Annotated in this window: 56 protein-coding genes, 1 tRNA gene and 1 pseudogene (2 of these 58 running past the window's edge); 22 read left to right on the top strand and 36 right to left on the bottom strand. The window is 59.2% G+C overall.

Translation table 11 applies throughout. The features are described 5' to 3' along the window. The 6 genes from K5E80_RS12775 to K5E80_RS12750 all read right to left on the bottom strand — a co-directional run. Positions 1 to 907 carry the 5' portion of a 50S ribosomal protein L11 methyltransferase gene (locus K5E80_RS12775; RefSeq protein ID WP_246590981.1) on the bottom strand. 56 nt of this gene lie to the left of the window's left edge, so 907 of the gene's 963 nt are visible here — the first part of the coding sequence; it begins with the start codon at positions 905 to 907; its stop codon lies beyond the left edge, outside the window. 24 nt (positions 908 to 931) lie between these two features. Then, positions 932 to 2293 carry an acetyl-CoA carboxylase biotin carboxylase subunit gene (accC, locus tag K5E80_RS12770; protein ID WP_220636514.1) on the bottom strand — a complete coding sequence of 454 codons (1362 nt, stop codon included), beginning with the start codon at positions 2291 to 2293 and terminating at the stop codon, positions 932 to 934. Positions 2294 to 2540: 247 nt separating this feature from the next. Then, complete coding sequence (gene accB / locus K5E80_RS12765; protein WP_220636513.1) at positions 2541 to 2987, bottom strand: acetyl-CoA carboxylase biotin carboxyl carrier protein; 447 nt, start codon at positions 2985 to 2987, stop codon at positions 2541 to 2543. Between the two features lie 51 nt (positions 2988 to 3038). Further along, positions 3039 to 3539: a type II 3-dehydroquinate dehydratase gene (gene aroQ / locus K5E80_RS12760; protein ID WP_220636512.1), complete on the bottom strand. Its 501-nt coding sequence runs from the start codon at positions 3537 to 3539 to the stop codon at positions 3039 to 3041. A 46-nt stretch (positions 3540 to 3585) separates the two neighbouring features. Continuing rightward, positions 3586 to 4029: a TlpA family protein disulfide reductase gene (locus tag K5E80_RS12755; protein WP_220636511.1), complete on the bottom strand. Its 444-nt coding sequence runs from the start codon at positions 4027 to 4029 to the stop codon at positions 3586 to 3588. Between the two features lie 83 nt (positions 4030 to 4112). Beyond that, positions 4113 to 4727 carry a nucleotidyltransferase gene (locus tag K5E80_RS12750; protein ID WP_220636510.1) on the bottom strand — a complete coding sequence of 205 codons (615 nt, stop codon included), beginning with the start codon at positions 4725 to 4727 and terminating at the stop codon, positions 4113 to 4115. 88 nt (positions 4728 to 4815) lie between these two features. Between K5E80_RS12750 and mpl the strand changes: the two genes are divergently transcribed. Further along, positions 4816 to 6159, top strand: coding sequence for a UDP-N-acetylmuramate:L-alanyl-gamma-D-glutamyl-meso-diaminopimelate ligase (mpl, locus tag K5E80_RS12745; protein WP_220636509.1), 1344 nt, complete (start codon positions 4816 to 4818; stop codon positions 6157 to 6159). Between the two features lie 2 nt (positions 6160 to 6161). Here mpl and K5E80_RS12740 read toward each other — a convergent pair whose 3' ends face one another. The 7 genes from K5E80_RS12740 to K5E80_RS12710 all read right to left on the bottom strand — a co-directional run bounded on the left by K5E80_RS12740 (position 6162) and on the right by K5E80_RS12710 (position 13478). Next, entirely contained in the window at positions 6162 to 6860 is a 699-nt protein-coding gene (locus K5E80_RS12740; protein WP_220637330.1) for an ABC transporter ATP-binding protein, read from the bottom strand. Next, positions 6853 to 7614: an ABC transporter ATP-binding protein gene (locus K5E80_RS12735; RefSeq protein WP_220636508.1), complete on the bottom strand. Its 762-nt coding sequence runs from the start codon at positions 7612 to 7614 to the stop codon at positions 6853 to 6855. Before K5E80_RS12735 ends, K5E80_RS12740 begins: the two co-directional genes overlap by 8 nt. Further along, positions 7611 to 8780, bottom strand: coding sequence for an ABC transporter permease subunit (locus K5E80_RS12730; protein ID WP_220636507.1), 1170 nt, complete (start codon positions 8778 to 8780; stop codon positions 7611 to 7613). The genes K5E80_RS12735 and K5E80_RS12730 overlap by 4 nt, the downstream gene beginning before the upstream one ends. Continuing rightward, positions 8777 to 9697, bottom strand: a complete 921-nt coding sequence (locus K5E80_RS12725) for a branched-chain amino acid ABC transporter permease (RefSeq protein ID WP_220636506.1) — start codon at positions 9695 to 9697, stop codon at positions 8777 to 8779. The genes K5E80_RS12730 and K5E80_RS12725 overlap by 4 nt, the downstream gene beginning before the upstream one ends. A 79-nt stretch (positions 9698 to 9776) precedes the next feature. Continuing rightward, positions 9777 to 10958: a branched-chain amino acid ABC transporter substrate-binding protein gene (locus K5E80_RS12720; RefSeq protein WP_220636505.1), complete on the bottom strand. Its 1182-nt coding sequence runs from the start codon at positions 10956 to 10958 to the stop codon at positions 9777 to 9779. A gap of 138 nt (positions 10959 to 11096) precedes the next feature. Further along, a complete protein-coding gene (locus tag K5E80_RS12715; RefSeq protein ID WP_220636504.1) occupies positions 11097 to 11414 on the bottom strand; it encodes a c-type cytochrome in 318 nt (105 codons plus the stop codon). A gap of 45 nt (positions 11415 to 11459) precedes the next feature. After that, the gene (locus tag K5E80_RS12710) at positions 11460 to 13478 is read right to left on the bottom strand and encodes a thioredoxin domain-containing protein (protein ID WP_220636503.1); all 2019 of its coding nucleotides are present in this window, start codon (positions 13476 to 13478) and stop codon (positions 11460 to 11462) included. Between the two features lie 155 nt (positions 13479 to 13633). Here K5E80_RS12710 and K5E80_RS12705 point away from each other — a divergent pair. Continuing rightward, positions 13634 to 13709, top strand: a tRNA-Lys gene (locus tag K5E80_RS12705). 4 nt (positions 13710 to 13713) lie between these two features. Here K5E80_RS12705 and K5E80_RS12700 read toward each other — a convergent pair. The 12 genes from K5E80_RS12700 to K5E80_RS12645 form a co-directional block, all read right to left on the bottom strand. Then, a complete protein-coding gene (locus K5E80_RS12700; protein WP_220636502.1) occupies positions 13714 to 14769 on the bottom strand; it encodes a tyrosine-type recombinase/integrase in 1056 nt (351 codons plus the stop codon). After that, the gene (locus tag K5E80_RS12695) at positions 14667 to 14969 is read right to left on the bottom strand and encodes a helix-turn-helix domain-containing protein (RefSeq protein WP_220636501.1); all 303 of its coding nucleotides are present in this window, start codon (positions 14967 to 14969) and stop codon (positions 14667 to 14669) included. Before K5E80_RS12695 ends, K5E80_RS12700 begins: the two co-directional genes overlap by 103 nt. A 167-nt stretch (positions 14970 to 15136) precedes the next feature. Then, entirely contained in the window at positions 15137 to 16513 is a 1377-nt protein-coding gene (locus K5E80_RS12690; protein ID WP_220636500.1) for a hypothetical protein, read from the bottom strand. 102 nt (positions 16514 to 16615) lie between these two features. Continuing rightward, entirely contained in the window at positions 16616 to 17563 is a 948-nt protein-coding gene (locus K5E80_RS12685) for a hypothetical protein (RefSeq protein ID WP_220636499.1), read from the bottom strand. Positions 17564 to 17722: 159 nt separating this feature from the next. Continuing rightward, positions 17723 to 18130: a very short patch repair endonuclease gene (locus tag K5E80_RS12680; RefSeq protein WP_246590980.1), complete on the bottom strand. Its 408-nt coding sequence runs from the start codon at positions 18128 to 18130 to the stop codon at positions 17723 to 17725. Between the two features lie 19 nt (positions 18131 to 18149). Further along, the gene (locus K5E80_RS12675; RefSeq protein WP_220636498.1) at positions 18150 to 19013 is read right to left on the bottom strand and encodes an NgoMIV family type II restriction endonuclease; all 864 of its coding nucleotides are present in this window, start codon (positions 19011 to 19013) and stop codon (positions 18150 to 18152) included. Further along, positions 19010 to 19972 carry a DNA cytosine methyltransferase gene (locus K5E80_RS12670; RefSeq protein WP_220636497.1) on the bottom strand — a complete coding sequence of 321 codons (963 nt, stop codon included), beginning with the start codon at positions 19970 to 19972 and terminating at the stop codon, positions 19010 to 19012. The genes K5E80_RS12675 and K5E80_RS12670 overlap by 4 nt, the downstream gene beginning before the upstream one ends. An 895-nt stretch (positions 19973 to 20867) precedes the next feature. After that, positions 20868 to 21994 (bottom strand): IS3 family transposase gene (locus tag K5E80_RS12665; protein ID WP_220636496.1). Its coding sequence is split into 2 segments (ribosomal slippage): positions 20868 to 21736 and positions 21736 to 21994, totalling 1128 coding nucleotides; the frame shifts between segments, so codons are not numbered across the junction. A 260-nt stretch (positions 21995 to 22254) separates the two neighbouring features. Beyond that, complete coding sequence (gene sorB / locus K5E80_RS12660; protein ID WP_220636495.1) at positions 22255 to 22581, bottom strand: SorB family sulfite dehydrogenase c-type cytochrome subunit; 327 nt, start codon at positions 22579 to 22581, stop codon at positions 22255 to 22257. A 10-nt stretch (positions 22582 to 22591) separates the two neighbouring features. Further along, a complete protein-coding gene (gene sorA, locus K5E80_RS12655) occupies positions 22592 to 23803 on the bottom strand; it encodes a SorA family sulfite dehydrogenase catalytic subunit (protein WP_220636494.1) in 1212 nt (403 codons plus the stop codon). A gap of 633 nt (positions 23804 to 24436) precedes the next feature. Then, complete coding sequence (locus K5E80_RS12650; RefSeq protein ID WP_220636493.1) at positions 24437 to 24598, bottom strand: hypothetical protein; 162 nt, start codon at positions 24596 to 24598, stop codon at positions 24437 to 24439. Then, positions 24595 to 25757 (bottom strand): IS3 family transposase gene (locus K5E80_RS12645; protein WP_220636492.1). Its coding sequence is split into 2 segments (ribosomal slippage): positions 24595 to 25496 and positions 25496 to 25757, totalling 1164 coding nucleotides; the frame shifts between segments, so codons are not numbered across the junction. Before K5E80_RS12645 ends, K5E80_RS12650 begins: the two co-directional genes overlap by 4 nt. A gap of 855 nt (positions 25758 to 26612) precedes the next feature. Here K5E80_RS12645 and gstA point away from each other — a divergent pair. Further along, a complete protein-coding gene (gene gstA, locus K5E80_RS12640; RefSeq protein ID WP_220636491.1) occupies positions 26613 to 27221 on the top strand; it encodes a glutathione transferase GstA in 609 nt (202 codons plus the stop codon). 5 nt (positions 27222 to 27226) lie between these two features. Here gstA and K5E80_RS12635 read toward each other — a convergent pair whose 3' ends face one another. Then, positions 27227 to 27748 (bottom strand): hemerythrin domain-containing protein, encoded by a 522-nt coding sequence (locus tag K5E80_RS12635; RefSeq protein ID WP_220636490.1) that lies wholly within the window; start codon positions 27746 to 27748, stop codon positions 27227 to 27229. Between the two features lie 117 nt (positions 27749 to 27865). On the opposite strand from K5E80_RS12635, the pseudogene K5E80_RS12630 reads away from it, so the two are divergent. Next, a pseudogene (locus tag K5E80_RS12630) lies at positions 27866 to 28399 on the top strand (ATP-grasp domain-containing protein); the annotation flags it as partial. A 107-nt stretch (positions 28400 to 28506) separates the two neighbouring features. Beyond that, positions 28507 to 29520, top strand: coding sequence for an A/G-specific adenine glycosylase (gene mutY / locus K5E80_RS12625; protein ID WP_246590979.1), 1014 nt, complete (start codon positions 28507 to 28509; stop codon positions 29518 to 29520). On the opposite strand, the gene K5E80_RS12620 is transcribed toward mutY, so the two are convergent. From K5E80_RS12620 to K5E80_RS12605, 4 genes are all read right to left on the bottom strand, one after another. After that, the gene (locus K5E80_RS12620) at positions 29512 to 30114 is read right to left on the bottom strand and encodes an LON peptidase substrate-binding domain-containing protein (RefSeq protein WP_220636488.1); all 603 of its coding nucleotides are present in this window, start codon (positions 30112 to 30114) and stop codon (positions 29512 to 29514) included. The genes mutY and K5E80_RS12620 overlap by 9 nt on opposite strands. Positions 30115 to 30243: 129 nt before the next feature. Further along, a complete protein-coding gene (rapZ, locus tag K5E80_RS12615) occupies positions 30244 to 31101 on the bottom strand; it encodes an RNase adapter RapZ (RefSeq protein ID WP_220636487.1) in 858 nt (285 codons plus the stop codon). A 13-nt stretch (positions 31102 to 31114) separates the two neighbouring features. Then, on the bottom strand, positions 31115 to 31510 hold the full coding sequence (locus tag K5E80_RS12610; protein WP_220636486.1) for a type II toxin-antitoxin system death-on-curing family toxin: 396 nt from the start codon (positions 31508 to 31510) through the stop codon (positions 31115 to 31117). 166 nt (positions 31511 to 31676) lie between these two features. Further along, on the bottom strand, positions 31677 to 32786 hold the full coding sequence (locus K5E80_RS12605) for a radical SAM/SPASM domain-containing protein (protein ID WP_220636485.1): 1110 nt from the start codon (positions 32784 to 32786) through the stop codon (positions 31677 to 31679). Positions 32787 to 33024: 238 nt separating this feature from the next. On the opposite strand from K5E80_RS12605, the gene hfq reads away from it, so the two are divergent. After that, positions 33025 to 33261 carry an RNA chaperone Hfq gene (gene hfq, locus K5E80_RS12600; RefSeq protein ID WP_220636484.1) on the top strand — a complete coding sequence of 79 codons (237 nt, stop codon included), beginning with the start codon at positions 33025 to 33027 and terminating at the stop codon, positions 33259 to 33261. A 33-nt stretch (positions 33262 to 33294) separates the two neighbouring features. Here the strand turns inward: hfq and K5E80_RS12595 are convergent, their stop codons facing one another. Then, the gene (locus tag K5E80_RS12595; protein ID WP_220636483.1) at positions 33295 to 34866 is read right to left on the bottom strand and encodes a SagB/ThcOx family dehydrogenase; all 1572 of its coding nucleotides are present in this window, start codon (positions 34864 to 34866) and stop codon (positions 33295 to 33297) included. Between the two features lie 27 nt (positions 34867 to 34893). After that, positions 34894 to 35673 carry a M90 family metallopeptidase gene (locus tag K5E80_RS12590; protein WP_246590978.1) on the bottom strand — a complete coding sequence of 260 codons (780 nt, stop codon included), beginning with the start codon at positions 35671 to 35673 and terminating at the stop codon, positions 34894 to 34896. 218 nt (positions 35674 to 35891) lie between these two features. On the opposite strand from K5E80_RS12590, the gene K5E80_RS12585 reads away from it, so the two are divergent. From K5E80_RS12585 to ubiT, 13 genes are all read left to right on the top strand, one after another. Then, entirely contained in the window at positions 35892 to 36512 is a 621-nt protein-coding gene (locus K5E80_RS12585; protein WP_220636482.1) for an alpha/beta hydrolase, read from the top strand. Positions 36513 to 36628: 116 nt separating this feature from the next. Beyond that, a complete protein-coding gene (locus K5E80_RS12580; RefSeq protein ID WP_220636481.1) occupies positions 36629 to 37459 on the top strand; it encodes a DUF5718 family protein in 831 nt (276 codons plus the stop codon). A 53-nt stretch (positions 37460 to 37512) separates the two neighbouring features. After that, entirely contained in the window at positions 37513 to 38088 is a 576-nt protein-coding gene (locus tag K5E80_RS12575) for a ferritin-like domain-containing protein (protein WP_220636480.1), read from the top strand. A gap of 40 nt (positions 38089 to 38128) precedes the next feature. Further along, positions 38129 to 38455, top strand: coding sequence for a hypothetical protein (locus tag K5E80_RS12570; protein WP_220636479.1), 327 nt, complete (start codon positions 38129 to 38131; stop codon positions 38453 to 38455). Positions 38456 to 39043: 588 nt separating this feature from the next. Next, the gene (locus K5E80_RS12565; RefSeq protein ID WP_220636478.1) at positions 39044 to 39769 is read left to right on the top strand and encodes a hypothetical protein; all 726 of its coding nucleotides are present in this window, start codon (positions 39044 to 39046) and stop codon (positions 39767 to 39769) included. 254 nt (positions 39770 to 40023) lie between these two features. Beyond that, on the top strand, positions 40024 to 40731 hold the full coding sequence (locus K5E80_RS12560) for an ABC transporter ATP-binding protein (RefSeq protein ID WP_246590977.1): 708 nt from the start codon (positions 40024 to 40026) through the stop codon (positions 40729 to 40731). Next, the gene (locus K5E80_RS12555; protein ID WP_220636476.1) at positions 40728 to 42116 is read left to right on the top strand and encodes an ABC transporter permease; all 1389 of its coding nucleotides are present in this window, start codon (positions 40728 to 40730) and stop codon (positions 42114 to 42116) included. Before K5E80_RS12560 ends, K5E80_RS12555 begins: the two co-directional genes overlap by 4 nt. 9 nt (positions 42117 to 42125) lie before the next feature. Beyond that, a complete protein-coding gene (locus tag K5E80_RS12550) occupies positions 42126 to 42893 on the top strand; it encodes an outer membrane lipoprotein-sorting protein (RefSeq protein WP_220636475.1) in 768 nt (255 codons plus the stop codon). Continuing rightward, positions 42890 to 44170, top strand: coding sequence for a hypothetical protein (locus K5E80_RS12545; RefSeq protein ID WP_220636474.1), 1281 nt, complete (start codon positions 42890 to 42892; stop codon positions 44168 to 44170). The genes K5E80_RS12550 and K5E80_RS12545 overlap by 4 nt, the downstream gene beginning before the upstream one ends. 8 nt (positions 44171 to 44178) lie before the next feature. Beyond that, on the top strand, positions 44179 to 44514 hold the full coding sequence (locus K5E80_RS12540) for a DUF3301 domain-containing protein (RefSeq protein WP_220636473.1): 336 nt from the start codon (positions 44179 to 44181) through the stop codon (positions 44512 to 44514). A 265-nt stretch (positions 44515 to 44779) separates the two neighbouring features. Then, positions 44780 to 45820, top strand: a complete 1041-nt coding sequence (ubiU, locus tag K5E80_RS12535; protein WP_220636472.1) for a ubiquinone anaerobic biosynthesis protein UbiU — start codon at positions 44780 to 44782, stop codon at positions 45818 to 45820. Positions 45821 to 45986: 166 nt separating this feature from the next. Further along, entirely contained in the window at positions 45987 to 46937 is a 951-nt protein-coding gene (locus K5E80_RS12530) for a U32 family peptidase (RefSeq protein WP_220636471.1), read from the top strand. Beyond that, on the top strand, positions 46934 to 47401 hold the full coding sequence (ubiT, locus tag K5E80_RS12525; protein WP_246590976.1) for a ubiquinone anaerobic biosynthesis accessory factor UbiT: 468 nt from the start codon (positions 46934 to 46936) through the stop codon (positions 47399 to 47401). The genes K5E80_RS12530 and ubiT overlap by 4 nt, the downstream gene beginning before the upstream one ends. Positions 47402 to 47630: 229 nt before the next feature. Here the strand turns inward: ubiT and K5E80_RS12520 are convergent, their stop codons facing one another. Both K5E80_RS12520 and dacB read right to left on the bottom strand, forming a co-directional pair. Then, positions 47631 to 48113, bottom strand: a complete 483-nt coding sequence (locus K5E80_RS12520) for a hypothetical protein (protein ID WP_220636470.1) — start codon at positions 48111 to 48113, stop codon at positions 47631 to 47633. 637 nt (positions 48114 to 48750) lie between these two features. Next, entirely contained in the window at positions 48751 to 50166 is a 1416-nt protein-coding gene (gene dacB / locus K5E80_RS12515; RefSeq protein ID WP_246590975.1) for a D-alanyl-D-alanine carboxypeptidase/D-alanyl-D-alanine endopeptidase, read from the bottom strand. Positions 50167 to 50259: 93 nt separating this feature from the next. Here dacB and K5E80_RS12510 point away from each other — a divergent pair, with 93 nt between their 5' ends. Next, positions 50260 to 51729, top strand: coding sequence for an NAD-dependent succinate-semialdehyde dehydrogenase (locus K5E80_RS12510; protein ID WP_220636469.1), 1470 nt, complete (start codon positions 50260 to 50262; stop codon positions 51727 to 51729). A 23-nt stretch (positions 51730 to 51752) separates the two neighbouring features. Here K5E80_RS12510 and K5E80_RS12505 read toward each other — a convergent pair whose 3' ends face one another. Both K5E80_RS12505 and lgt read right to left on the bottom strand, forming a co-directional pair. Beyond that, positions 51753 to 52226: a VOC family protein gene (locus K5E80_RS12505; protein ID WP_220636468.1), complete on the bottom strand. Its 474-nt coding sequence runs from the start codon at positions 52224 to 52226 to the stop codon at positions 51753 to 51755. Further along, on the bottom strand, positions 52223 to 53020 hold the full coding sequence (gene lgt / locus K5E80_RS12500) for a prolipoprotein diacylglyceryl transferase (protein ID WP_220636467.1): 798 nt from the start codon (positions 53018 to 53020) through the stop codon (positions 52223 to 52225). The genes K5E80_RS12505 and lgt overlap by 4 nt, the downstream gene beginning before the upstream one ends. 101 nt (positions 53021 to 53121) lie before the next feature. Here lgt and ilvD point away from each other — a divergent pair, with 101 nt between their 5' ends. After that, positions 53122 to 54972: a dihydroxy-acid dehydratase gene (gene ilvD / locus K5E80_RS12495; protein WP_220636466.1), complete on the top strand. Its 1851-nt coding sequence runs from the start codon at positions 53122 to 53124 to the stop codon at positions 54970 to 54972. 437 nt (positions 54973 to 55409) lie between these two features. After that, positions 55410 to 55925, top strand: the 5' end (the start) of a protein-coding gene (gene metX, locus K5E80_RS12490) for a homoserine O-succinyltransferase MetX (RefSeq protein ID WP_220636465.1). Its footprint extends 618 nt past the window's final position; 516 of the gene's 1134 nt are visible here — the first part of the coding sequence; its start codon is at positions 55410 to 55412; its stop codon lies off the right edge, out of view.

The raw sequence follows: 55925 nt of genomic DNA, 5'->3' as shown, positions 1-55925 counted from the left end.
ACTGAATATAGGGTGCGTAAGCCTCGATCACCTGTTGTGCCTGACTCTCCAGCACACCCGAAAGCGCAAGACGGCCGCCGGGCGCGACACGGCCGGCGAGCAACGGCGCCAGTACGCAGAGCGGATTGGTCAGGATGTTGGCAACGACGAGGCCGAAGGTCTCTGTCAGGGCCTTGCTCGAATGGCGCAGATCGATCATGACCGCATTTTGCACTGCATTGCCTTGTGCCGCGGCGATGGCCTGCTCGTCGATTTCGATGCCGACCACCTGGCTCGCGCCGAGCTTCGCGCCCGCGATGGCAAGAATTCCCGAGCCGCAGCCGTAATCGAGCAGCGTGTCGCCCGGCTTAACGGTATTGAGCAGCCATTCGAGACAAAGACGTGTCGTTGGATGTGAGCCTGTCCCGAATGCCATCCCTGGATCGAGTTGCAGAATGCAACTCGATCCAGGGGGATCATCAATGGACCTACCCCCTGTCCCCCTCCCCATGAAAGGGGGCGATGAAGCTGGCTCGCTGCGCTCGATTTGAGGCGCGAATTTCTCCATGTGCCACGAAGGAACGATCCAGAGCCGATCGCTGATCTTGATCGGCTCGAACTGCGCCTGGGTCAATTGCACCCAGTTTTCTTCGGCAACATCTTCCAGCTCCATGTCGGGCAGATCATCAAGGCCGACTTCATGCGCCGCCGCCGCGACAATGCCAATCAGGTCATGAGCCGGTTCGAACAGTGCTACGATCTTGCTGTTGGCCCAGAGCGGCGTGGCAGGACTGCCCGGTTCGCCGAACTGCGGCGTTTCGCGCTCGGTACCCGCATCGGCGTCCTCGACACTGACCGACAGCGCGCCGCGCTCCAGCAGTGCTTCAGACAGCGCCTCGGCGAGTTCGGCGCGAGTTCGTATCGACACATTGACCCACACGCTGGCACGGCCTCACTTGCTTCGCGCTGCTTGATGCTCGGCGATCCGCTCTTCCAGGTAGTGAATGCTGGTACCGCCCTGCACGAAGCGCTCATCGAGCATCAGGCGCTGATGCAGCAGAATATTGGTCTTGATGCCATCGACCATCATTTCGGACAACGCGATACGCATGCGGCGAATGGCCTGTTCGCGCGTATCGCCATAAACAATCACCTTGCCGATCATCGAATCATAATTCGGCGGCACGGTATAACCCGTGTAGGCATGCGAATCGACGCGCACCCCAGGTCCTCCCGGCGCATGCCAGTTGCTGATCTTTCCCGGCGACGGAGTGAACTTGAAGGGGTCCTCGGCATTGATGCGGCACTCGATGGCATGGCCCTTGAGTTCAATGTCGCGTTGCCGGAAACGCAGTCTTTCACCGGCAGCGATGCGGATCTGCGCCTGCACGATATCGATGCCGGTCACCAGTTCGGTCACCGGATGTTCGACCTGCACGCGCGTATTCATTTCGATGAAGTAGAACTCGCCGTTCTCGTAAAGGAACTCGAAAGTACCCGCGCCAAGGTACTTGATGCGGCGGCAGGCCTCGGCGCAACGTTCGCCGATTCTCGCGATCAGACGGCGGTTGATGTCCGGCGCAGGCGCCTCTTCAATCACCTTCTGATGGCGGCGCTGCATCGAGCAGTCACGCTCGCCGAGGTAAACAGCATTGCCGAACTGATCAGTGAGCACCTGGATTTCGATGTGGCGCGGATTTTCGAGGTATTTCTCCATGTACACCATCGGATTGCCGAAGGCCGCGCCCGCTTCCGTGCGCGTCATGGTCACGGCGTTGTGAAGCGCGGCCTCGGTATGCACCACGCGCATGCCGCGGCCGCCGCCGCCAGCGGCAGCTTTGATAATGACTGGATAACCAATGGCGCGCGCAATCCTGGTAATTTCCTTGGGGTCTTCGGGCAGCGCTCCTTCGGAGCCAGGCACGCAGGGCACGCCGGCCTCCTTCATGGTGTTCTTGGCATTGACCTTGTCGCCCATGAGGCGGATGGTCTCGGCGCGCGGGCCGATAAAGACAAAACCGGATTTTTCCACGCGCTCGGCGAAATCGGCGTTTTCCGAAAGAAAGCCGTAACCGGGATGGATCGCCTGCGCATCGGTAACTTCGGCAGCCGAGATGATGGCGGGAATGTTGAGATAGCTTTGCACCGAAGGGGGCGGGCCGATGCATACCGATTCATCGGCAAGCCTGACGTACTTGGCTTCGGTGTCGGTGGTGGAATGCACGGCTACCGTCTTGATGCCCATCTCGCGGCAGGCGCGCAGTACTCGGAGGGCGATTTCGCCGCGGTTGGCGATGAGAACTTTATCGAACATGGATTACTCCGCGGCGCAATCGCCCTTGCGGCCTGCGGCCGCTGCGCGATTTAGCTTCGCTGCTGCGCCGGCTATCGCCGGCTGGTCGCCGCGGTTGGCGATGAGAACTTTATCGAACATGGATTACTCCGCGGCGCAATCGCCCTTGCGGCCTGCGGCCGCTGCGCGATTTAGCTTCGCTGCTGCGCCGGCCGGTTGCCGGCTGGTCGCCGCGGTTGGCGATGAGGACTTTATCGAACATCGTGGCTCAGCCGATCACGAACAGCGGCTGGCCGAATTCGACGGGTTGGCCGTTCTCGACGAGGATGGCCTTCACCGTGCCGGCAACGTCGGATTCGATTTCGTTCATCAGCTTCATGGCTTCGAGAATGCACAGGGTATCGCCCGGCTTGACGGCACTGCCAATCTCTACAAAGGAAGGGGAGCCGGGACTGCCGGAACGATAGAAGGTGCCTACCATGGGTGCCGTGACGACGTGCCCCGCAGGCTCCTCGGCCACAGGTGCAACGACGGCGGGTGGGTCGGCAACCGGGGCAGCCTGAGACGCATGTGTCGATCCCAGCATCACCGTGGCCGGTGCGGCGGCAAAGTGCTTGGCGATGCGGATTTTCTCCTCGCCCTCGCTGATTTCGAGTTCCGAGATGCCGGAATTCTGTACGAGGTCGATCAGGGTTTTGAGTTTTCTAAGATCCATGGGAACTCCGTGCACTACAGAAAAACTGAAGGGGCCAAGCCCCTTCAAAAATCAGGACTGAGCGAGATTGGTGAGTGCCGCTTCGAGCGCCAGGTCGTAGCCAAGAACGCCGAGACCGCAAATGACGCCTTGCGCACCAGCGGAAAAATGCGAATGGTGGCGAAAAACCTCGCGGGCGTGGATATTCGAGATATGTACCTCGATATAGGGAATGTTGACCGCTTTCAGCGCATCGGGGATGGCAATGCTGGTATGGCTGTAGGCGCCGGGATTGATGATGATGAATCCGACCCCTTCTTCATGCGCACTCTGGACCCGATCAACCAGTTCACCTTCATGGTTGCTCTGGTAGGTTTCAAGTTGCAGCCCCGCCGCCCGTGCACGGGCTTCCATTTTCTTATGGATATTGGCCAGGGTTGTCTTGCCGTAAATCCCCGGCTCCCGGGTGCCGAGCAGGTTCAAGTTCGGCCCGTGAAGAACCAGAATCCGCAGCCGCTGTGCTCCTGTCGCCTTGGCCCCATTAGTCTTTTTGCTACCCGTTGGCTTCGTCATGGCCGCTAGTTTGCCGCAAATGCAGCCAATTTGTCCAGTCCACCCGTTAAAGCAACGGGACGAGCTTTTTTACCAGATTGTCTTCGGTGAGGCGCCCGAGGTGACTGGAGATGAGTTTGCCGTCACGGCTGACGACGACCGTAAAAGGCAAGGCTTGCTGCTGATTTCCCAACTTGGCGATTAATCCCGGCATCTCCGGTGGCGCAATAAACAAGGGATAAGTGACGGGTTCCTTTTTCGAGAACTCGACGACCTTGGCAGCCTCATCGATAGCAATACCTACAAATTGGACACCATTGGGGCCGTATTGATCTTGTGCGCGTGAGAATTCCGGCATTTCCTCGCGACAAGGCGGACACCATGTTGCCCAGAAGTTAACCACCAATATCTTGCCCTGCCAGTCGGCAAGTTTTTTCGTCTGTCCCTCCGCTGTTGTGAAGGGTATCGTCAGGAGTTGCGCTACTGCTCTTTCACTTTCCGGATCCAGCATGCGTGAACTGCGGTCCAGTTTGAAGCCAGCCCATGTGGCAGCGAGCGCAACAAACACAAGCAGCAGCCACTTCCCCCTTGACTTCATGTTTGGGCAATCAGGGTGGCAACGGCACTGGCATGTGCACGCGTCGGCCTATTGGGCGACTCGCGTTTGTGTTGGCGCTCGTTGACCAGCGGATGGATCGACAAGGTGACGGGAATATCGTTCCAGTCGAGATGCAGCTGGGTTTCCGGAGTGTCGTGCCCGTGATGCTGCGGCTCTGAGCTTTCATAGGAAATGTCGCGAGATAACAGCGAGATCTCGACGTCTTTGGTGCTGTCCGCATACAGATCGATTTCAACCCCAGAGTATCTGCCCGCTGTGCCATCAAGCACGGCACCTGTGAGGTAAGGATGGAAGTCAGCGAGCAGCTGCATGACTTCCAGCGCCGTCCTGCGTAGTTCCCGCAGCCGTTCGCGCTGCTCGTCCTCCTGAAACAAGGACTGATAGGCGCGCAGTTCGACTTCGATTTCGTCGTTGGTCGGTAAAGTTTCTCCATCGCCTACGCCGAGCGTTTTAGCGGCCTTGCGCTTGGCGAATCCGTAATCGACTATGCCGTCCTCGGCCATCATGCGTGCGGCAAGGCTGGCCACGGAGCGGCGGGCCAAGCCCTTGCCGGAACTGCTGGAACGCGCGGATGAGTTGTGGCGGGGCATCGCAGTGGCCAATTGCTGGCAGGTTAAAATCCTCGCTTATTGTACACAGCGCCATTGGCGTAATTCTCCCAACAGACCGGTCTTCACCATGCATATTCATATCCTCGGCATTTGCGGCACCTTCATGGGTGGTGTTGCGCTGCTCGCCCGCACGGCGGGCCATCGCGTAACGGGGTGCGATGCCAATGTCTATCCGCCGATGAGCACGCAACTGGAGGAACAGGGCATCGCCTTGACCGAGGGTTATGGTCTCGAGCAAATCGAACTGAAGCCCGACCTGTTCGTGATCGGCAACGCCATCTCGCGCGGCAACCCCTTGCTGGAAGAAATCCTCGACCGCAACCTGCCCTACGTTTCCGGCCCGCAATGGCTTGCCGAGAATATTCTGCGCGACAAGTGGGTTCTGGCGGTAGCAGGTACTCACGGCAAAACGACCACGACGGCGCTGCTGGCATGGATTCTGGAAGACGCCAAGCTGAATCCGGGCTTCCTGGTCGGCGGTGTGCCGCAGGATTTCGGCGTTTCGGCACGGCTGACCGATTCACCTTTTTTCGTGATCGAGGCCGACGAATACGACACGGCCTTTTGCGACAAGCGTTCCAAGTTCGTGCATTACCGCCCGCGCACGGCGATCCTGAACAATCTGGAATTCGATCATGCCGACATCTTCCCCGACCTCCAGGCAATAGAAACACAGTTTCACCACCTGGTGCGCACATTGCCGAGAAATGGGCGGATCATTGCCAATGCTGCTGAGGAAAGTCTGAAGCGGGTGCTGGCGTGTGGTTGCTGGACACCGCTGGAATGGTTCAATAATGCCGACGGCTGGCAGGCGGGCAGCGAGGCCGGTGATGCATTCAGCGTTTCCTTGAAAGGCGCATGCCTCGGGCAAACCAGCCTCACGCTGCCTGGCGCGCACAACCGCGCCAATGCCGTGGCGGCGCTCGCGGCGGCGCGCCATGTCGGCGTGCCTGTGAAAATCGGTCTGCAGGCACTCTCCCGTTTCAAGGGCGTCAAGCGCCGGCTTGAAGTACGCGGCACGGTGCGCGGCGTAACCGTATACGATGATTTCGCTCACCACCCAACCGCAATCGAAGCCACTATCGCCGGCCTGCGTGGCAAGGTTAATAACAAACGGATACTCGCGGTGCTCGAACCGCGCTCCAACACCATGAAGCTGGGCGCGATGAAGGCCCAATTGCCCGGCAGTCTGGCTGCTGCGGATCAGGTGTTCTGCTACGCCAACAATCTGGGCTGGGATGCCGCCGACGCGCTAAAAACTTTGGGCGCCAAAGCCCAGGTCTTTGACGACCTGGCTCAACTGGTCTCGGCAATCGCGGCGACGGCGCAAGATGGCGATCAGGTGCTGGTCATGAGCAATGGCGGTTTCGGCGGCATTCACGGCAAGCTGCTCGCAGCGCTCGCCAAATAAAACTATTCGCCCAAGTAGGCTGCTCGAACGCGTGGGTCGGCCGCCAATGCCTCGGCCTTGTCGGCGATGGTGATCTGCCCGCTCTCCATCACATAGCCGCGACTGCACACTTCCAATGCGAGCCGCGCGTTCTGTTCTACCAGCAGAATCGTTACCCCCTGTGCAGCAATGTCGCGGATGACTTCAAAAACCTTGTGCACCATAAGCGGCGCCAGTCCCATCGAGGGCTCGTCGAGCAGCAACAGTTTCGGTCGCCCCATCAGCGCGCGACCGATGGCCAGCATCTGCTGCTCACCGCCGGAGAGCGTACCGGCGAGTTGATGTTGCCTTTCCTTCAGGCGTGGCAGGAGTTGAAAGACGCGCTGCAAGTCGGACTCAATGTCTTTGTCATTACGGTGATAGGCGCCCATGTCCAGGTTTTCCGCCACGCTGAGCCGGGCGAACACACCGCGCCCTTCCGGCACCAGCGCCAGGCCGCGCGATATCAGCGCATGCGCCGGCAATTTCTCGATGTGCTCGCCGCCGTAGTAAATCTCGCCGCTTGACGGCAGCAGGCGCGCCAGCGCTTTCAGCGTACTGGTCTTGCCGGCGCCGTTGGCCCCGATCAAACAGACCATTTCACCCGGCTCGATGGCGAGGGAAATACCCTTCACCGCCGAGATGCCGCCGTAGCGGACTTCCAGATTCAGGGCTTCAAGCAGTACCAAGATAGGCCTCGATGACTTTTGGATCGTTGCGTACTTTCTCCGGCACGCCTTCAGCGATCTTGACGCCGTAGTCGAGCACGGCAACGCGGTCGCACAAGCCCATCACCAGTTTGACGTCGTGCTCGATCAGCAAGATCGTGATCCCGTCCTGGCGCAATGCTTCGATCAGCGAACGCAGCCCTTCCGTCTCGCTGGCGTTCATGCCCGCCGCCGGTTCGTCGAGCGCCAGCAGCCTGGGTTCGGTCGCCAGGGCGCGGGCGATTTCGAGGCGGCGCTGATCGCCATAGGAAAGCTGCCGTGCCAAATCATTGGCGCGCCCGCCAATGCCGACGTAATGCAACAGCTCGGCGGCTGAGCGGCGTATCGCCTGCTCTTCATCGCGCGTTTTCCTGCCGCGCAGTACGGCACCGATGACGCCACCGTGGGTTCGGGCATGACGTCCGACCATGACGTTTTCCAGTGCCGTCATGTTGGCAAAGAGGCGAATGTTCTGAAAGGTGCGCGCGAAACCGGCCGCGCTGATCCGGTGCGGTTTGCCTGGCGGCAGCGCTTGTCCGTTCAGCGTGACATCGCCCGCATCGCGCGAGTAGAGTCCGGTCAGCACATTGAAGAAAGTTGTCTTGCCCGCGCCGTTGGGGCCGATCAGGCCGTAGATTTCACCTGCGTTGATGGTGAGCGAGACCTCCTCCAAGGCTTGCACGCCGCCAAAACTTTTGGAAATGCCACGGGCATCGAGTAGAACCGTCATGACGGACTCCCGCCGCCGGGCCGTCCCAAGGCGGGAGAGTTCGAACCCGCGGAGACCGCGCTGGCAGCCGAACCGTAGTCACCCCCTTCCTCGGGAAAGGGGGCGGGAGGAAGGTTCCCCTCCCCCAATTCGCGCCGATGTCTCGGTTCCGGCCACAGGCCGGCCGGGCGATAGAGCATGATGGCGATCAGTGCAAAGCCGAACAGCAGCATGCGCAATGATTCAGGATCGACCACCACCTTGCCAAACAACGCCTGCTGCGCCGGCACCGCGCTGTAACGAAACACTTCAGGCAGCACCGCAAGCAGCAGTCCACCGAAGATCACGCCGCGGATGTGCCCCATGCCGCCGATCACCACCATGCACAACACCAGAATTGATTCCGTGAGGCTGAAACTTTCCGGCGAAACAAATTCCTGGAAGCCGGCAAACAGACCGCCGGCCACACCGCCGAAACTCGCGCCCATGGCGAAGGCGAGCAGCTTGACGTTGCGTGTGTTGATGCCGCAGGCCTTGGCGGCAACCTCGTCCTCGCGGATGGCGACCCAGGCGCGGCCGATGCGCGAATCCTGCAAGCGGCTGGTGACCAGTACGATCAACAGGGCGAGCGCCGCGAACAGGTAGTAATAGAGATACAGCCCGGGCACGGCCATGCCGAATACATTGAGCGTTTTCGCCAGCGACACACCGTTGATAACGATCGGATCGATGCTGGCGATGCCCTGCGGACCGTTGGTGATGTTGACGGGAGAATTGAGATTGTTGAGGAAGATGCGGATGATTTCGCCGAAGCCGAGCGTGACGATGGCAAGATAGTCGCCGCGCAGGCGCAGCGTCGGTGCGCCAAGCAATATCCCAAACAATCCGGCGACAGCGGCGCCCAAAGGCAGGACGACCCACAGCGGCCAGTGCAGGCCGAATTGGGGCGATGCCAGCAGCGCATAGACATAAGCGCCGACGCCGTAGAAGGCGATGTAACCCAAGTCGAGCAGTCCCGCAAAGCCGACCACGATGTTGAGGCCGAGTGCAAGCATGATGTAGAGCAGCGCGAAATCCAGCACGCGGACCCAGGCGCTGCCGGCAAAGCCGGCGAGGAAGGGCAGCATCAGCAACAGCCCGGCCGTGAGGACTGTAAGAAGTGGTACGCTTTTCTTATTATTGGTCATGCTCTTTCCGCGACCTTTTCGCCGAGCAACCCCGAGGGACGAAACACCAGCACGCCGATCAGGACGATGAAGGCGAACACATCCTGATAGTTGGAGCCGAATACGCCGCCGGTCAGGTCGCCGATGTAACCGGCGCCGAGCGCTTCGATCACGCCGAGCAGCAGGCCGCCGACCATGGCGCCGCCGAGATTGCCGATGCCGCCCAGCACGGCGGCGGTGAAGGCCTTGAGGCCGAGCAGGAAGCCCATGCTGTAGTGGGCGACACCGTAATGCGAACTCACCATGACACCGGCCAGTGCGGCCAGCGCCGAGCCGATGACGAAGGTGGCGGAGATGACGCGATTGGCATCGACGCCCATCAGCGCGGCGATCTCGGGATTTTCCGCAGTGGCGCGCATGGCGCGGCCGAGCCGGGTACGATTGACCAGCAGCATCAGCCCCGCCATCGTCAGCGCCGCGACCGCCATGATCAGCAATTGCAGATCGTTGATCTGCGCGCCCAGCACGTCATGCGGGGCGCTCGGCAGCAGCGCCGGAATCGGATGATAGCCGCGGCCCCAGACGATCATGGCCAGTTGTTGCAGCACCATGGAAACGCCGATGGCAGTAATGAGTGGCGCCAGTCGCGGCGCGCGGCGCAGCGGCCGGTATGCAATGCGTTCGATGCTGAAGCCCAGCAGCATGCAGGTCAGCGCCGCAACACCCAAGCCAATCAATACCACCAGCGGGCCGGGCAGCAGGCCGATCAGGGGCTTTGTCACCGTCATTGCCACCATCGCGCCGATCATCACCACGTCGCCATGGGCGAAGTTGATCAGGCCAAGGATGCCATACACCATGGTGTAGCCCAGCGCTACGAGCGCATATACGCTGCCGAGCGTGAGGCCGTTGAAAATCTGCTGGATGAAGGTGTCCATTAGCGAAGGTTCAAGGGGCAAGATTCAAGGGGCAAGGTTACAAACGAAGCCTTGTACCTTGAACCTTGCATCTTGTATCTTATTTCGCCGGGCCACCGAGGGTTTGCTGGAACACCAGCTTGCCGCCCTGAACCTTGTAGAAGCTGATTGCACCGTCCTTGATGTCGCCGTTCTCATCGAACTGCACATGGGCGGTGACGCCGGAATAATTGGTCTTGTGCAATTCTCCGATGATCTTTGCGGGTTCGATGGATTGCGCGCGCTTGATGGCTTCGACCAGCACCATCACCGAATCGTAGGCATTGGGTGCGTAAAGCTGGATCTCGGCATTATTGAAGCGCGCCTTGTAATGCTGGTCGAATTTCGCACCGCCCGGCATTTGCGCCAGCGGCACGCCGGGCAGCGAACAATATTGCCCTTCCGACGCATTGCCCGCGGCGCTGATGAAGCCCGGTGTGCAACCGCCATCGGCGAGCAGCAAGGTCGCGGCGATGCCGAGGCGCTTCAACTGCACTGCCATCGGCGCGGCCTGCGGGTCCATGCCGCCGAAGAAAATTACATCGGGTTTTTTCGATTTCGCCTTGGTCAGGATGGCGGAGAAGTCCATGGCCTTGTCATCGGTATGTTCCTCAGCCACGACCTGAATGCCATTTGCCAGTGCCGACTTTGCGAATTCCCTTGCTACGCCCTCGCCGTAAGCGGTCTTGTCGTCAAACACGGCGACCGTCTTCGCCTTCAGCGTTTTCGCCGCAAACTCGCCGAGCGCCCGGCCCTGCTGCTCATCGTTGGCCATGAGACGGAAAGCATTCTTGAAGCCCTGGTGGGTATACATCGGGTTGGTGGCGGAAGGCGATATCTGCGGCAGGCCGGCATCGTTGTAGGTTTTCGAAGCGGGGATCGTGGTACCGGAATTCATGTGGCCGATGACGGCGGTGACTTTGGCATCGACGAACTTGCTCGCCACCAGCGTGCCCTGGCGCGGGTCGGCCTGATCGTCCTCGCTCATGAGTTCCAGCTTGAGCGGGCGTCCGCCGATCTGGATGTTGCTGGCATTGACGTCCTCGACCGCGAGCACGACGCCGTTTTCGTTGTCCTTGCCCAAATGCGCCTGCGGACCGGTGAGTGGAGCTGCATGGCCAAGCTTGACGACCAGCGGAACATGGCCGCTGTTGGCAACCGGCCCGGGAGTTTCCTTGCCACAACCAACCAGAAGCAGTATCGACAATAGCGGTGCGGTCAAGGATCGGACGGGAAACGGCATGGCATAGCCTTTTGCGGGAAAGGGGAACTGCGGCCGATTGTTGCCCGCGCCCTTCGCCTTGTCAATCGGCAATACAGGCAGAAAATGGGGGATAAAAAAAAGCCACCCTGCAGGGTGGCTTTTCACCAGTGTGCCGAATTACTTCAGGCCCAATATCCAGGCGACCAGTTTTTTCGCATCGGCTTCAGTCACACCCATGGTCTTGTTGGCGGGCATCGGTATCGCACCCCAAACGCCACTGCCGCCTTCGAGCACTTTCTTGGTCAGCTTGGCTTCGGCATCTTTTTGCCCGGCGTATTTCTTGGCAACATCCTTGTAGGACGGCCCAAGTTTCTTGGTGGCGATATCGTGACAAGCCATGCAGCCCTTGGCGGTGGCCAGTGCCTGATCGGCCTGGGCCGCGCCGGTGAACAATATGCAGGAAGCGGCGGTGAGGGAAACGAGGATTGATTTCATTGAATGCTCCAAATTGGTGGTTGGGGAAATTTTCATTGCGGCAGTTTAATTGACTTTGGGCGACTTGGATATTGTGGCTTGCAGAACGTCGAACGATGTGATCGGTGACAGGCAGTTAACGCCCTCGCACACCCAAACGTTGACTTCGTCCGTGCGTGGCTTGTTCAAGGCATCCGGCAATTGCATCAAGGAATTCGGCAGCACAACGATGAGGCTGTCGTGCAACGGCATTGCTGACAGCCGGTGCCGCCAGTCGCGCAACGCCTCCTCCGGACCGCGCAGCACGATGGTACGGGGCGGCGTCAGCGCCTCCTCAAGCGCCGCCAGCAGACTCGAACTGCCGCTCGGGCCGGCTTGTATTCCGGGCCAGAACAAATCAAGCGCGCGGCGCGCGGCCTCCAGATAGCGCGGTTCGCCAAGCAGATGGCCGAGGCGCTGCAGGGCGTGGGCGGCCACGCCGTTTCCGCTCGGCGTGGCATTGTCGTGGCCGGGTTTGGGGCGGCTGATGAGTTGCTCGTGATCGTGCGACGTGAAAAAGAAGCCACCTTCAGTGCGGTCTTCAAAGCGTTCCAGCAAGGCGTCGGCAAGTTCGCGCGCAAAATCCAGATCGGCCGGCCGGTATTCTGTCTGCATAAGTTCCAGCAAGGCATCGATCAGGAAGGCATGATCGTCAAGGTAGGCATTCAGATGCGCCTTGCCATCCTTGTACGTCGCCAGGAGATATTCATCGCGCCATAGTGTCGTGCGAATGAAGTCTGTCGCACGTTGCGCCGAGCACAACCATTCGTCACGGCTGAAAATGCGCGCTGCATGCGCCATGCCGCGGATCATCAAGGCGTTCCAGCTGGTGAGTATCTTGTCGTCGGTGCCGGGGCGGACGCGTTGCCCGCGCGCGGCAAACAGCCTGGCGCGGGCTGCGGTCAGCAGTGGAACTTCGCTGGCTGTCGGCGCTTGTGCCGCAATCAGGTTCCAGTGCTGGCCTTCAAAGTTGGGCGCACGGTCGAGTCCCCAGCAGCGCGCTGCAGCTCGCCATTCATCACTGCTCAAGAGGGCTTGAATCTCGGCGCGGTCCCACACGTAATACTTTCCTTCCTCGCCCTCCGAATCGGCATCAAGTGAGGAGTAATAGCCGCCATCCGGGCTTTGCATTTCGCGCATCACCCATACTGCGGTTTCTTCGACGACGCTCCGATAAAGCGGGTCGCCCTCCAGCAGCCAGGCATCGGCATACAGCACCAGCAGCGGACCGTTGTCGTAGAGCATTTTCTCGAAATGCGGAATTTCCCAGCGCTCATCCACGCTGTAGCGGCAGAAGCCGCCACCGATGCGGTCGTAGATGCCGCCCTCGGCCATGCGCGTCAGCGTCGTCAGCACCACCTTGCGCGCGGCTTCATCCTGTCCCGGTGCCGCCCGGCGCAAAAGGAAAGCCAGATCGGTCGGATGTGGAAACTTGGGCGCGCCACCGAACCCGCCCCAAGCTGCATCGAAATTGTCCAGCAGCAGTTGCCGTGCTGTTTGCAGCGGCGCGGCATCCAGTTCGGCGACGCCGGCGCCATTCGGTATGACAGAAGCCAGCGCTTCGCGCAGTGATGTGTTTTGTTCATCGATGTCGCCGCGCCGCGTGTAAAACGCCTGCGCCACCTGTTCGCACAGTTGCGGGAAACCCGGCAAGCCGTAGCGCGGCGTCTTGGGAAAATAAGTGCCGCCGAAATAGGGCGTGCCGTCGGGCGTGAGGAACATCGTCAGTGGCCAACCGCCGCTGCGACGGGTGATGAACTGGTGCGCAAGCTGGTAGATCTGGTCAAGGTCGGGCCGCTCTTCGCGATCGACCTTGATATTCACGAACAGGCGGTTCATAACCTCGGCAACGGCAGGGTCTTCGAAAGACTCGTGTGCCATGACATGACACCAGTGACAGGCGGAATATCCGATGGAGAGCAGGATGGGCTTGTTTTCGCTGCGTGCCCGTAACAGCGCAGCCTGGTCCCAGGGTTGCCAATGCACAGGGTTATGCGCATGCTGGCGCAGATAGGGCGAAGTTTCACTGGCAAGTCGATTGGTCATTGCAGGGTACATGTACAGTCAAGCCTGAATCTAGCATATACTTGAGTATTGTACTCAACTATATGCAAGTCCGCATGACGCGTAATTCCGCACCATTGGCGCCTTTCCAGTTTGACACCCATACCCCACGCCGATAGAATTCGCGGCCTTCATGGGGGTCGGTAGCTCAGTTGGTAGAGCAGCGGACTTTTAATCCGTTGGTCGCGAGTTCGAGTCTCGCCCGACCCACCAGGATTCAAGCGGCCTCCAGCGATGCGGGCCGTTTTTCATTGGTGCCTCGCGTAGCCAAATCGTAGCCAGCGAGAACGGAATCCAACCGCGAAGCCGCGACTGCCAGATATTCCGGCGCAAGATGGGCATATCGCTCCACCATCGCCCCGGTTCGCCATCCACCCAAACGCTGCAACTCATGGGTAGGTGTTCCGGCCTGTCGTTGCCAAGTTGCCCAAGTGTGCCGTAAATCATGCCATCGAAAGTCATCAATGCCCGCCCTTGTTAGCGCAGTCGTCCATGCCTTCGTGTTGGCCGAGTTAATCGGCTTGCCTTGGTAGGTGAAGACCCTGATCGAGTGCTTCCCCTCCTGTCGCTTTAGCACTGCCAGCGCCACATCGTTCAACGGCACAGAAATAGGACGGCGGTTCTTGGATTGCGTACCTTTGACCCAAGCATGACGCAATTCTAGATTCACCTGCTCCCATCCCAACCGAAGCACGTTGCTTTGCCGCAGTCCCGTTGCCAGAGAAAACAGCACCAACTCCCGTTGATGTTCTGGCAATTCATCGAGCAAGCGTCTCGCCTGCTCATGCGTGAGCGACCTTTCGCGGCTTGTCGTTTCTTTAAAGAGCCTGATCTTTGGCACCTTATCGACCCACTCCCATTCGTCGCGTGACCGAATCAGAATGGCCCGAACCAGCGCCAAATAACGGTTGACCGTGCCCTTGGAGGCTTCCTTGAGTTTGGCTGACCGGATTTGGTCAATCACGTCCGAGGTGATTTGATCCAAGGCCCGATCCCCGAGGAAGAAATGAAGCCAAATCAGCTTCTTCTTGTCTTCCTTGTGTGTCGCCTTCTCTGAAGTCTCTTCCAGCCAACGAACAACCGCCTCACGCCAGGTGCGACTCGGTTTAATCCCTAACCGCTCCTGATCCCACAGGGACGCCTTGAGCTTGTCGTGAAACTCCTCGGCTTTTACTTTGTCGGGAGTCCCAGTGCTTTGCTGTATCGGTCGTCCATTGCGAGGCGTGAGTTTGACCCACCAATTTGGGGAGTCCTTGCGTTTGAAGAGTGACATGTGATGTTCCTTTCATGTTCACCCTGCAACGCCCGCCGTGGGTATTGTGACCGGATGTATTCGATCAAGTCAATCTCCACGAACACCCAGCACTTGCCAATCTTGGCTCCCGGCACATCACCGGCGCGGGCCTTGTCTTGCAATGTGACAGGGTGAATCTTGAGGAAGCGAGCGGCTTCTTGCAGGTTGAACGTATTCATTGCTTAGGCCTGCGTGCTGAAGCAACCAGCCATAAACTGCAAGTTAGCCAACACATACGCGGCAACAGCCCCGCGCAAGTGTTCGGAAATCTCAAGAGGGTCGCCCTGCATGAGAACGCAGCGCGAGGCGTGGATTCGACGGCCACCCGATATCGGATAATGACTGCTCATGATCCGACCTCTTCACCGTCTTTGGCAAGGCGGTAGGCGGCTTCCTGATCCTCAATGACCTTGGGGTCTTGGCGGCGGTTGTCGAGCGTGCCGAACAATCGGCCCTTTAGGAGCGTCTTGCCCTCGACATAGATGCGCGTATTCCTGCCGTTGCTTTTGTGGAATTGCTGCGCTTCTTGCAGATACGCGCCCAAGCCCTCATCCCAATTGGTAATCCCGCGAGCCGCCATAAAGGCCGCGACATAGCCCAGCGGGACGGTAAAGAGCTGGGCATCGGTAGGCATGCCACGCTCACGGATGCGAACCAAGGCGGGTTGGTGCGGCATATTCCAATCCGCGGTAGTGATGGCATCCCATAGCGGATGATTCGGCCACCGCCCCCGATTGCTGTCTGACTCATCCGGCACCACTAAGCGCAGCCAGTCCTCAGTCGCAGCTCGCCACATGCCGCCCAAGTTGCTCATCAATTCGTCAATCGTATTGATGCGCATCAGCTTGAGGACTTCGCGCCCAAACTGGAACTCATGCCGCCAAACGGGTTCGCCGGGAAGCCAGCCTTTTGTTGCCCAGATATCGAGCAAGTAATTCTTATGGCTTTGCTGAACGATTTCCAGAATCTTGTCGTAAGTCTTGCCCTGCATGGGGCCGCCCCTACCGACCTTCCAGCCTGTCGGGCGGTTGCCATCCCAATAGCGTTCTTTCTTCTTTACCCGCGTCAGCCATTGCCGCGCCTGGAATTGATCCATGTCGAGGTAGGGTACGAAATCAACGCAGAGATCAACCCGGCTCATGCAGGCATCTTTATCGACACGCCCAAGGCTATTCACAATAAAGCGAAGTTCTTTTTCTGCTGCTTCAACGCCGATGGCCGTCAGGTATTGGCTGGTGATCTGCACATAGGCCAAAGGAACTTTATTGCCCCGGCTGATCTGGAGATGAAAGCAGGCGTTATGCAGGACGAAGGCGTAAGGGCGGGGGGCTTTGTCCCACACGGCAAAAAGCTGATTGCCGATTTGCAATTGTGCGGCTGCCTGTTCCGCTTCATCGTCTGACTGGGCCGCAACCTTCAGGCTATATAGGCGGGAGAAACTGTTTTCTGATAACTCGCCCGGATAAGACACATACAAGGAATCCACGGCTGTTCTGAGCAGCTTGCAAGGGTGCGCTTTCCCTTTTTCGTATGTTTGGGGTCCTCTGATAGTAGGCGGCGGCCCCCCGGCCGGTGGTGGCGAATTGCCTGCCAATGCATTGCCCTCGTTCGGCGGCGCGGCGGGCGCTGGCGCGCTCCTGCCTACCGCCGAGCCGAGGGCGTTCTGCTCTTCGGGAAATGCTTCTACTGCGCTGGGGTGTTGCGACTGCTGATCGTGTTCCATATCCACTACCTTTCGGCGTTTGCCAAGGCGACGAATGCGCCTTGCAGCGGATACGAACGTTATGCACTACGGCATCAGGCCGGAATGCACTCAAATAAAACTTCAGTGCATTGACAAGCCGCCGGATTTTTGCCAGCGGGAATACTCAAGCAGTCGTTTGGTCAGGTAATTCACATCGTCAATACGATTTTGGTATCGCTCTAGGCCAGCGCTGTCGCATAGATCAAGAATCTCTTCGTGCTTGAGATCATGTAACCATCGAACAGAATCGAGGATGCCAAACAGCATGTATAGCGCCGGATAACGAATCTTGCCGCGTAACGGTGGATTGCATTCCCGATAAGCCAGCGCCTGAAGAAACTTGTCCTGCCCCAGGTCTTGGGCCTGCTGTTTTCTTGCCAAGAAGTAAGGGTGATGCGTTATCAGGCAACGATCAATTTGCGCGGCCTTGAGCAGCGCGTCATCGTCGCCGTTAAGGGCAAGGGGAACCAGCGTTGTCAGCTTAATGCCATGCACCATCAACGACAGGGTGTTAAACAGGGTGCCGAAGATGCCAGCCCAGAATAATGTGCCTTGTTGGATTAAAACGGCTTGCTCCTCGGGTGGCAACGCAGCCAGCGCCTTTTCAGCGGCTAGCCACTCGTCCTCGGTTTCGGGCAGCTCAAGTAGGTCTGCAAATTCTTCGCCGGCCTCGTCGTCAACCATGTCCGCCAGCATTTGGTTCTGCTCGTCGTGCGTAAGTTTCGCCGTTTCCTGATTGAACTCGTCGAATCCCTGTTCACCGATCAATCCCTTTAGGAATGCCACACCCAGTCTGCGCTCGTCGTCATAAAGCATGACGTACCTGCCAATGTTCTGTCGGACACGCGCAAATCGTGAAGACATTTGAATGCGTCCGCCATCGGCTCTTAATTCCTTGAGGAGGTCGGCATAAAGTGGAGCTACCTTTACGGCGAGGCGAAGGGATACATCTTTTGGGGGGCGAACTTGTGACATAGCAGAAAGGGCAAGAATGTTGAAGCGTCCATTATTAATCTGCCATAGGCTCACTGGGTGAGCTAGTTGTTACAGGCGGGATTGTTTTCCGGTGAATACAACAGACTTGTTTGGGGTTGCCTATACCGGCCTCGGTCTATTCCCGCGTTACCCACCGCGCCGCTCGCCTCTCGCCTTATATGGGGCGGTCGGCGGCGCCGTGGATAACGCTACTTACTTTAGAAAACCCTTTAGCCGATCAACCAGCTTGCCTTTGTTGAATATTTCACATTCCCAAACCACTAAATATTCCCATCCTAAACGCCGCAATGCTCTTTTATTTACTGCATCTCTTTTTCGGTTTGCATTTAACTTTGGCACCCAATATCCCAGATTAGACTTAGGCAGATGGCCAATTTTGCAGTTGCGATGCTGATGCCAAAAACAACCATGCACAAATATCACCTTATGCCGGGATACAAAAACAATATCTGGCTTACCCGGCAGATCGGCGCGGTGTAGACGGTAACGGTATCCCATCCCATGCACTAGCCTCCGCACCACCATTTCTAGAGTGGTATTCTTGCTGCAGATTGAACGCATGTTGGCGCTGCGGCGTTCTCGGCTGATCTTGTCGGCCACGGCTTACCAACCCAGACAATTACACAGCGAGATCGAGCGGCAGGTCTGCGATGTCTTTTAACCGTTTGCCGTCGACCATGATACTCAGCATGTCTTCAGCTTCGCTGTTATGCAAGTCTTTGACGGACTCGATTAGTTCATCTAGTGCAAAGTGATATACGCAGTCGATATCGCCCGTGCCTAGGGCAAGTGATGACAGCCTACTTGGTGTAGGCTCGCCTGTTACCACGACAATGTGAGGCTGACGCCCTTTACGGTTACGGATAAAATTCAATGCTTCAGAGCGGGCGTTTTGCGCCCGATCGCTGCGCAAAGTCCATTTCGTGCTGATGCTCGCGTGTAAGAGAGGCTGTTTACCTTCGCCTTCTCTGAGGTCGGCACGTTTTGCTACGCTAGCGTCAACGAGAAATTCGGGCGCGTTGATTGAAGCATCGCTTTCAAGTGCCCGCGTTACGACTACATCGGGCGAAATGGCATAGTCGTTGCCGAGAACTGCAGCGAGGGCTGCGTTCTTAGCCGCTAATTCTTGCAGGGCGACTAGATGTGAATATTGAGCGTAGCGCGCAATCTCTGTCCGGTTGCGCCCTGTAACCTGCCGAACTTCCCACCTGCCTGGACGTAAGTGAGGCAGCTTAAGAAACGTTTCACGCACAAAACGAGCAATCAGATCCTCAAACTGAGTGCCCGAAGTTTGTGCTACAGCACGTACCCCCATTTCTGCCTTCAGCCTCTGAGCTATCCCATTTGCAATAGCGACACTTGTTCTATTGTCTTTGTCAGCGTTTCCGGGTACGCCCTTATCGTTAATAGTCAGCAGTGATACGAGCAGTGTCTTATGAAACTCACACCTAGCTATTTGGATGAATGGTTCTGTCTTCTTCATGCGGCCTTCTTAACCCGCCGAGTTGCCGCAGCTTCCAACGCGGATGAAATTTGAATGCCGACAGCCTTGGCGACTGGCGGCGGGAACGCGTTTCCAATTTGCCGGTAGGTAGCTGTCTTTCGCCCGAAAAATTCCCAAGCATCGTCAAAGCCTTGAATCCTCGCCGTCATTCGAGGCGTAAGTCGTGGCATGCCAACGAAATCATGCGCAGGAGCCTCGTCGGCTAAGCCAAGCCCATCAACGCCAATCGCAGCCCATGCTCGCTTCGCCCGCGTTGGGCCAAGGTCCGGACCGCCATGTTTTTTTGATCCCCCGACAAGCGTCGGTGCAATGCAGTTCGCAATTTCGCGCCACCGTTTAGCGCCGCGCCAGCCACGCTCACTCATGAGGTCGAACAAACATTCGCCAACGGTAGGAGGCTCATGCACCAAGGCTGACGGCCAGATGAAATTTTCCGCCGAACTCTTCTTTATAGCCACGAATATGACTCGCGGTCGAAGCTGCGGTACTCCAAAATCTGAAGCATTTAAGAGCCGCCACCCAGTCTTATAGCCGAGCTTATTCAATTGCCGTTCGACTTTATTGCGGTAATCCTCAAAAACGGCATCGAGCAGACCCCGTACATTCTCAAGCATTACAGCCTGAGGGCGGCATTCATCTACGAGCCTAATGGCCTCAGGAAAGAGGTCGCGCTCATCGTCTGCCCCAAGCTGCTTGCCAGCTTTTGAAAATGGGGGGCAGGGTACGCCGCCAGCAACCAGATCGACCCCTTTGAATGGGGCACCGGAAAACTCACGGACATCCCCCTCGATCACGTTCCATTGAGGCCGATTAAGACGAAGAGTTGAGCATGCTGCCGCCTCAATTTCCACAACGGCCACATGGTCGAAACCTGCGAGCTCTAAACCATAAGCTTGGCCGCCAGCTCCGGTGCAAATTTCAAGTGAAGTAAATGGCATCGGTACCTCGGTTTAAATAGGAACGGCCATTGGATGATGACATATTCTTTATGACGCACCCACGATTTTTGAAGTATAACAACCACGGTACCGATAGTGCTTGGGTAAGAACTTGCATCAGTTTTGAGGCATTGACAACAATACGTTAAGGCTATCGTATTCACTACTTGTTGCGTCAAATACACCAGCCATGATTGCCCCAGAATAGGCAATTAGATATTTAGCCGTGCCTTGTCTGATGACCACTCTACATTAGCTCGGGAGTTCGCTCGACCAAATTCATCGCGCGAAGTGATATCTTTATTCTTGCTCGCCTCAATCGACTTTATGCAACGCCACCGCTTCCCTGTTTTAGAAATAACTAGGCGCATCTCGCTCTCCGGGTGATGGCGATTACATGCGTAACAGTGTCGGGTCTTTAGGCTTACATCCATTTACGCATTTTACCTGCCTTATCCCGGCAAGGTACTGAGAAATAAGCCGAGTTAAATCCCGCTAGGCTGGAATTCATCAAGCCAACAATTGCGTAGCCAAATTGTAGCTACGTGACGCCGATGAAGCGCGTTGCGAGGCTTTATAGCGCTGTGTAACGAATTGGCGGACGTTACAAGGTATTGATTTAAAAAGAGCTACTATTCCTTGGTGATTCTTTTAATCCGTTGGTCGCGAGTTCGAGTCTCGCCCGGCCTACCAGATAAACAATAACTTAGCTAGCACCTTAGGGTGGTCTAAGTTGTTTAAGGTTTATCTGGTTGCCGCTAGAAGTGGCTCGGTTTGTTAGGACAGGTTTTGGGGTTTCTTAAATGGAGTCCCTGCGGGTTGAGGTTATCCACGGCGCCTCCTGCCGCTTCCATGCGGCAGGAGGCGAGCGGCGCGGTGGGTAACCAATTTCGCATCACGCTGCTTGTGTCATCGGTTGTTGATCGAAGTATGCCATGTCCGGTGTCTTGCCTGCCAATGACGAATGCGGGTGCCGGGTGTTGTAGAAGTAAAAGTAGGTCGCCAGTTGTTGCCGAGCCTTGGCGACGCTCTCATAGGCGTGAAGATAGACGTGCTCGTACTTGACGCTCTTCCATATCCGCTCGACGAAGACGTTGTCGATCCAGCGGCCCTTGCCATCCATGCTGATACGGATGCCGTTGGCCGTCAGCACGCCGGTGAATTCGGCGCTGGTGAACTGGCTGCCCTGGTCGGTATTGAATATCTCCGGCCGGCCATACCTGGTGATGGCTTCTTCCAGGGCCTCGACGCAGAAGTCGGTGCTCATGCTGATCGACACGCGATGGGAAAGCATCTTGCGGGTTGCCCAATCGACGATGGCGACCAGGTAGACGAAGCCTCGGCGCATCGGAATGTACGTGATATCTGCCGCCCAACAATGATTGGGGCGATCAATGATGAGTCCCTTCAACAGGTACGGGTAGATCGGGTGCGCCGGGTGCGGTGCGCTGGTGTTGCGCTGGCGCGAGAGCGCGCTGATACCCATCTTCGCCATCAGCGTCGCGACATGCTGACGACCGGCCTTGATGTCTTCGAGTCTCAACATGTCGCGCAGCATCCTGCTGCCGGCGAAGGGGTAGTTCAGATGCAACTCGTCGATGCGTCGCATTAGCATCAGGTCAGCCGTGGAGGTCGGCCGTGGCAGGTAGTACAGATTCGAGCGCGAGATAGCCAGCAGTTCGGCTTGGCGATTCATCGGCAGTTCGTGGCTGGCGTCGGTCATTTCTTTGCGCTCGCATCGCCGATGCGACCGAGCGCGCCGGCCAAAAAATCAATTTCCAGAGCCTGCTGGCCAATTTTGGCTTGCATATCCTTCGCGCTCGGCCCCGTGTCCCGCTTCTCCGCCGGCGTCAGGAATACTTCAGTGGCACCTTCCAGCCGTTGCGCTCGCCACCGGGTGATCTGGTTGGGATGGATGTCGAATTTCTCGGCCAGCTCGGCCAAAGTCTTGTCCCCCTTCAACGCGGCAACCGCGACCTTCGCCTTGAATGCCGCCGTATGATTCCTTCTCGGTCTTCTCATTTCTGCTCTCCTTTCCCGGGCGTTTCACGCCCCTATAAGAGCAGGTTCTCCACTTATCCACCAGTCCTAATTTGTCAGGCCACTTCTGTTCAACTCGCTCACCTGTCCTGCGATATTTCTTGGATGCGATTTGAGTGGGTCGCATACAGACTTCCGCATCCGGCCAATACCAGCCATTCGCAATAATGAATGAAAGCCTTGCCCTCGCAACATCACGCATTGTACGGAGTTGCGCAGAGTGCAAGTGACGCCCAGTGCGGCTATTTCTTGCCGTACTGCGTCACGAGGTAGTTCACGATGGCGTCGATATTCGAATCTTCGATGGGTGCGCCCATCACCTTCTTCATCTTGACCACCTCGCCGCGCCATTGCTCGGCCGTAAGCGGCGGCTGCGTGGAGACATATTCGCTCGAATGGCAGATGAGGCAATCCTTCTGCACTAGATCGACACCAGTGCCGGGCTTGAATTGCGCAGTCTGGGGTGGCAAATCGATGGAGACGGTGCCTGTCATGGGAGTCGCTGCTTTCAGGGGAGACACCAGCACGAGCCCCAGCATGGCGATAAATGGAGATATTCGCATGGTCATGATTGGCTCCTCAGATCGCGTGGACACGGTAGGTTTCGACCACGTTGCGCATGTACCCGGCAGGATTCCAGCGTGGATCGAGGCGCTGGCTTTCGCCGTTGTTGTTGATGGCGACGCAGGCCAATTCATAGCTCATGCCTGCCTTGGGCTTGAATGCGGCCATCCATTGCCGGAAGCTGTATTTGCCATAGTCCTTGCTCAGGCGAGCTGCTTCCCAGTGCTTGCCGCCGTCAGTGCTAAACAGCACGCGGGTAATGCCATAGCCACCGTCAAAAGCGATGCCCTTTACTTCATGCACATGTCCGCCCTTGATCTTGGCCCCATCCGCCAGGCTGGTGATGAAGGAGCGGACATCCATGCGATTGATGGGCACGGTCTTGACGCCCTTTTCGCCCGGGGTGATGCAGGCGCATGGATTGTCCGGAATGCGATAGGCCGGCTTCATCCAGAAATTTGCGTCCTCCTTGTTGATTACCTCGACGTCATTAAGCATCTTGACCCAGTAGGTGGCGTACCAGCCTGGCACGATCAGCCGCACCGGGTAACCATTCAACAGCGGCAAGGGCTCGCCGTTCATCCGGTAGGCCACCAGCACGTCTTCACCCAATGCTATATCCATATCCAGGGCCTTGATGAAATCGGGGGTAGCGGGTAATACCGGGTCTTCGGCACCATTTAAGCGGACCTGGACGGCATCGGATTCCAGTCCCGCCTTGTTCAGGATGTCGCGCAGTCGCGCCCCTTTCCAGAGGGCATTGCCCATGGCGCCATTGCTCCACTCACCGCCGGGAACGCGCGGGTTGAACAAACCCCGGCTGTTGCCGGAGCATTGGCATACTGCCGCGATTTCGACGGGCTCGAAGTTGTTTTCCAGGTCCGTCACGCTCAGGCTCATTGGCTGCTTGACCCTGCCATGGACCTGCGTACGAAATGTCGTCGCATCGACGCTGGTCGGCACGCCAGCCAGGTGCCATCGGACGAAGAACGCGTCGTTGGCGGTGAACGCACCTTCATTGAAGTTATGAAATGGCGTTTCCAACTGGACGGGGCGCGAAGTCAGGAGGATTAATTCCCGCTTCTGCGGATAGATCGCCAGCTCGCGTTTGCCATTGACCATCGGCAGATCGATGCTCTTGGCCGCCGCATCGCTCACGCCAAAGCGCCCTAGCGCGCCAAGGCCGCCCATCGCACTGCCCGCGAGGAAGAAGTCGCGCCGTGACATGGATTTACCGCTTGCGGGAGGAAGTTTTTTTCTTGAAAGTCCATCGCCTGACTCCTTTCAATACCCCGTCAGTCTCATACCGGGGAAGCACACATTGAGCCCCGTCTCGACCCCTGCATCCTGGGGAAGGGACAGGCCGGGAAAGAAAAAGGGCATCAACCTCATCGATCAATGTCCGGCCAAGATGATTAACTACTCTAGTTATTTCATAGCAAATTTTTGAATAAATGCCAAAACTATTTTTAAGCGCATTGATGCAAAGAGGTATGCGCCTACGTTGGACGCGACGGATCACTTTGGATCGGTAACCGCCAGAACAACTTTCATTTATCATTAGACGGAATTCGGCCAGAACCTACCGTTCAAGAGCACTCGAATTATCCTCATTGAATGTCTGCTGTTCTTCGCATTGCTGGCATTCGCCTAGTCCAGGAGAAGTGAGGCTTTTCACATAGGCGCTTCCCGAGTTCAACTGCAGCGCCGAGATTTACTTCCTCCTGAAGTTGCTTGAATGAACGGTAACATCTGCCGTAAGGTGGGCGCGATACGGACTTTTACTACCCATGGCATCCATACCAATGACGACTCCTAAAATGCATTCCTGCTTTCCTCGGTGGCATGCTCACTCAAAGATCAATCCGAAAACTTGGGCAAGAGAGCCGGCCCCGTTTGATTGGACAGGATTTCCACGGAGATATAAGTGGAGCCTTGCGGTGTAGCGATATCCACGGTGCGGCCCGCCGAAGGTCCTTCTAGACCGTAGGCGGGATGCGCGGTGGATAACGCGGTCATCATGCTGCGATGCTTTCCTGCGGCAGACCGGCGAAGTAAATCGCATCCGGTGTCTTGCCATCAAGCGACTGATGCGGTCGGCGGCTGTTGTAGAAGTTCAGATAGGCGCCCAGGCTGGTCTTGGCGATCGATACCGAGTCATAAGCCTTGAGGTAGACCTCTTCGTACTTGACGTTCTTCCACAGCCGTTCGACGAAGACGTTGTCACGCCAGCAGCCCTTGCCATCCATGCTGATCTGAATGCCCTGTCCCTTGAGCAGCCCGGTGAATTCGTTACTGGTGAATCCCCGCTTCGGGGGACTTCGTTGGCTGCCCTGGTCGGTGTTGAATATCTCCGGCTTGCCGTGGCGCGCAATGGCTTCCCGTACGGCGTCCAGGCAGAAATCTGTCGTCGGGGTATTGGAGACTCGCCAGGACAGTACGCGGCGGCTGTACCAATCGAGTATCGCCACCAGATAGACAAAGCCCCGGCGCATCGGGATGTAGGTGATGTCGGTTGCCCAGACTTGGTTGGATCGATCGACCGTCAGATTCCTAAGCAGGTAGGGATAGATGGGGCGGGCGCCATGTTGCTTGCTCAAGTTCGGCTTGCGGTACAGCGCTTCGATGCCCATCTTCTTCATCAGCGTGCCGACGTGCTTGCGCCCGATCCGATGACCTTCCCGGCGCAACATGTCACGCAGCATTCGTGCGCCGGCGAACGGATATTCCAGATGCAGCTCGTCGATCCGGCGCATCAGCGCCAGATCCGCCGGTGAGGTCGGTGGTGGCGTGTAGTAGGCAGTGGAACGCGCCAGTTCGAGAATCTGGCATTGCCGGGTGACCGGCAGATCGTGGGGGCGGTCAATCATCGCTTTGCGCTCAGCAGGCTCGCCTTGGTGAGCGCGCTTTCTAAAAAATCATTCTCCAAGGCCAGTTGCCCGATTTTGGCGTGCAGCTTCGTCAGGTCCGGCGCCGCGGCCTGCGCCGTGCTGTCGCCAAACATTTGGGCCGAGCGTTCCAGCAGTTGGCTCTTCCAGTCCGTGATCTGATTGGGATGGACATCGAATTGCTGCGCCAATTCCGCCAACGTCTTGTCGCCCTTCAATGCCGCTATCGCCGCTTGTGCCTTAAATGTGGCAGAGTGATCCGCCGTTTCCTTCTTGCCATGTGCTTGCTCCATTTCATGGCCCTTCCGGGCCTTGGGTTGAGCAAAGCTATCACTTATCTCCCTGTCCGAATTCCCGGGGCCGGCTCTCATTTCTGAGGATCGCAATATTCTTGCCGCCTCTAATGCCGAGTGTTCGTTTCGGAAAAGGTACTTAATTACGAGGGGGATTACCGGTGACTATTGTCACGGAGGGCATTTGCCTTTTTGGCACAATGGAGTACGCTTTATATAGTAAGCAGTTTTCCAGGGAGGGGATTGGCAATTGGAACTTATTAATATCGTGCTGCATCTGGTAGCTCCCAGGCCGCTCTTGGTAATCGCTGTCATGGTGTCGGCGTTGTCCGTTTGTGTCCGCTACTACACTATCGAAGCCGTTAATTTGAAGAGAGTCTCTCGTCAGCGCTCGACTTTTTACGGAAACTGCATGGGAATCGCTACGGCGATATTTACTTTCCCCACGGCGGTTCAGATTGTCGCCACGTCGACAGGCAACATTTAACTAATAAATCACGGAAACCGGATGCCCCTCGGCAAAGCGTCGCCTTGAACGTGCTTTGCTCATTTTCCGTCACAACGGCGTTTTGTTTCAAGTAACTGCACCTCGCAGCGTTTTTTGAGTCGCACGCATTGACATTTGCTCCGCGCGACACCGACAATTGCACTGGTTTCGCGCTGCCGCTGGCAGCGAGGGCCGGATTGTCCTGAGCAAGCCGACAATTCGGCGATTTTGGAAAGATGGTGATGTACCTTTCAAGCCACCGGCCGGAACCTTAAATCGCATTCTATATTCCTGTCGCGTCAGCTTTCAATTGCGAGCGCTATCGCGGTACTCTTTGTTTCCCCCAATCCTGCACCAAGGAAACGATCATGAAACTATATTACGCTCCAGGCGCCTGTTCGCAGTCGCCGCATATCGTGTTACGTGAATCGGGACTGAAGTTCGATCTCGAAAAAGTCGATCTCAAGACCAAGAAAACCGAAACCGGCAAGGACTATCTCACTATCAATCCGAATGGTTATGTGCCTGCGCTCGAAATCGCAGCGGGCGACGGACTTACCGAGGTGCCGGCGATTTTGCAGTACATCGCCGACCAGGCCCCCGCCGCCAAACTGGCGCCGGCGAATGGCACGCGCGAGCGCTACACGCTGCAATCGTGGCTCAACTTCATTGGCACTGAAATCCACAAGGGCTTCGGCGCCTTGTTCAATCCCGCCACACCTGGCGACTACAAGCTTGTCGCCAAAGCCCAGTTGGAAAAACGTCTCGCCTATGTGGACAAGCATCTAACCCGCAACGACTACTTGATGGGCGGCTGCTTCAGCGTTGCCGACGCCTATCTGTTTGTGACCAGCGGCTGGTCGTCTTATGTCGGCATCGATCTGGCGCAATGGCCGGCGCTGTCGCGCTTTCGCGATCGGGTCGCTGCACGGCCAGCAGTTCGGGCCGCACTCAAGGCAGAGGGCTTGCTCAAGTGAGTATTTTATTCGCGCCGCGCGGTCATCGCGCGACTCAGGTTCTGCTGATCATCCGGCGTCAGCACACGGGCAGCGAGCGGCAGTAATTCAGTGTTTTCGTGTGCGATATGGGCGCGATAAATCGCACTCATGGATTCAACATCGGCGCGCAACAACGCCGCGGCATCGCCGCCTGTGACGCGTTCCAGTTGAGCAAGCACGATGGTGCGCGCAACTGTCATTTGTTCGTGATCGTGCAACAGCTCGGCGATCAATGCTTCCGTGCGCGGCTGGTCGCCAGCGCGCAGGCGCAGCAGCGGAAACAGGTTTTCTTCTTCGTCGGCGTGATGGTTGTTGCCCGCAGTATTGAAGTAGCGCAGCACCGCAGTTGCCGCCTGGCGGGCCTGAGTGTCGGCGCCATGTTGCGGCAGATGATCGAGCAGCCGCGCCAGGGTTTGCAACTGGCTCTCGATACGGCCATGGCAGGCTTCGAGAATTTCCAGCGGTTCGTCAAGACTGGGAGCGGAGGGAAGAAGGGAATCGCTCATGGTGGACTCATCGTAGCCCTAAATTGCTCCTCATGCATAATTTGTCGCCCGCCAACCAATTTCGACTGAATCTCCTTGCGCATCGGTACCCCTCTCTCGCCTTCCGCCACCCCCTTCTTCTGCGAGCCCATCGGCCATATGCAGGTAGCGGGCGACTATGTCGAGTCATGGCAACCGATGGCGATGTCGCCAACGGCGCTGGAGCGTTTGCGCGAAATTGCTCAAGCGATTACTTCCAGCCTCGGCGGGCGCGGCATCTTCGGTGTCGAATTGTTCGTCAAGGGCGACCAGGTCTGGTTCTCCGAAGTCAGCCCGCGACCGCACGACACCGGGCTGGTCACGCTCTGTTCGCAGCGCCTGTCTGAATTCGAGTTGCATGCGCGCGCGATCCTCGGCCTGCCGGTCGACGTGGCGTTGCGCCGCCCCTGCGTTTCAGCCGTGATCTACGGTGGACTCGCAGCGAAGGGCATCGCCTTCGAAGGCATCGAAAAGGCGCTCGCCGTGCCGGAATCCGACCTGCGCCTGTTCGGCAAGCCGGAAAGTTTTCTCAAGCGGCGTATGGGTGTCGCGGTAGCGAATGCTGACAACACCGACGAAGCACGGGTTAGGGCAAGGCAGGCGGCAACGCTTGTCAAACCTGTCAAAGCATAAGTCCACCACAGAGGACGCGAAGGACGCAGAGAGAAACCATTATGGCAAAGCATTCCTCTGTGTCCTCCGCGCCCCCTGTGGCGAAAGATTCTGGATTTTCCCGTCGGTTGATCATTTGGCACCGCGATCATGGCCGCCACGACCTGCCCTGGCAGAACACGCAAGACCCCTATCGCGTCTGGCTTTCCGAGATCATGCTGCAGCAGACGCAGGTGGCGACCGTCATTCCGTATTACGAAAAATTCCTTGCGCGTTTTCCGACGCTCAAAGCGCTGGCGGCGGCGCCGGTCGAAGCCGTGATGGGCTTGTGGAGCGGCCTTGGCTACTACGCGCGGGCGCGCAACCTGCACGCCTGCGCACAAGCGATCATGCATCAGCATGGCGGGATGTTTCCGCACGACGCCGAAACGATTGCGCAACTTCCCGGCATCGGTCGTTCGACGGCAAACTCGATTGCGGCCTTCTGCTTCGGCGCACGAAAACCGATTCTCGACGGCAATGTCAAACGTGTATTGACACGGCAGTTCGGCATCGAAGGTTTCCCCGGTCAGACGGCGGTGGAAAAAAAATTGTGGGCGCTGGCCGAAGCGCTGCTGCCGAAGAAAAATGCCGGCATCTACAATCAGGCGCAGATGGACCTCGGTTCGCTGATCTGCACGCGCAGCAAGCCGCTGTGCGACAAATGTCCGGTCGACGTGACTTGCGTGGCGCGGCAGCGGAACCGGGTTGCCGAACTGCCCGCGAAAAAACCCAAACGTGCAATTCCCGAACGCGACGTGACCTTGCTGATGCTGGTTAATGACAGCAGCGTGCTGCTCGAGTTGCGCCCCTCGAGCGGCATCTGGGGCGGCCTGCTGTCACTGCCTGAATTGCCGCCGGATGCGGATGCGGGTGACTATGCGAAATCAAGGTTCGGTTGCCGTCCCGGCAAATGGCTGGAACTACCTGTGCTGACGCACACTTTCACGCATTTCCGTCTACGCATCTCGACCTTGCGCGCCGAAGTTGAAGGTGAACTTCGCGCCATGGAAAATGCGCAGCGCTGGATCGGCCTCGACGAACTCGCCGAAGCGCCGCTGCCGGCACCGATCCGCGCCATCTTGAGCAAAGATCTATCGTGACGGGTTGAGCAGACCCTTGTCGAGCAAAAGCTGGTGTACGGCATCAAGCCGCACAACGTGATCGTCCAGTTCGAGCAACTTCTGCTTGTCCGGCAGGCCGATGGGCAACAACTCGCAGAGCCGGTAGCCGACCCACACTGAATCGTCGAGGCGAAGAGTCTGGAACAGCATCGTATCCGCGATGTTGTCGATAATGCGCGAAAGCAGGCTGGCAAGAAATTCGTGCCGCGCATCAAGTGGCGCCGGCCCCGCGTCTTCAAATACCTCAATGTCGGCACGCTGCAGACCCGAGGCTTCAATGCGGCGCGACACAATATGAAAGCGTTGTTCGCCGTGACAGCGCACCTGCAGTATCCCGGTCTGGGGCATATCCCAACGCGCTATCCGCGCCAGGGTGCCAATCCCATGCGGCAACGCCGGCGCGCCAGTTTCGCGGCCGCTTGCTATCAGGCAGACACCGAAGGGCGCATCATTCTTGAGGCAGGCTTTCACCATGTCCATGTAGCGCTGCTCAAAAATTTTCAGTGGCAGCCTGCCGCCGGGGAACAGCACGGTTTCCAATGGAAACAGCGGCACGTCATTCACGATTGCCATTGTTGCTCCGCGTCACCCCAGTACGCTTGGGTAAATTCGTCTCAGGAGACTTGCGTGTCTTCGCCATAGGCTTCCCTTCGGTTATCCCACTGGAATTTCTTTCAGTCATCCCGCGGGGATTCCCTGTAGTCATTGCGCCAGCGCGCGGTGCCGTACCAGAACTCGCGCAGAATTGGCGAAATTCGCGGTGAAATGTTTGGCCAGCCACTCGGCGAGGAACACCGAGCGATGCTGGCCACCGGTGCAACCGATGGCCACGGTGAGATAGGCGCGGTTATCGCGCAAATAGGCCGGCAGCCAGTCGGCGATGAAGCGACGCATATCTTCCGCCATTTTCATCACTTCCGGCTGTCCGTGCAGGAAGGCGGCAACCATGGGGTCGTGTCCGGTAAGCGGGCGCAGTTGCGGGTCATAGTGCGGATTAGGCAGGCAGCGGACATCGAACACGATATCCGCGTCGAGCGGCAAGCCATGCTTGAAGCCGAAGGATTCGAACAGCAGCGTGAAGCCGCTGCCGGATTCGATAGCGGCGAATTCCTTGATGAAAGTGCGTAAGGCATTGGGCCGCAAGTAGCTGGTATCGATGCGATGGCCAAGCCCGGCCAGCACTTCGACAGCCTGACGTTCGCAGGCGATGGCTTCGGCCAGCGTGGTGTCCTCGTCGGCGAGCGGGTGCCGGCGCCGCGTTTCCGAGTAGCGCTGGATCAATACCTGATCGCTGGCATCGAGAAAAATCAGGCGCGGCGTCACCGAGCCCTCCGCTTCGATATCGCGCAGCAGCTTTGGCAGGGCCGCGAGGCTGGCGCCGCCACGCATGTCCATCGCGACAGCGGCGCGATCATGACCTTCCGCTTTGAGCTGCATTACCAATTGTGGCAGCAGGGTGGCCGGCAAGTTGTCGACGCAGTAATAACCGGCGTCTTCGAGCACATGCAGGGCGACGCTTTTGCCCGAGCCGGAAAGTCCTGTGATGAGGAGGAGTTGCATGGCCGACAGAATATCAGCGCTTTTCGCCGCGTGCGCGAATCCAGGCAGCGAAAGTCGCTTCTTCGAGTTCGCCGGCGGCGAGCGACAACATGGTCAGTGTCGCCTCCGCCTGTGAAGCATTCAGGCGATAGCCATTGACACGTAAAAACAGGCCGACCGCGAGGAAGGCGACACGTTTCCTGCCATCGACGAAGGCATGATTCTGTGCCAGTCCCGAACCATAGGCAGCGGCAAGATCGGCAAAATCAGGTTCTCCGCAAGCCGCCAGATTGAGTGGGCGCGCCAAGACCGAATTGAGCAATCTCTCATCGCGCAGACCAGCCGTCCCGCCGTGTTCGGCAAGACTTTCATCATGCAACAGCAACAGGGCTCCCCAATGGCACGATAAACCTGAAGGGGACTTGGCCATGTGGCAAGCCGAACCGCTACGGCCTTTCAGTCCTCGCTGTGACTGAAGAGAATCCCTGTGGGATGGCCAACGGGAATCCCCGTGGATGACCAACTTGTCGGTCACTGCCTCAGTCGCTTCCTTCATGGCAACCATAATGGATGACTTTGGCAATGCCTGCCTTCCTTCACTTGACGAAATTTATCGCCGCTTCCTTTTCCATGCGCTTGCGGGTCTTGACCGGGATATAGTTGCAGAATGGTTCCTCGGCCAGGTAGTCGCCATACACCGCGTCGGCACGAGCGCGGCAACCGCCGCAGACGTTGATGTACTCGCACTCGCCGCACTTGCCGGTGTATTTCTTGAAATCGCGCAGCTCGTTGAAGACTTTCGAGTTGAACCAGAGATCCTTGAACTTGACCTGCTTGACGTTGCCCACCGAAGAGTGGAAATAGGAGCAGGGCTTGAGGTTGCCGAAGCAGTCGATGAGACAGATGGTCTGCGCGGCGATGCAACCCTTGCCGCCACCGGTGGAAAAGGTCAGCGAGCGGCGCTTGAACTTCTCGCCTTCGGCCTTGGCTATCTGCGGCACGATGCGGTAGTAATGCGGTGCGCAGGTCGGACGCATCAGGATCTCGTTCTCGATCTTCTCCTGCTGGTAATGCCAGGAGAGAATTTCCTCGTAATCTTCCTTGGTGATGAGCTCGCTCATGATGTCCTCACCGCGGCCGGTGGGGACGATCATGAACATGTACCAGGCGGTCGCGCCCAGGGACTTGGCGGTCTTGAAGGTGGCGCCGATGTCGTGCTGGTTGCGCTTGGTGAAGGAGGAGTTGATCAGGAACTTGATACCGTAGCGCTTCAAGGTCTCGGCGCCGCGCACGACACCAGCGAAGGCGCCCGGGGAGGCGCGAAAGTCGTCGTGTATCGCTGCGCAGGAGCCGTCAAGCGACAGCGAGACCATCTTGATGTCGGCCTCGATCATCTTGCGGCAGACCTCGTCCGTGATGAGGGTGCCGTTGGTGGCCATGCACATGCGCAGCCCCTTGGAAGTGCCGTAGCGGGCGATCTCGAAGATGTCCTTGCGGATCAGGGGTTCTCCGCCGGAGAGCACCATGACCGGTTTGCTGACTTCGCAGATGTCGTCGATGAGCTGGAAGGCTTCCTGCGTCGAGAAATCTCCCTCGGACGACAGCATGTCCGAGGAGCAGCGACAGTGCACGCATTTGAGATTGCAGCGCTGGGTCGTTTCCCAAGCCAGCCACTTGGGGATGAATTCTTCATTTTTTGCTGACATTGCCATTCGCCGCTGTAGAAAGTGTGATTTTCGATACTACTATTCTCTGGGCAGCTGTGTCAGCCTTGATAAAACCATACTCAAGAAGTGGTCTTGGCTTCGGTGATGAGGGACTTATTCAGCGTTTTCCTGATTGTTTCTTGCCCCTGCCGCGTCCTGCAGCGGTGATTTTTTGTTCGGAACACCGCTAAATGCATTACATTAATCAATTCGAATCCATTTCAAGCAAGGGCAACACATGGCAAACAAAGGGCAAAATCTACAAGACCTGTTCCTGAACATACTGCGCCGCGAGCACATTCCGGTATCGATGTTTCTCGTCAATGGCATCAAGCTGCAAGGCCAGGTGGAATCCTTCGACCAGTATGTGGTTCTGCTCAAGAGCGCGGCCACACAGATGGTCTACAAGCATGCGATTTCGACGATAGTACCCGCGCGCATTATTAACATCGCAGATGAAGCCGCCGCTGAATGAAGTTTGATTCGGAATCGCAGCTTCCCGGATAACTTATCCGGACTTGATCGAGCCGGAGGGATAAGCTGGCAGTGTGCTGAGACGCGGATCCTCCACGGCACCGCCCACGGTGAAGTGATAGAGGCTTTGCCAGGCGCTGTCTTCCAGTCCGAGCAGCGCATGCATCTCGTCGTCGAGGAAGCAACCGATGCCGGTACCGCGCAGACCGACAGCCTCGGCCTCCAGATAGAGCACCTGTCCCAGCATGCCGCACTCCCAGTGCAGCGCGCGATAGCGCCATGGCGCGCTGGCCGCGATCTCGTAATGGGCCAGCATGCCCAGGGCAAAGCAGGAATCGGCGGCGATGTCCTGATCGCACGAAATACCGCGCGCCACGTCGCGCAGATCATACGGAACCAGCAAATAAAGCGGCAGACCGGGCGGGCCGGTTTTCTGCCATAGCCAATCCGCGCGCAGCGCCGCCTGTAACATAGCCAGCGCCTGCGGATTCCTGACCAGCAGGTATAGCCCCGGTTCAAGGCCGTCAACCCGATGCACGAAAATAGCCGGATGGACTTCCGCCGGCCAGGGCCAGGCGGACCATGGCGGCGCGGCAGCGCGGGGTAAGGTCGCATCGAGTAGCGCGAAGAATTTGCCGGCGCTGATTCGCGTCGTCGCATCGAAGCTGACTGCGCTGCGCCGCTGTCGAATGAGAGTTGCGGCAGGAAAATCGCCCGCCACATCTGTTGCAACAGGCGCAGCCGCGACGTATCCCGCCTCGTCCGGCAGCACCATCACATGCGGCTTGACCGTGACCTTGACGACCTGCTCGATATCGGGCCAGTCAACATGACCGGGACTCAAGCGATTGGACCTGCCATGGAACTGCGCGGGAGCAGGCGGCAGCGCAGGCAATTCGCCCGGGCCGATCCACAACAGGCAATCAGGCTGTTCCCGCTCCGCGAGCCCCATATCGCGGTCAAGCCCAAGCAACGCCGCAATCTCCGTATCGGGCGGCGCCGCCAGTAGCCGCGCACGCCAGCCCAGTGCCGCCGCGGCAAGGCTGACTGCGGCGAGTGCATGGCCGCAATCCTCCTGGCAGTAGCGGAAGGCGCGCATGCCGTACTTCCACGCCTCGCGCCAGGCGATGCTGGTCAGGCCGATGAATATGCCATTAAGATCCTGCGGCGCATCCCAGACGCCACGCTGCTCCAGCGTGTGATCGCAGCTCACGTAGTGATAAACCCCTGCCGCAAGACCCGGCATGTTGCCGCTGGCGAGATAGCCTTCGGTGGGATGCAAATTGCCGCTGGAGGGATTGCAGCGCAGGGCCCAGGTGGCGCCAGCGTGGGACTTCCAGGCAGAGATGGCCAGCGACAATTCAAACAGCATGCCGACCGAGTCAAGGTCGAGCGCGTGCGGCGGCGGCAGGTTTCCGTTGCGCAGCGCGTTGTAGCTTGTTTTCAGCCCGTCCGCGCGAAGTGGCAAGTCGATGCGCCGGGTTCCCTCGTAACGGCGAAAGGGATCCGGCTGATTGGCCCAGTCCAGCCATCCCGGCCCGGGCGCGTAACGGCCGGGACGATGCTTGCTGCGTTCGTGGTAATCGGAGAGCGTGTAATCTGCCATAACGGAAACTTGAAAACGTGATCCGGCTTAGCTGGTCATCTTCTGCCGGCTTGCCGGATCCTGACGATAGAACAATACCAGTTGTTCATAGACCGCCGGGAACTGTTGATGCAAGGTGTGCGGAGCGGTGAAGAAATATTCGCTCGCCACGGCGAAGAACTCTTCCGGCGCCGTCGCGCCATATGCATCGATGCCGGAGTAAAGCTGCTGCTCCTGTTGCCGCTGCAAGCGGTTGAATGCATCGCTGAACGCCTCCGTCCACTGCTGCCGCGCCATATCCGGATGCAGCGGCGGCATACCGTTGGCGCTGCCGTCCCGCATGTCCAGCTTGTGGGCAAATTCATGCACCACGACATTGAAGCCGGGCTCGGGCGCGGCGAGGTCGCGGGCAACATCGTCCCAGGAGAGGATCACCGGCCCGCGCGACCAGGACTCGCCGCTCAATATGCTCTCCTGACGCGAGACCAGCCCGATGGTATCGGTGCTGTCTCGCACCACCCGGAAAGCCCCGGGATAAATCACCACCCCGACCCAGTCGTCATAGCAATCGAGGCCGAGTTGCAAAATCAGCAGGCAAGCCTGGGCGGCCACAGCGAGCGCCATTTCCGCGGACACGGTCAGGCCCCGCACCCCGCTGAATTCCTTGCGCCGCAGGAACAGGGCGGACAGCTCGCGCAAATGGGCCCTTTCCACGGCGGAAAGGGCCCGGAAGATAGCAGCCTCGCGCATCAGCCTGTTCCACGCGTCGCGGGGAACGGGATGGTATCTGAGCGTGTGGCGAATACGCTTATGTGCGAACCATTTCATGGTCATAATGGAACCACTTCATGCGACTCAGGAGGTCACGAAACTGTGGGGCAAAAGCTTGCATGGATCTTCAGGCTCGCATCCTGACATACATGGGGAGACTCCAGTCCGTGTCCGCGATGTCACGAATCCAGCACCGGGCCAAACGGCACGGCCGCGTTAGCCGGTGCGTGCGGCTGCTTGTCATCGTCGTCCTTTTGCTTGTGGGAGTTCCCGTCATGTTCCAGGATCGCCTGATCTACTACCCCGACCATCCGCTGCTGTCCACTGTGCTTGCCGGCGCCCGCAGCAGCGGCCTGGTGCCGTGGCCGGGCCAGGATGACTACCGCGGCCTGCTGCGCGAACCCGCAGGCAAGGCCTGCGGCACGGTGATGCTGTTCCACGGCAATGCCGGGCATGCGGGGCACCGCGCCTGGTATGCCGACGAGTTTGCCCGCCGCGGTCTGCGCCTGATCCTGGCCGAATATCCGGGCTATGGCCCGCGCTCCGGCAAGCTCGGCGAAACGGCGCTGACCGCCGACGCCAGCGCAATCCTCGCCCTGGTCCGCCGTCAGTTTCCGGGGCCGCTGCTGCTTGCCGGCGAGTCGCTGGGCGCGGGTATCGCCGCGGCAGTGGCGCAAAGCGCCGCTGCCGACGCCCTGCTGCTGATCACGCCCTGGGACGATCTGCGCAACGTCGCGCGCCATCACTACCCCTGGCTTCCGGCCGACTGGCTATTGGGCGACCGCTATGACAATGTCGCCAACCTGGCCGGCTATCGAGGCCGTGTCGCCGTGGTCATCGCTGCACGCGACAGCATCGTGGATGCGGGAGAAGTTATAATTTATAAATCAGGGTAAAGCATCTTCAGACTGGCTCAAGGGCCTCTTCAGGCAGGGATGGTCGAGTTGTTTATCCGTATTGGGCCGGGGCGCCGATGTCCCCGGCATTTCCTTGTCTTTACGTTTGGAAAATCATGATCAACTTGGCTGCGGGTCGTTGGGCCGGATTTGGTATTGCCGGTAATTTTGCGGGGCATCTGGAGCAGGCGGGCGAGGTCAGGGATTTCGCAACCCTAAAAAAAACCGGTGCAGGCCCCAAGGGAATGTTTCCCTTCCATCTGTCCATCGAGGGACATTTCCTGGCCGTCGATCCGGTCTCCAGTTCCGCTATGGTTCTACCCGAGGGTGCCCAAGTCCAGGGCGAACCGGAAGTGGCGCTGGCCTGCGAACTTCACTACACCGCCGGAAATGTTGTGAGGGTAAAACCATTGGCATTTGCCGCCTTCGATGACGCCTCGATCCGCCGCGAGGGCGCGCCCAAGATCAGCGTCAAGAAGAACTGGGGGCCCGACTCCAAGGGACTTTCTTCCCGCTGGATCAAGCTTGCCAATGGTCTCGATTCCGGTTCGGGGCTGGATTCGTGGCGGATTGCCTCGTTCCTCGGACGGGATGGCGGCTGGAATGCATACGGCATTGACAGTCCGGTGGCGGGATACACGCTGTATGGGCCAGACCTGATTGCCTGGATCGAAGAGAAATTGACAGCGCAGGCCGACGAAGGGCCGCTTGAGAACCTGCCCCTGCTGCTTTCCAAAGCAGGCCGTCCGGAGCATGCGGTGATCGCCATCGGCGCCACGCGTTATACAACGCTGGGCGAGACCACCTACTTCCAACCCGGCGACAGCTTCGCGGTGGCCGTCTATGATCCCGAGAGGATCGATTCGACGCTATTGCCGGAATTGTGCTCGCGCAGTGAGTCGGTCGACGGCCTGTCGCTTCTGGTCCGCAAGGCCCATCGGATTTGAGTCCGCAAATTGAAGATTGACTGCGGCCACAAAACCCGTGGATACTCTCCACTGTGCAATTGGAATCTTTATTCTCAGGTAAAACCCCTACTCTCCGGGAGGAATTTATGGCCACGCAACTGGATGTTTCAAAATTGAATCTGCAGGATGCGCTCGATCTGGCCGTGCTGATCGAGAAGGAAGCGGAAGAGCGCTATCTTTTGTTTGTGGCCCAGCTCGGCGAACGATACCGCGGTGATGCGACGGATTTTTTCAGCATGATGGCGCGCAATGAGCAACGTCACGGGACAGAGCTTGCACAAAAAAGGCGGGCGCTTTTTGGCGACGCTCCTGCGCGAGTCACGGCGGACATGATTGAGGATATCGAAGCGCCGGATACCGGGAAACCCAGGCCCTTCATGTCTCCGCGGCATGCCCTGAATGTCGCCATGGAGTCTGAAGTCAAAGCCTATGATTTTTTTGATCAAACCTTGCCGGGCATTCAGGATCAGGCAGTGCGAAAGCTTTTCGAGGAACTCAGGGATGAGGAAAAAGAGCACCAGAGGCTGTTGACGGAACAGATGCCGAAATACCCCGATACGCTGGAGCCGGATGTCGACGCGGAGGACGTTGATACGCCTGCGTTGTAAAGACTCCTGTCGATAGCCGCATGCGCCCAGCCTCCCTGCGATGATGTGGCGCGCGGCAACCCTGGCCGGGATGGCTCCCGTTTTACTGGCGGGCTGCGTATTCCTGCCGCGCACCATCTCGGTTTACGACTCGGACTGCGAGATTTATGAAAGAAAAATGACGCTTGAGTCTTATCAGGTGGCGTCGATCTCAGGCTGCAGCAATGAGGGCTGTGTGGCATTGCTGACCGCGGTCGGCGCCATCTCGGCGGCCACCGCGGTGGTTTCCGGAAGTGTGGTTGTCGTGGGGAACGTCGTCTATTGGCTGGAAGAGAAGGGCCAATGCATGGATCGGAAGAAAAATCGGCCATCCGGATTCCGTGATTGACCATTCACCCTGCAGCACACAACGCCATCGTTTGCGGCTTGTGGTCAGCCTAAAGCGGTGCAAGGGGCCCATGTTCCTCCGCCTTCCGTGCCTAATTGGGCTGCACTGCTCGACAGAGGATCCGCGCCGGAATCCTGGAACTGCACCTGAATCTCCTTCACCTTCTTACCGTTTAACGGCAAAGCATCGGCATAGCCTTCGTCAAACTTCGAGCGCGAGAGCTTGCGCAACCAAGCAAAGGCCTCGCCCTAATGCAAGCCGTGGGGCACCCCTTCGCTGAATGGCTGTTTCTGGCAAACCTGACCGGCGACTTTGTGCCGGTGTGGCTGAAGTGATGGATTGGAAAGCGCCTTTGGTCAAGTTTCCATCAGGATAGCCGGCTTCCGGACAAGAACGGACATTTTAAATGTGTTCTTGATTTGCGTCACATCAGAAGAGTCATGGCAGGACTAGTCTATAAATATTGACCATGTGCGCCGTTGCCAGATGATGGGGTAGGCTGATATTCCAACGTTGCTTGTCATGGCGCGGGGCAAGGCAATCGCGTTTTACGGCCATCCTTCTTTATCAAGGAAACAGGAGATAAAAATGGAACTCCTTGAAAAACATTTCAAAGCGTTGACGTGGTTGATAGCGTCGTTGTTTGCCTTATTTGCGGCCGGATGTGGTGGCGGCGGCGGTGGTGGCGGCGGCGGTTTCTCCGGCCCTGTCATTTCAACACTTTCGTTTCCATTACAGACAGGCTATAAGAATCTTATTGCCAATGGCATGAATAAAACCTTTACGGTTTCTGGCACTTGTACCGGCTCCGGAACCGCTACAGCGGCACCCGCAACTACCGCGGCCGTGTTTGAAGGTGTTAATGGCTTTTCAGCCACAAATACTTTAACCATGTCTTTAACTGACTGTATTCCAGCATCCATTGCGGACAGCAGTACCGAATACTTCGACAGTAATTACATCCCATTAGGTTTTGATGACATATGTGTCGATTATGGCGTTTGGCTGACAGCCCCATCAATTCCGTCGTCAGTCAAGGTTGGCGATACCGGCAATATCGGTACTGAAACGTTGTACACGGATAGCACCAAAGCTGTTGGTGACGGCAGGCAAGACCTCAGTTATGTCGTTGAAAGAGATACCGCGAATACCGCCATCATCAATTTGATTACCAAGATTTATGACGTTTCCGGCGTACTTATCGGTACTGAACAGGATAAGTATCGAATTGACTCTGTCGGAACCCTTACTCCCATTTCTTTTGACATTCAGTTAACCAATGGGTCTTCAACGCATTTTGTTTTGAAGTTCTAGCACGCTTTGACCTCGCCATTGACGGGGTTGAGGTTGCAGTATCAGTTCGAGACTGGGGCACTCGGCAACCCAGCGCGCTGAGATATTTCCTGCAAGTGATTACGCGCCGCGCATTCCGGATGGCAAAAACCGGACAACCATGACAAACTCATCCTTCTTGTGGGACGCCCACGTCATTGCGCCGTTGCGCATCGGGCTAGAATAAGGCTGTTTGAAATTATTGATCCGGTCTGATTATGCTTGATGGAAGCATTATGTATCCCGTCGTTCTCAGGCAGGTTGCCAAGACCTACCATCTCGATGCGGTCGACGTGCCGGCGTTGACGGATATCAGCCTGGAAATCCGCCCCGACTGCTTTACCGTGATTTCCGGTCCGTCCGGCAGCGGCAAAACCACCCTGTTGAATCTGATCGGCTGCATCGACCGGCCGGATCATGGCGAGGTGGTGGTGGCCGGGCAGTCGGTGAACGAGATGACGGACGATGCCATGTCCGACTTCCGCGCCGGCCACCTGGGTTTCATATTCCAGAATTTCAACCTGCTGCCGGTGCTGACCGCCTATGAGAATGTCGAATATCCCCTGCTGCTGGCGAAGATTCTCGCCGCGGAACGGCGGCGGCGCGTGCTGGCGCTGCTCGACGCGGTGGGGCTGGCGGAGCGGGCACAAAGTCGTCCGGGTCAATTGTCCGGCGGACAGCGGCAGCGGGTAGCGATTGCGCGTGCGCTGGCGACCGAGCCGAAACTGGTGCTGGCCGACGAGCCAACCGCCAACCTCGACAGCCACACCGGCGCCGCGATCATCGCCCTCATGCGCAAGATGCAGCGCATGCATCATGTGTCCTTTGTGTTTTCCTCCCACGATCCGCAGGTGCAGGCCGAGGCCGACGATGCGATATTCATACGCGACGGCCGCATCACCGGCGTCGAGCGATGCCGCGCGGCGACAGTGGACGCGCCATGAAGATCTTGTCGCTGGCAGTACGCAATCTGCTGCGCAACCGCCGCCGTTCGCTTACCACGCTGCTGGCCATGATCGTCGGCCTGGTGGCCATCCTGCTGTTCGGCGGCTACCGCTCCAACATCATGTACGGGCTGCAGACCAGCTTCGTGCAAAACAGCGGCCATTTGCAGGTTCAGCACAAGGATTATTTTCTCGATGGCAGCGACAATCCGACCGCCTACGGCATTCCGGACTACCAGCGCATCATCGCAGCAATCAAGCGCGATCCGGTGCTGGCGCCGATGCTGACCGTGGTAACGCCGACCCTGCAATTGGGCGGCATCGCTGGCAATTTTTCGGCCGGCATTTCGCGCTCGGTGCTGGCGGTCGGCCTGGTGGCGGAAGAGCGCAATCGGCTGCTGCAGTGGAACGACTACGAGGTGTTCAGCTATTCCAAACCGCCGCCTCTGGTCGGCACCGGTGAAGATGCCGTTGTCGTTGGTACCGGCGTGGCGCGCAAGCTCAATCTTTGCAATGCACTCAAGGTGCCCAATTGCACCCAGGCGCCGATCGCGGCAGTTGCAGAAGGCGAGCGGGCGCCGGACGATATCGCCGCACTGTCCGCGCTAGAAAAAAACAATATCCCGCAGCAGGACGAAACCCGCATCGAGCTGCTGGCAGCCACGGCGCATGGCGCTCCGAATGTCGCCAGCCTAAACGTGGTGAAGGCCGAGAACAAGGGCATCAAGGCGCTGGACGATGTCTATCTGGCCATGCATCTGGCGCGGGCGCAGAAACTGATCTACGGGTCGACGCCGCCACAGGTAACCGCCATCATGGTGCAGCTGCAACATACCCACCAGATAGCGGAGGCGAAAGCGCGGCTGGAGAAATTGCTGGCGACCGAATTCAAGACCGCACCGCTGGAGGTCCTCGATTTTGGCGTTCTCAACCCGATGTATGGACAGACCTTGCAGTTCATGGATTCAATGTTCGGGTTTATAGCGGTCCTGATCGGCGTCATCGTGCTGTTCACGATCGGCAACACCATGAGCACCGCCGTGGTGGAACGCACGGTTGAAATCGGCACCCTGCGCGCCATGGGCTTGCGTCGTTCCGGCATCCGCCGCCTGTTCATGTGCGAGGGCATCGTGCTGGGGGTGATCGGGTCGGCGATCGGGGTGCTCTGTGCCCTGTCCATCGCCTACCTGATCAATCACAGCGGCTGGTCCTGGATACCGCCCGGTTATTCCTATGCCTACCTGATCCTGGTGCGCGTTTGGCAGGACCCGTTCCTGATGATCGGCAGCGTGATCGGATTGATTGCGGTGACCGTTGTCTCCGCCTGGTGGCCGGCCAACCGTGCGGCGAAACTGATGATCGTCGATGCCCTGCGCCACGTTTAGAAAATGACGATGAGACAACTCATAACTGCCTTGGTTGTTCTACTGTTGCCTGCCGCTGCGAATGCCAGCTCCAGTCCGCAGGAAATCCTGGCTGCGAGCGATGCAGTGCGCAATCCGGATTATCCGTTCGGCCTCACCAACACGCTGATCGAATATCGCAACGGCAAGCAGGCCGATACCAGCACGCTGGCGATCTATTCCAAGGCCGACAGCAACAGCGGCCAGTTCCGCAGCCTGATCCGTTACGTGGCGCCGCCGCGCGATGCGAGCAAGCTGATCCTGTTCGCTGGCCGCGACATGTGGTTTTACGATCCGGCCAGCAAGGCCAGCATCCGCCTCTCGCCGCAGCAGCGGCTGCTGGGCCAGGCCTCGAACGGCGACGTCGTGACGGTCAACTTTTCCAAGGATTACCAGGCGACGCAGGCGACGGAAGAAGATACCCAGGATGGAGAACGGCAGCTCCGGCACTGCTACAGATTGACCCTGTCGGCCGCCACGCCGGATGCCACTTATCGCCATATCGAGATGTGGGTCGAAACCGCCAATTCCCGTCCGGTCAAGGCCCGCTTTTACACGGAGAGCGGCAAGCTGCTGAAGACAGCCTATTACCGCCGCTATCAGAAGCTGTTCGGGATCGAGCGTCCAACCGAGATCGTGATCATCGACGGCCTCGATCCGGACTGGGTCACCGTCATGCGCTATTCCGATTGGGTCAAGCGTGAAGTGCCGGAAATCTGGCTGCAGCGCGACTACCTGCCCCGCTTCAAGCCGGAATGAGCCAGATCATCCAGGTTGCGATACTGGTCTCGCTTGGATTGCTGGCCTTCAATTCCGCACTGGCCGGCGATCAGGATGTCGATGCCCTGTTGCTGGCGGACACGGCGCCCGCCGCCGTGGAGAGCGCCAGCAACTGGAAAACTTTTGTCGAAGGCGCCTTCGGCGGCTTCACCCGGCGCGATGGCAACCAGACCCGGCATGACCAGCGCCTGTCGCTCGACGTGCAATATGACAATTCGTTTGCTCCCGGCTGGCGCGCCGTGTTCGCCGACCGGCTGGACATGAACTGGCCAGCGCAGGTAAACGACGAGAACAGCATCAACACCGTCAAGGAGGCCTACCTCAGCTGGCAGGCAAGGCCGGATGCGATCCTCGACCTGGGCCGCATCAACGTGCGCTACGGCGTCGCCACCGGCTACAACCCGACCGATTATTTTCGCGGCGGCGCGCTGCGCTCGATCGTCTCGGTCGACCCTGCCAGCCTCAAGGAAAACCGGCAGGGCAGCGTGATGCTGCACGGTCAAAGCCTGTGGGATGGCGGCTCCGTCACGGCACTATATTCGCCTGAACTCTCCGATCGGACCAGCAGCAATGCCTTCAATCCCGACTGGGGCGCAACCAACAATCAGAATCGCTGGCTCGTCGCCATCAGCCAGAAAATCAGCGACGACATCAATCCGCAATTCCTGATTTACCAGGAAGAAAAGCTGCCGCTGCAGTTCGGCCTCAATCTGACCGTCCTCGTCAGCGATGCGACGGTTATTTATTTTGAATGGTCGGGCGGGCACAGCCCATCGTTGCTGACGCAGGCGCTGAACCAGGCGACATTGGCTACCAGCCATGACAGTCAGTTCCGTAATCGCGTATCGGCCGGACTCACCTACACCATGTCGAACAAGATTTCATTGACCGCGGAACTCGAATACAACGGCGGCGGATTGGACAAGGCCAACTGGAAGGCCCTGGGTCGTGGCTCCCCGCTCATCTATGGACAATACCGGAATTGGCTACAAATCGTTCAGGAGCCGCCGACCAAACAGGCCGTTTTTTTCTATGGCCGATGGCAGGATGCGCTGATCAATCATCTCGACTTGAGCGCGATGGAACATTTCGACGCCGTCGATTCCAGCCGCCTGTACTGGCTGGAGGCACGCTACCATCTGGAGCATGCCGAGTTCGCTGTGCAATGGCAACGTTACAGCGGCGGGCTTTTCAGCGATTACGGCGCCGCGCCGAAAAGCCAAAGCTGGCAGGCTTTGCTCAGGTACTATTTTTAGGGCAGCAAATGCTATCTGCGTTCGATATCATCAGTCTGATCGTTCTGGGCGGGCTGGCCTGGCTCTGGTTCGACAGTTTCAAGGCGCGCGAAGCCGGCATCAAGGCAGCCCGCTTTGCCTGTGAATCCGAAAATCTTCAGCTGCTCGACGACACGGTGGCGATCGCCAGCCTGAGGCCGGTTCGCAACGATGACGGCCAGATTGCGCTGCGGAGGGTTTACAAGTTTGAGTTCAGCGACACGGGAAACAATCGCCGCAATGGCAGCGTCGTCCTGCTGGGCTGTCGGGTTGTCGTCGTCAATATCGGATTGAGACTCGTGTCCTCGGACACGGTATTGCACTGATGGATGCTGCGATCGGGAAAATCGCAGGGCTGCTGTAACAAGCGCGCCACAGACAGGCTCACCGCGAACGGCAACTGGCTTACCGGAACGCGCTTCCGCCCATGGGGGCCTCCGATGCAATGATCGTGATCGCGGCCCGATTGGCCGGAGTGAGCGCTTAGGCGCCGATAGCTGTACCATCCAATCCCAAGCCAGAGCAGTGTCCACTTGTGCAGTAAAATGCTGCCCTTGCCGCTTATCTGCTTACCCTGTTCCGATTCCAAAAATGTCCGTTCCCAGCAACGTCCAGCAAACACCAAAGCCGCCCGGCAAACCCGAGCTCGTCTGTCCCGCCGGTTCGCTGCGTGCGCTGCAGCTCGCCGTCGACGCCGGCGCCGATGCTGTTTATCTGGGCCTGAAAAATGCCACCAACGCACGCAATTTCGCCGGCCTGAACTTTGACGACGCCCAGGTGCGCGAAGGCATCGCCTATGCGCACAAACGCGGCGTCCGCGTGCTGATGGCACTCAACACCTATGCCGACGCGCACGACCTCGGCCCCTGGTACCGCGCCGTGGATACCGCCGTGGCCATGGGCGCCGATGCCCTGATCGTCGCCGATACTGCGGTGATGGCGTATTGCCGCGACCATCATCCGCAGTTGCGCCTGCACCTGTCGGTGCAGGCCTCGGCCACCAGCCACGAGGCGATCGAGTTCTATCGCCAGCGCTACGGCATCCAGCGCGCCGTGCTGCCGCGCGTGCTGACCATGGCGCAGGTCGGGCAGGTGATCGAACACACTCCGGTCGATATCGAAGTGTTCGGTTTCGGCAGCCTGTGCGTGATGGCCGAGGGGCGCTGCGCGCTGTCGTCCTATACCACCGGCCAGTCGCCCAACAATGTCGGCGTCTGCTCGCCGCCGTCGGCGGTGCGCTGGCAGGACACGCCGGCCGGCGTCGAGGCACGGCTCAATGGCGTGCTGATCGACCGCTATGCGCCGGACGAACCGCGCGGTTACCCGGCGCTGTGCAAGGGCCGCTTCGACGTGCGCGAAACGCGCGACTACGCGCTGGAAGAACCCACCAGCCTGAATGTGATGGCGATCCTGCCGGATCTGATCAGGATTGGCGTCAAGGCCATCAAGATCGAAGGGCGCCAGCGCAGCCCGTCCTATGTTGAACAGGTAACGCGCGTCTGGCGCGCCGCCATCGACCATGCCAGTACCGCCGCGCGCTACAGTGTGCAACCGGCGTGGACCGCCACGCTGGCGCGCTTCGCCGAAGGCCAACAGCATACGCTGGGCGCCTACGACCGGCCCTGGAGTTGACGCGCATGGCTGCCACAGCGCCATCCCCGAGGATATAAATGCGCAAAGACAAATTGAACTCCCCCCACCCCCATCCCCGCCCCGGGGCGGGGCTACTGATTTGCTCGCTACGCTCGATATCACAAGGCGCTCTGGCGCCGCTTTTTCACGCTAAAAGAGTTTCGCAATGAACCCGATTTCCGATCCGCAGCGTTTTGCTCTCACGGTGGGGCCGGTGCTTTACCTGTGGCCGCGCGAGACGCTGCTGAAATTCTATGAAGCGATGGCCGATTCGGTGGCCGATACCATCGTGCTGGGTGAGACGGTGTGTTCACGACGGCGCGAACTCAAGCTCGACGACTGGCTCGGCCTGGCGCGCGAGCTCAGCGCCGCCGGCAAGGAAGTGGTGCTCGCCACGCAGACCCTGATCGAATCCGAAGCCGATTTGCGGCTGGTGCGCCGGCTCGCCGAACAGCAGGAATTCATGGTCGAGGCGGGCGACGCCTCGGCCCTGCAAGTGCTGGCCGGCACGGTGCCCGCCGTTTCCTTTGTACTCGGCGTGCATATCAACATCTACAACCGGCCCGCCCTGATGGAGCATGCCAAACTGGGCGCGGTGCGCTGGGCGGCCTCGCCCGAGCTGGCGCTCGACAAGATCGGCCTCATCAATCCGCCCGCAGATCCGGTATGCAACGCGGCCGGCGTGCCGCTGGCCACCGAGGCCTTCGTCTACGGCCGCATGCCGCTCGCATTCTCGGCGCGCTGCTTCACCGCACGCCACCATCGTCTGAACAAGGACGAATGCGAATTCCGCTGCAAGGACTATCCCGACGGACTGCTCCTCTCCAGCGACGAAGGACAGCCTTTCCTCGTCCTCAACGGCATCCAGACGCAGTCCGCCACGCAGCAGTGCCTGATCGGCGAGGGGCCGGCGCTTGCCGCAGCCGGCGTGTCGCGCCTGCGCCTGTCGCCCTGCGCGCAAGGGTTCGGTGAAGTGCTGGACTATTTCGACCGCGTCATGAACCGCGGCATGCCGGCCGCCGAGGCGCTGCCGGCCCTGCGCGAATTGAGCCTGGCCGGCGGCTTCTCCAACGGCTACGCCCACCGCCGCGCCGGTCTGGAATGGGTGGCGGCATGAAGCCGGCGGAACAAGCCCCCGGCGCCCTGGCCGGACTATCCAGCCTGCATGCCGCGATGAAGGAGCGCCTGCGGCGCGTGGTGCGGGTGCTGCCGACCGAGCCGCCCTCGTTCGTGATGGCGCGCGTACTGGACCGCATCCTGCTGCCACGCCTGCCGGCCGATGCGCACCAGATTCTGTCGAACCGCACCGTCGAGATACAGGTCACAGATATCGGGCTGTGCATGCGCCTGCAACTGGGCGCCAATGGTTTTCGCGTGGCGCCGGCGGGCAGCGCCGCAGATTTGCGCATTCTCGCCCCAGTCGCCAGCTACCTGAGGCTGGTGCGCGGCGAGGACGATGCCGACCGCCTGTTTTTCGAGCGCGCCCTGATCATGGAAGGCGACACCGAAATGGGCGTGGTGCTGAAAAACACGCTCGACGCCATCGGCCCGCTGTTGCGCTGGCCCGGCCAGCGCGGTTGAATTTCCGGCGCGGGCGAGCGGCATCGCCAATATCTTATCGGCATTCAGAATTTTGGCGGGGAATGCCAACCCAACGTCCGTTTTCAAAAATCCAGAACCGTCACTTACGCCCCGAAGCCGCCTGTCGCTTCAATTGAAACGGACATTCAACGTTTAGCTTGAGGGGCGCGGAGCCGGCAAGCGAAGCTTGCTGGTGAAGCGTCCCTCTCGAAGCGATTGTTGGGCACGGCTATCGTTCGGCGGGTTTCTCGGCAGGGAGGCGAGAATATCGATACCAAAGATTATCGACTCGATAACCCGAGCCCAGGACAAATAGAGTGAGAGCCAACGCGTCGCTACGCCAGTTAACGACCAACGAGCCATCGACGGACTTGAGCAGAGCCACAGTGGTTCCACCGCCTCCGACCGCAACAATCGACGTGCTGGCGTGGCTCAAAGGCTCATTGAAGAACCTCAGGGTTGGTTCATCGTACAGCGTCCTGCAACTGAAGAGGTCGTCAACACGGTCTTCGGATAATCTGAAGCGATAGCGCCTGAAGATCAGCGGGGTGCGGCGACCGGCGGTGTCGATGAACGTGATATTCATCGTTTCGGGTGTCTGCTCGATAGATACCAAAGCCGCATCGAGCGGAACGGTCGGCCATGAGCGCTTCCAGGCTGTAGGGCCGGTCGCGCTTTGGGATCGCGCCATTGCCGTGAATATCTCGGCCAACGACGGGGCGGCGCCTGCCTCGGACGGGAACGTCCCCGTTCCTTGGTTGGTGTATGTACCTTGAAGATCAGGACAGCCCTCCTGTGTGGGTGCCGATTTGATAGAAGCCCACTCGGTGGGATACGGCGAGTTTCCTGAGCTCGTTGCGCATCCCAGCTGTGTGAGCGCAAGGCCCATTGATATGGAGGCAAGCGCAACTCTCATTGTCGAGATGCCCAACAGTGTTTACACGGACCCATCGGGTCTCCGTATCAATTAATAATAATGACGCTACTATAATAACCTATTTGCATGTTTTTCAAGGAATTTATCCCCCCTGCCGTCTCTATGACAACCTGCGAACCGGGGCAGGAAATTGACGCTGCTTTGGGTAATCTGAGCGCTTTTTTGAAAAGGGTGATACTTGTGGGGTTGTTCCGCTCCACATCCCTTCGACTACTCGATGAAGTTTCTTCTGTCTGAACGGCAGCTATCGGGGTGTTTGGGCAGCAGCGGCTCATGGCCGATAGTGACGGTTGCATTATGTCTCCAGGTTGCGGGCACTCGGAAATCATTTTCTGTCAGAGTCCCGCCGGGCCAGCTGCAATCGGGGATTTGCAGTCCGATTTTCGTCGCTGAATTCTCCTTGCTGCCTCTTTCAACGCCGATACACCCAGCGCAGCAGCGCATCCTCCGCGGCCTGCGCGCGTTGGGCGTTGGGATGATTTACCAGGAACACGACAATCATCGTCCGGCCACGGGCATCCAGCACATAGCCAGCCATGGTCTTGATGCCATCCAGCGTGCCGGTCTTGATGTGGGCGTGGCCGGCAATGCCGTCATCCTTGAGGCGCTTTTTCATCGTGCCGTCGACGGCGGCGAGCGGCAGCGAGGCGACGAACTCCGGCATCAGCGGGCTCGCCGCCGCGTCTTGTAGCAGCTGCGCGAGCGTGGCGGCAGAAATGCGCTCATGGCGCGACAGCCCGGCGCCGTTGTCGAGCACCAGTTCCGGCGCGGCGATATTCCTGTCCGCGAGCCATTGCTTCACCGCTGCGGCGGCACCCGGCAGCGTGGCGGGTTTGTCCCGGGCGAGCGAAAGAAACAACTCGCGCGCCATCACGTTGTTGCTGTACTTGTTGATGTCGCGCACGATCTCGGCCAGCGGCGGCGATTCGATCACGGCCATGGGCTGCGCAGCGGACGGTGTCGTGCCATCGCGCACGGCGCCGTCGAGCGTCCCGCCCAGTTCGCGCCACAAATCGCGAAATACCGCGGCGGCATAGTCGCGGTGCGACAGCACGCCAAGGTTCCAGTCCTGTTCGCTGCAGGCAGCGGGATAGCTGCCGCTCAACGCGAGCTGATAGCGGCCTTCGTGTTCCGTCTGCTCGGCGCGCAGGCCGTCCTTCCATTCGCCGCATTCGCCGGGTACGGTTCGCATCAGGTTGACGATGTTGAGATCGGTCAGCGGCGGTTCGGCGCTGAGCACGATGCGTTCGCCCCGGGGGATCAATGTCAGGCGCACGGCCTTGAAGTTGAGCAGCAGCGCATCGGGCGCGACGTTGTAGGGCCGCAGCGGTTTGTCGTCGAACGCAGTGTCCTGCGCGATCGGAGCGAAGGCGGAACGATCGAGCACCAGATCGCCCTTGATCTGGCGCAGACCGCGCGCGCGCAGTTGCCGCAACAGCAGCCAGAACTGTTCCTGCGTCAGCCTGGGATCGCCGCTGCCCTGAATGATGAGGTCGCCGTACAGAATGCCATCGGCAAGCGTCCCCTGTATGTATGCCCTGGTGGTCCAGGTAAGGGCCGGCCCAAGCATCTCCAGCGCCGCCCAGGTGGTGATGAGTTTCATCGCCGAGGCGGGGTTCATGGCTTGCCGCGGATTTAGCTCAATCAGTGCTGCGCGTTTGCCCACCTGTTGCACCACGATGCCGACTGCCGACGCGGGGATGCCGGCCGCTTTCAACTCCGCTACGACTGGTGCGGGCAGTGCCGCATGCGCCGATGCGCAGAAGCAGAAAAATGCCAGGCAGATACACGCAATTTGCCATGCACTTTCGAAATTCCCCCTCATCATGGGCGGCTCCAAATGGCGGACGATGGCGAATCTTAATAGAATGCAGCGCATTGCCTGTGCAGGCTGATGCGCCGCCATTTTCCAGAGGTGTTTATGAACGCAGCTACTCATCCCTTATTACACGATCCCGCGCTGTTCCGCCAGCAAGCGTTTCTGGCCGGCCGCTGGGTGGACGCCGACAGCGGCAAGCGCATCGAAGTATTCAACCCCGCCACCGCCGCGGTGATCGGCAGCGTTCCCGACATGGGCGCGGACGAAGCGCGGCGCGCCATCGAAGCCGCCGCACAGGCGCTGCCCGACTGGCGGCGCCGCACGGCCGCGGAAAGGGCAGCCATACTGCGGCGCTGGAACGATCTTATGTTGCAATACCAGGAAGACCTCGCGCTGCTGATGACGGTCGAGCAGGGCAAGCCGCTCGCCGAAAGCCGCGGCGAGATCGCCTATGCCGCCTCGTTTCTCGATTGGTTCGGCGAGGAAGCGAAGCGCGCCTACGGCGAAATAATTCCCTCGCCCTGGCCCAACAAACGCCTCATGGTGCAGCGCCAGCCGGTTGGCGTTTGCGCCGCAATCACGCCGTGGAATTTCCCATCTGCAATGATCGCGCGCAAGGTCGCGCCGGCGCTGGCGGCCGGTTGCACCATGGTGATCAAGCCCTCCGAACTGACACCCTACTCGGCGCTGGCGTTGTGCGAACTGGCGCAGCGTGCCGGCGTTCCTGACGGCGTGCTGTCGGTGGTGACCGGAGACGCGAAAGCGATCGGCGGCGAATTTACCGCGAACCCGCTGGTGAAGAAGCTCAGCTTCACCGGCTCGACGCCGGTCGGCAAACTGCTGATGCAGCAATGCGCCGGCAGCGTGAAAAAACTCTCGTTGGAACTCGGCGGCAACGCACCCTTCATCGTCTTCGACGATGCTGATCTGGAAGCGGCGGTGGCCGGGGCCGTGGCGTCGAAGTACCGCAACTCGGGGCAAACCTGCGTCTGTGCCAATCGCATACTGGTGCAGCAGGGCATATACGAACGTTTCATCTTGCGCTTGGCTGAGGCCGCCGCCAGGCTCAAGCTGGGCAACGGGCTGGAGCCGGGCGTCCAGCTCGGCCCCCTGATCGACCAGCGCGCCATCGACAAGGTTGAGCGCCATGTCGCCGATGCCGTCGCCAGGGGCGCTCATGTCGTCATCGGGGGAACGCGCGCGGCGCGTGAAGGTACCTTTTTCACTGCAACGGTGTTGGCTGACGTGAGCCCCGATGCCCTACCGATGCGCGAGGAAACCTTCGGTCCGGTGGCGCCGGTGGTGCGCTTCGAATCCGAGGAAGATGCGATCCGCATCGCCAATGCCACGCCGGCCGGACTGGCCGCCTACTTTTACAGCCGCGATGCGGCGCGCATCTGGCGCGTGGCCGAGGCGCTCGACTTCGGTATGGTCGGCATCAACGAAGGCATCCTGTCGACCGCCGTTGCGCCCTTCGGCGGCATGAAGGAGAGCGGCATCGGCCGCGAAGGCTCGCGCCACGGCCTCGACGAATACCTCGAAATCAAATACCTCTGCCAGGGCGGGCTCTGAGTTAACCCATCGCCTGGCTACGCCTAGGCGAGCTTGGCGAACGCCGCCACCACTTCCGGCGGCGCTTGCACCAGTTCGATCAGCACGCCTTCGCCGCCGATCGGGAACTGCTCGTTGCCCTTCGGATGCAGAAAGGTGATGTCGTAGCCGGCGGCACCCTTGCGAATCCCGCCCGGCGCAAAGCGCACGCCCTGTGCCATCAGCCACTCCACGGCCCTGGGCAAATCGTCGATCCAGAGCCCGACGTGATTTAGTGGCGTTTCATGCACCGCGGGTTTCTTTGCCGCATCGAACGGCTGCATCAGGTCGACTTCAACCTTGAACGGACCGCTACCCAGCGCCGCGATGTCTTCATCGACATTTTCTTTTTCGGAAACGAAATTGCCGGTGACTTCGAGGCCGAGCATGTCGATCCAGAGTTTCTTCAGGCGTTCCTTGGATGGGCCGCCGATGGCGATTTGCTGGATGCCCAGCACCTTGAAGGGACGTGTCGTCATGATTTTCCTTGAGAACGATAAGCGATGAACAGCAGCGCGGCACCAACCAGCACCATCGGCAGCGACAGCCACTGGCCCATGCTGACCAGATAGGAATGGCCGAAGATGCCGGCGTCGGGTTCGCGGAAATATTCGCCGATCCAGCGGAACACGCCGTAGCCGATGAGGAACACGGCAGAGATGGCGCGCCGCGGGCGCGGCCGTGAGGAATACCACCAGAGAATGGCAAACAGCAGCAGCCCTTCCATGCCGGCCTGATAAAGCTGGGAAGGATGGCGCGGCAGATTGTCCTGCGACTGCGGAAAAATCATGGCCCAGGGCAATGCCGGGTCGGCGGCCCGTCCCCACAATTCGCCATTGATGAAATTGCCGATGCGCCCGGCAAGCAAGCCGAGCGGCACCAGCGGCGCGATGAAATCGGTCACCTGCCAGAAGGTCTTGCCGCGCTTTCTGGCGAACAGGAACATGGCGACCAGCACGCCAAGAAAGCCGCCATGAAAACTCATGCCGCCCTTCCAGACGGCGACGATATCAGCGGGATTATCGAGGTAATAACCGGGATCGTAGAACAGCACCTGCCCCAGACGGCCGCCGATCACCACGCCGAGCACGCCATAGAACAGCAGGTCGTCCATGTCCTTTGCGGTGAAGCCGCGCTCGGGAAAACGCCGCGCGCGCGAGTTGCCCAGCCACAAAAACGCCAAAAACCCGGCCAGGTACATCAGGCCGTACCAGCGGATTGCCAGCGGGCCGAGGTGGATGGCAATCGGGTCGAATTGGGGATGGATGAGCATGTGAAGGATCGGGTCGGCAGGTGCGATGGGCTAGAATTGGCATTCTATCGCGCGGCACTTAACGCCCTGCGCATCACGCCAGAAATCCGCCGGAGACCTCCATGCCCGACTATCGTTCCAAAACTTCCACCCACGGCCGCAACATGGCCGGTGCGCGTGCGCTGTGGCGCGCCACCGGCATGAAGGAGGGCGATTTCGGCAAGCCCATCATCGCCGTGGTCAATTCCTTCACCCAGTTCGTGCCCGGTCATGTCCATCTCAAGGATCTCGGCCAACTGGTGGCGCGCGAGATCGAAGCAGCGGGCGGCATCGCCAAGGAATTCGACACCATCGCCATCGACGACGGCATCGCCATGGGCCACGACGGCATGCTCTATTCGCTGCCCAGCCGCGAACTCATCGCCGACTCGGTGGAGTACATGGCCAACGCCCATTGCGCCGACGCGCTGGTATGCATTTCGAATTGCGACAAGATCACGCCGGGCATGCTGATGGCGGCGCTGCGGCTCAACATCCCGGCGGTATTCGTCTCGGGCGGGCCGATGGAGGCGGGAAAAGTCAAATGGCATGGCGAGTACCGCGCCATCGACCTGATCGACGCCATGATCGAGGCCGGCGACAGCCGCAACAGCGAGCGCGAAGTCGCGGACATGGAGCGTTCCGCCTGTCCCACCTGCGGTTCCTGCTCCGGCATGTTCACCGCCAACTCGATGAACTGCCTGACCGAGGCGCTGGGCCTGTCGCTGCCCGGCAACGGTTCGCTCCTGGCCACCCATGCCGACCGCAAGCTGCTGTTCCTCAAGGCCGGCCGAGTCATCGTCGACCTGTGCCGGCGCTACTACGGACAGAATGACACATCGGTATTGCCGCGCGCCATCGCCAGCTTTGCAGCCTTCGAGAACGCCATGTCGCTCGACATCGCCATGGGCGGCTCGACCAACACCGTGCTGCATCTGCTCGCGGCGGCGCAGGAAGCAGGCGTCAACTTCACCATGAAGGACATCGACCGCCTCTCGCGCCAGGTGCCCTGCCTGTGCAAGGTGGCGCCGGCGACGCAGAAATACCATATGGAAGACGTGCATCGCGCCGGCGGCATCATGGGCATCCTCGGCGAACTCGACCGCGCCGGCCTCATCCGCCGCGATGGCGCGACCGTGCTCTATCCCTCGCTGGGCGAGCAGCTCGACTGCTGCGATGTCAAGCGCAGCAACGTGAAAGCCGTGCACGACTTCTACCGCGCCGCGCCCGGCGGCGTGCCGACCCAGGTCGCTTTCTCGCAGGAGCGGCGCTACCCGACGCTCGATCTCGACCGCGCTGGCGGCTGCATCCGCGATCTCGACCACGCTTACTCGACCGAAGGCGGGCTCGCCGTGCTCCACGGCAATATCGCCGAGAAGGGTTGCATCGTCAAGACCGCTGGCGTCGACGAGAGCATCTGGAAATTCACCGGCCGCGCCCGCGTCTTCGAGAGCCAGGACAGCGCGGTGGCCGCCATCCTCGGCGACCGGATCGTCGCCGGCGATATCGTTGTCATCCGCTACGAAGGCCCCAAGGGCGGCCCCGGCATGCAGGAAATGCTCTATCCAACCTCGTATCTGAAATCGAAGGATCTGGGCAAGGTCTGCGCGCTGCTCACCGACGGCCGTTTTTCGGGCGGCACTTCCGGCCTCTCGATCGGCCATGCCTCGCCCGAAGCCGCCGCCGGCGGAGCCATCGCGCTGGTCGAGGAAGGCGACAGCATCGAAATCGACATCCCGGGGCGCAGCATTCATCTCGCGGTTTCCGATGCAACGCTGGCCGAGCGGCACAAGGCAATGGAAGCGAAGGGGTCCGCCGCATGGCACCCCGGCCAGCGTGAACGCAAGGTATCGGCGGCGCTGCGCGCCTATGCCGCCATGACCACCAGCGCCGATACGGGCGCGGTGCGCGATGTCAGTCAGCTCAAACGCTGAACACGACTGCCGCCAAGAGATTGACAAGCCGCCGCACGGCCGGTAGCCTCACAACCGTTGCGCCGATTTGACTCTGCTTGCGGGCGCTTGATAAATCCGGCTAAAGCGAGACAGGGAAATGACAAACAACCCGGTCCGCGCCAGACGCCGATCGGGTTTTTTTGGGGCCTATTCAGTCTTGGACGACGTGTGCGAACGAGGAAAATTTACTGCAGGGCAAGGCGCGAGGAGAGCAATTTGGTTATTCCAAATAAACGACGAGCAACGCCGCCATGCGGTAAATTTTCCCGTTCCCTTCGGGTTGCAGCGAAATGCGGCGTCTGCGGCGTTGTCGGGCTTGCCAAGGGGGATGGCCATTGGCTGCGCCCTCCGCCTTGCATCCATCCGCATTTCGCCGGCAACGCATCGCGCCGGCCAAGTCTGAATAGGCCCCTTTGATGGCAATTGATATTTCATCAGGGGTAGGACAGGTCGTGGCGCAGCGCGCGCATTTCGACGCGCCGCTGGCGTTGCGCAGCGGCGCCGTGCTGCCCGCCTACGACCTGGTCTATGAGACCTACGGCACGCTGAATACGGCGAAGAGCAACGCCATCCTGGTCTGCCACGCGCTGTCGGGCAGTCATCATGTCGCTGGAACTTATGTGGACGCACCCGACAACATCGGCTGGTGGGACAACATCATTGGCCCCGGCCGCCCGCTCGATACCAATCGTTTTTTTGTGGTCGGCGTCAACAACCTCGGCGGCTGCCATGGCTCGACCGGGCCGTCCTCGATCAATCCGGCGAGCGGCAAACCCTGGGGCGCGGATTTCCCGCTGGTGGCGGTGATCGATTGGGTGAAGGCGCAAGCGCGGCTGGCCGACCGGCTCGGCATCGATGCCTGGGCCGCGGTGATCGGCGGCAGCCTCGGCGGCATGCAGGCGCTGCGCTGGGCCATCACTTTCCCGCAACGT

This window comes from Georgfuchsia toluolica, assembly GCF_907163265.1.
GTDB lineage: Bacteria > Pseudomonadota > Gammaproteobacteria > Burkholderiales > Rhodocyclaceae > Georgfuchsia > Georgfuchsia toluolica.
The sequence above is the reverse complement of the archived record's forward strand: the minus strand, read 5'-3'. Positions and strand labels throughout refer to the sequence as shown.

Excerpts from the sequence above, each read along its gene's own strand:
- accC (WP_220636514.1), bottom strand. The coding sequence starts at position 2,293 with ATGTTCGATAAAGTTCTCATCGCCAACCGCGGCGAAATCGCCCTCCGA.
- accB (WP_220636513.1), bottom strand. The coding sequence starts at position 2,987 with ATGGATCTTAGAAAACTCAAAACCCTGATCGACCTCGTACAGAATTCC.
- aroQ (WP_220636512.1), bottom strand. The coding sequence starts at position 3,539 with ATGACGAAGCCAACGGGTAGCAAAAAGACTAATGGGGCCAAGGCGACA.
- K5E80_RS12755 (WP_220636511.1), bottom strand. The coding sequence starts at position 4,029 with ATGCTGGATCCGGAAAGTGAAAGAGCAGTAGCGCAACTCCTGACGATA.
- K5E80_RS12750 (WP_220636510.1), bottom strand. The coding sequence starts at position 4,727 with ATGCCCCGCCACAACTCATCCGCGCGTTCCAGCAGTTCCGGCAAGGGC.
- mpl (WP_220636509.1), top strand. The coding sequence starts at position 4,816 with ATGCATATTCATATCCTCGGCATTTGCGGCACCTTCATGGGTGGTGTT.
- K5E80_RS12735 (WP_220636508.1), bottom strand. The coding sequence starts at position 7,614 with ATGACGGTTCTACTCGATGCCCGTGGCATTTCCAAAAGTTTTGGCGGC.
- K5E80_RS12730 (WP_220636507.1), bottom strand. The coding sequence starts at position 8,780 with ATGACCAATAATAAGAAAAGCGTACCACTTCTTACAGTCCTCACGGCC.
- K5E80_RS12725 (WP_220636506.1), bottom strand. The coding sequence starts at position 9,697 with ATGGACACCTTCATCCAGCAGATTTTCAACGGCCTCACGCTCGGCAGC.
- K5E80_RS12720 (WP_220636505.1), bottom strand. The coding sequence starts at position 10,958 with ATGCCGTTTCCCGTCCGATCCTTGACCGCACCGCTATTGTCGATACTG.
- K5E80_RS12715 (WP_220636504.1), bottom strand. The coding sequence starts at position 11,414 with ATGAAATCAATCCTCGTTTCCCTCACCGCCGCTTCCTGCATATTGTTC.
- K5E80_RS12710 (WP_220636503.1), bottom strand. The coding sequence starts at position 13,478 with ATGACCAATCGACTTGCCAGTGAAACTTCGCCCTATCTGCGCCAGCAT.
- K5E80_RS12700 (WP_220636502.1), bottom strand. The coding sequence starts at position 14,769 with ATGTCACTCTTCAAACGCAAGGACTCCCCAAATTGGTGGGTCAAACTC.
- K5E80_RS12695 (WP_220636501.1), bottom strand. The coding sequence starts at position 14,969 with ATGAATACGTTCAACCTGCAAGAAGCCGCTCGCTTCCTCAAGATTCAC.
- K5E80_RS12690 (WP_220636500.1), bottom strand. The coding sequence starts at position 16,513 with ATGGAACACGATCAGCAGTCGCAACACCCCAGCGCAGTAGAAGCATTT.
- K5E80_RS12675 (WP_220636498.1), bottom strand. The coding sequence starts at position 19,013 with ATGAAGAAGACAGAACCATTCATCCAAATAGCTAGGTGTGAGTTTCAT.
- K5E80_RS12670 (WP_220636497.1), bottom strand. The coding sequence starts at position 19,972 with ATGCCATTTACTTCACTTGAAATTTGCACCGGAGCTGGCGGCCAAGCT.
- sorB (WP_220636495.1), bottom strand. The coding sequence starts at position 22,581 with ATGACCATGCGAATATCTCCATTTATCGCCATGCTGGGGCTCGTGCTG.
- sorA (WP_220636494.1), bottom strand. The coding sequence starts at position 23,803 with ATGTCACGGCGCGACTTCTTCCTCGCGGGCAGTGCGATGGGCGGCCTT.
- K5E80_RS12650 (WP_220636493.1), bottom strand. The coding sequence starts at position 24,598 with ATGATGACCGCGTTATCCACCGCGCATCCCGCCTACGGTCTAGAAGGA.
- gstA (WP_220636491.1), top strand. The coding sequence starts at position 26,613 with ATGAAACTATATTACGCTCCAGGCGCCTGTTCGCAGTCGCCGCATATC.
- K5E80_RS12635 (WP_220636490.1), bottom strand. The coding sequence starts at position 27,748 with ATGAGCGATTCCCTTCTTCCCTCCGCTCCCAGTCTTGACGAACCGCTG.
- K5E80_RS12620 (WP_220636488.1), bottom strand. The coding sequence starts at position 30,114 with ATGGCAATCGTGAATGACGTGCCGCTGTTTCCATTGGAAACCGTGCTG.
- rapZ (WP_220636487.1), bottom strand. The coding sequence starts at position 31,101 with ATGCAACTCCTCCTCATCACAGGACTTTCCGGCTCGGGCAAAAGCGTC.
- K5E80_RS12610 (WP_220636486.1), bottom strand. The coding sequence starts at position 31,510 with ATGGCCAAGTCCCCTTCAGGTTTATCGTGCCATTGGGGAGCCCTGTTG.
- K5E80_RS12605 (WP_220636485.1), bottom strand. The coding sequence starts at position 32,786 with ATGTCAGCAAAAAATGAAGAATTCATCCCCAAGTGGCTGGCTTGGGAA.
- hfq (WP_220636484.1), top strand. The coding sequence starts at position 33,025 with ATGGCAAACAAAGGGCAAAATCTACAAGACCTGTTCCTGAACATACTG.
- K5E80_RS12595 (WP_220636483.1), bottom strand. The coding sequence starts at position 34,866 with ATGGCAGATTACACGCTCTCCGATTACCACGAACGCAGCAAGCATCGT.
- K5E80_RS12590 (WP_246590978.1), bottom strand. The coding sequence starts at position 35,673 with ATGAAATGGTTCGCACATAAGCGTATTCGCCACACGCTCAGATACCAT.
- K5E80_RS12585 (WP_220636482.1), top strand. The coding sequence starts at position 35,892 with ATGTTCCAGGATCGCCTGATCTACTACCCCGACCATCCGCTGCTGTCC.
- K5E80_RS12580 (WP_220636481.1), top strand. The coding sequence starts at position 36,629 with ATGATCAACTTGGCTGCGGGTCGTTGGGCCGGATTTGGTATTGCCGGT.
- K5E80_RS12570 (WP_220636479.1), top strand. The coding sequence starts at position 38,129 with ATGATGTGGCGCGCGGCAACCCTGGCCGGGATGGCTCCCGTTTTACTG.
- K5E80_RS12565 (WP_220636478.1), top strand. The coding sequence starts at position 39,044 with ATGGAACTCCTTGAAAAACATTTCAAAGCGTTGACGTGGTTGATAGCG.
- K5E80_RS12560 (WP_246590977.1), top strand. The coding sequence starts at position 40,024 with ATGTATCCCGTCGTTCTCAGGCAGGTTGCCAAGACCTACCATCTCGAT.
- K5E80_RS12555 (WP_220636476.1), top strand. The coding sequence starts at position 40,728 with ATGAAGATCTTGTCGCTGGCAGTACGCAATCTGCTGCGCAACCGCCGC.
- K5E80_RS12550 (WP_220636475.1), top strand. The coding sequence starts at position 42,126 with ATGAGACAACTCATAACTGCCTTGGTTGTTCTACTGTTGCCTGCCGCT.
- K5E80_RS12545 (WP_220636474.1), top strand. The coding sequence starts at position 42,890 with ATGAGCCAGATCATCCAGGTTGCGATACTGGTCTCGCTTGGATTGCTG.
- K5E80_RS12540 (WP_220636473.1), top strand. The coding sequence starts at position 44,179 with ATGCTATCTGCGTTCGATATCATCAGTCTGATCGTTCTGGGCGGGCTG.
- ubiU (WP_220636472.1), top strand. The coding sequence starts at position 44,780 with ATGTCCGTTCCCAGCAACGTCCAGCAAACACCAAAGCCGCCCGGCAAA.
- K5E80_RS12530 (WP_220636471.1), top strand. The coding sequence starts at position 45,987 with ATGAACCCGATTTCCGATCCGCAGCGTTTTGCTCTCACGGTGGGGCCG.
- ubiT (WP_246590976.1), top strand. The coding sequence starts at position 46,934 with ATGAAGCCGGCGGAACAAGCCCCCGGCGCCCTGGCCGGACTATCCAGC.
- dacB (WP_246590975.1), bottom strand. The coding sequence starts at position 50,166 with ATGATGAGGGGGAATTTCGAAAGTGCATGGCAAATTGCGTGTATCTGC.
- K5E80_RS12510 (WP_220636469.1), top strand. The coding sequence starts at position 50,260 with ATGAACGCAGCTACTCATCCCTTATTACACGATCCCGCGCTGTTCCGC.
- K5E80_RS12505 (WP_220636468.1), bottom strand. The coding sequence starts at position 52,226 with ATGACGACACGTCCCTTCAAGGTGCTGGGCATCCAGCAAATCGCCATC.
- lgt (WP_220636467.1), bottom strand. The coding sequence starts at position 53,020 with ATGCTCATCCATCCCCAATTCGACCCGATTGCCATCCACCTCGGCCCG.
- ilvD (WP_220636466.1), top strand. The coding sequence starts at position 53,122 with ATGCCCGACTATCGTTCCAAAACTTCCACCCACGGCCGCAACATGGCC.